This is a genomic window from Nocardioides sp. CCNWLW216 (genome assembly GCF_037120545.1).
GTDB lineage: Bacteria > Actinomycetota > Actinomycetes > Propionibacteriales > Nocardioidaceae > Nocardioides > Nocardioides lianchengensis.
Map to the genome: position 1 here is coordinate 226766 of NZ_JBBBBJ010000006.1, position 57153 is coordinate 283918.

Annotated in this window: 52 protein-coding genes and 1 riboswitch (1 of these 53 running past the window's edge); of the genes, 12 read left to right on the forward strand and 40 right to left on the reverse strand. The window is 72.9% G+C overall.

Annotated elements, in window-relative coordinates; all coding sequences use genetic code 11:
* The 4 genes from V7S47_RS15620 to V7S47_RS15635 all read right to left on the reverse strand — a co-directional run.
* Positions 1–2805 (reverse strand): RCC1 domain-containing protein (locus V7S47_RS15620; RefSeq protein ID WP_336562430.1); only part of this gene is annotated, 2805 nt, incomplete at its 3' end.
* A gap of 457 nt (positions 2806–3262) precedes the next feature.
* Positions 3263–4642 (reverse strand): sensor histidine kinase, encoded by a 1380-nt coding sequence (locus V7S47_RS15625; protein ID WP_336562431.1) that lies wholly within the window; start codon positions 4640–4642, stop codon positions 3263–3265.
* Between the two features lie 330 nt (positions 4643–4972).
* Positions 4973–5431 carry a GAF domain-containing protein gene (locus tag V7S47_RS15630; RefSeq protein WP_336562432.1) on the reverse strand — a complete coding sequence of 153 codons (459 nt, stop codon included), beginning with the start codon at positions 5429–5431 and terminating at the stop codon, positions 4973–4975.
* Between the two features lie 102 nt (positions 5432–5533).
* Positions 5534–7639, reverse strand: coding sequence for a glycogen debranching N-terminal domain-containing protein (locus V7S47_RS15635; RefSeq protein ID WP_336562433.1), 2106 nt, complete (start codon positions 7637–7639; stop codon positions 5534–5536).
* Between the two features lie 159 nt (positions 7640–7798).
* Between V7S47_RS15635 and V7S47_RS15640 the strand changes: the two genes are divergently transcribed.
* Positions 7799–8800, forward strand: coding sequence for a hypothetical protein (locus V7S47_RS15640; protein WP_336562434.1), 1002 nt, complete (start codon positions 7799–7801; stop codon positions 8798–8800).
* A gap of 28 nt (positions 8801–8828) precedes the next feature.
* Here V7S47_RS15640 and V7S47_RS15645 read toward each other — a convergent pair whose 3' ends face one another.
* The 14 genes from V7S47_RS15645 to V7S47_RS15710 all read right to left on the reverse strand — a co-directional run bounded on the left by V7S47_RS15645 (position 8829) and on the right by V7S47_RS15710 (position 24248).
* On the reverse strand, positions 8829–10049 hold the full coding sequence (locus V7S47_RS15645) for a PP2C family protein-serine/threonine phosphatase (RefSeq protein WP_336562435.1): 1221 nt from the start codon (positions 10047–10049) through the stop codon (positions 8829–8831).
* Between the two features lie 298 nt (positions 10050–10347).
* Positions 10348–12036, reverse strand: a complete 1689-nt coding sequence (locus V7S47_RS15650; protein WP_336562436.1) for a flavin-containing monooxygenase — start codon at positions 12034–12036, stop codon at positions 10348–10350.
* 75 nt (positions 12037–12111) lie between these two features.
* Entirely contained in the window at positions 12112–12996 is an 885-nt protein-coding gene (locus V7S47_RS15655; protein WP_336562437.1) for an LLM class F420-dependent oxidoreductase, read from the reverse strand.
* On the reverse strand, positions 12993–14567 hold the full coding sequence (locus tag V7S47_RS15660; RefSeq protein ID WP_336562438.1) for a class I adenylate-forming enzyme family protein: 1575 nt from the start codon (positions 14565–14567) through the stop codon (positions 12993–12995). The genes V7S47_RS15655 and V7S47_RS15660 overlap by 4 nt, the downstream gene beginning before the upstream one ends.
* Positions 14564–15538, reverse strand: coding sequence for an amidohydrolase family protein (locus V7S47_RS15665; RefSeq protein WP_336562439.1), 975 nt, complete (start codon positions 15536–15538; stop codon positions 14564–14566). Before V7S47_RS15665 ends, V7S47_RS15660 begins: the two co-directional genes overlap by 4 nt.
* Positions 15535–16719 (reverse strand): thiolase family protein, encoded by a 1185-nt coding sequence (locus V7S47_RS15670; RefSeq protein WP_336562440.1) that lies wholly within the window; start codon positions 16717–16719, stop codon positions 15535–15537. Before V7S47_RS15670 ends, V7S47_RS15665 begins: the two co-directional genes overlap by 4 nt.
* A gap of 25 nt (positions 16720–16744) precedes the next feature.
* A complete protein-coding gene (locus V7S47_RS15675; RefSeq protein ID WP_336562441.1) occupies positions 16745–17551 on the reverse strand; it encodes an SDR family NAD(P)-dependent oxidoreductase in 807 nt (268 codons plus the stop codon).
* 10 nt (positions 17552–17561) lie between these two features.
* Positions 17562–18734, reverse strand: a complete 1173-nt coding sequence (locus V7S47_RS15680; RefSeq protein ID WP_090860891.1) for an acyl-CoA dehydrogenase family protein — start codon at positions 18732–18734, stop codon at positions 17562–17564.
* A gap of 121 nt (positions 18735–18855) precedes the next feature.
* Positions 18856–19830, reverse strand: coding sequence for a nuclear transport factor 2 family protein (locus tag V7S47_RS15685; protein WP_336562442.1), 975 nt, complete (start codon positions 19828–19830; stop codon positions 18856–18858).
* A 1-nt stretch (position 19831) separates the two neighbouring features.
* A complete protein-coding gene (locus V7S47_RS15690) occupies positions 19832–20740 on the reverse strand; it encodes an SDR family NAD(P)-dependent oxidoreductase (protein ID WP_336562443.1) in 909 nt (302 codons plus the stop codon).
* A gap of 185 nt (positions 20741–20925) precedes the next feature.
* The gene (locus V7S47_RS15695) at positions 20926–21630 is read right to left on the reverse strand and encodes an ABC transporter ATP-binding protein (protein ID WP_090860894.1); all 705 of its coding nucleotides are present in this window, start codon (positions 21628–21630) and stop codon (positions 20926–20928) included.
* Positions 21575–22432 (reverse strand): ABC transporter ATP-binding protein, encoded by an 858-nt coding sequence (locus V7S47_RS15700; protein ID WP_090860895.1) that lies wholly within the window; start codon positions 22430–22432, stop codon positions 21575–21577. The genes V7S47_RS15695 and V7S47_RS15700 overlap by 56 nt, the downstream gene beginning before the upstream one ends.
* Complete coding sequence (locus V7S47_RS15705) at positions 22429–23340, reverse strand: branched-chain amino acid ABC transporter permease (RefSeq protein ID WP_336562444.1); 912 nt, start codon at positions 23338–23340, stop codon at positions 22429–22431. The genes V7S47_RS15700 and V7S47_RS15705 overlap by 4 nt, the downstream gene beginning before the upstream one ends.
* A 20-nt stretch (positions 23341–23360) precedes the next feature.
* The gene (locus V7S47_RS15710) at positions 23361–24248 is read right to left on the reverse strand and encodes a branched-chain amino acid ABC transporter permease (RefSeq protein ID WP_170867244.1); all 888 of its coding nucleotides are present in this window, start codon (positions 24246–24248) and stop codon (positions 23361–23363) included.
* Positions 24249–24392: 144 nt separating this feature from the next.
* Between V7S47_RS15710 and V7S47_RS15715 the strand changes: the two genes are divergently transcribed.
* The 4 genes from V7S47_RS15715 to V7S47_RS15730 are packed head-to-tail and all read left to right on the forward strand — an operon-like array spanning position 24393 to position 27482.
* On the forward strand, positions 24393–25664 hold the full coding sequence (locus V7S47_RS15715; protein WP_336562445.1) for an acetyl-CoA hydrolase/transferase family protein: 1272 nt from the start codon (positions 24393–24395) through the stop codon (positions 25662–25664).
* Positions 25661–26143 (forward strand): MaoC family dehydratase, encoded by a 483-nt coding sequence (locus tag V7S47_RS15720; protein WP_336562446.1) that lies wholly within the window; start codon positions 25661–25663, stop codon positions 26141–26143. The genes V7S47_RS15715 and V7S47_RS15720 overlap by 4 nt, the downstream gene beginning before the upstream one ends.
* A complete protein-coding gene (locus tag V7S47_RS15725; protein WP_336562447.1) occupies positions 26140–26607 on the forward strand; it encodes a nuclear transport factor 2 family protein in 468 nt (155 codons plus the stop codon). The genes V7S47_RS15720 and V7S47_RS15725 overlap by 4 nt, the downstream gene beginning before the upstream one ends.
* On the forward strand, positions 26604–27482 hold the full coding sequence (locus V7S47_RS15730; protein WP_336562449.1) for a TIGR03620 family F420-dependent LLM class oxidoreductase: 879 nt from the start codon (positions 26604–26606) through the stop codon (positions 27480–27482). The genes V7S47_RS15725 and V7S47_RS15730 overlap by 4 nt, the downstream gene beginning before the upstream one ends.
* 7 nt (positions 27483–27489) lie before the next feature.
* Here V7S47_RS15730 and V7S47_RS15735 read toward each other — a convergent pair whose 3' ends face one another.
* The 14 genes from V7S47_RS15735 to V7S47_RS15800 all read right to left on the reverse strand — a co-directional run bounded on the left by V7S47_RS15735 (position 27490) and on the right by V7S47_RS15800 (position 42180).
* Positions 27490–28656: a thiolase C-terminal domain-containing protein gene (locus tag V7S47_RS15735; RefSeq protein ID WP_336562450.1), complete on the reverse strand. Its 1167-nt coding sequence runs from the start codon at positions 28654–28656 to the stop codon at positions 27490–27492.
* Entirely contained in the window at positions 28653–29069 is a 417-nt protein-coding gene (locus V7S47_RS15740) for a Zn-ribbon domain-containing OB-fold protein (protein WP_336562451.1), read from the reverse strand. Before V7S47_RS15740 ends, V7S47_RS15735 begins: the two co-directional genes overlap by 4 nt.
* Positions 29066–30637, reverse strand: a complete 1572-nt coding sequence (locus V7S47_RS15745) for an AMP-binding protein (protein WP_336562452.1) — start codon at positions 30635–30637, stop codon at positions 29066–29068. The genes V7S47_RS15740 and V7S47_RS15745 overlap by 4 nt, the downstream gene beginning before the upstream one ends.
* Positions 30634–31674 (reverse strand): acyl-CoA dehydrogenase family protein, encoded by a 1041-nt coding sequence (locus tag V7S47_RS15750; RefSeq protein ID WP_336562453.1) that lies wholly within the window; start codon positions 31672–31674, stop codon positions 30634–30636. Before V7S47_RS15750 ends, V7S47_RS15745 begins: the two co-directional genes overlap by 4 nt.
* Positions 31671–32894 carry an acyl-CoA dehydrogenase family protein gene (locus V7S47_RS15755; RefSeq protein ID WP_336562454.1) on the reverse strand — a complete coding sequence of 408 codons (1224 nt, stop codon included), beginning with the start codon at positions 32892–32894 and terminating at the stop codon, positions 31671–31673. The genes V7S47_RS15750 and V7S47_RS15755 overlap by 4 nt, the downstream gene beginning before the upstream one ends.
* On the reverse strand, positions 32891–33799 hold the full coding sequence (locus tag V7S47_RS15760; RefSeq protein WP_336562455.1) for an LLM class flavin-dependent oxidoreductase: 909 nt from the start codon (positions 33797–33799) through the stop codon (positions 32891–32893). The genes V7S47_RS15755 and V7S47_RS15760 overlap by 4 nt, the downstream gene beginning before the upstream one ends.
* A 27-nt stretch (positions 33800–33826) precedes the next feature.
* Entirely contained in the window at positions 33827–34624 is a 798-nt protein-coding gene (locus tag V7S47_RS15765) for an LLM class flavin-dependent oxidoreductase (RefSeq protein WP_336562456.1), read from the reverse strand.
* 46 nt (positions 34625–34670) lie between these two features.
* Positions 34671–35843, reverse strand: a complete 1173-nt coding sequence (locus V7S47_RS15770) for an ABC transporter substrate-binding protein (RefSeq protein WP_336562457.1) — start codon at positions 35841–35843, stop codon at positions 34671–34673.
* A 110-nt stretch (positions 35844–35953) separates the two neighbouring features.
* Positions 35954–36805, reverse strand: coding sequence for a MaoC/PaaZ C-terminal domain-containing protein (locus tag V7S47_RS15775; RefSeq protein ID WP_336562458.1), 852 nt, complete (start codon positions 36803–36805; stop codon positions 35954–35956).
* Positions 36806–36831: 26 nt separating this feature from the next.
* Complete coding sequence (locus V7S47_RS15780) at positions 36832–37749, reverse strand: hydroxymethylglutaryl-CoA lyase (protein ID WP_336562459.1); 918 nt, start codon at positions 37747–37749, stop codon at positions 36832–36834.
* Positions 37746–38840, reverse strand: a complete 1095-nt coding sequence (locus V7S47_RS15785) for an acyl-CoA dehydrogenase family protein (protein WP_336562460.1) — start codon at positions 38838–38840, stop codon at positions 37746–37748. The genes V7S47_RS15780 and V7S47_RS15785 overlap by 4 nt, the downstream gene beginning before the upstream one ends.
* Positions 38841–38919: 79 nt before the next feature.
* Positions 38920–39531 carry a TetR/AcrR family transcriptional regulator gene (locus V7S47_RS15790; protein WP_336562461.1) on the reverse strand — a complete coding sequence of 204 codons (612 nt, stop codon included), beginning with the start codon at positions 39529–39531 and terminating at the stop codon, positions 38920–38922.
* A gap of 94 nt (positions 39532–39625) precedes the next feature.
* Positions 39626–40813: an acetyl-CoA acetyltransferase gene (locus V7S47_RS15795; protein ID WP_336562462.1), complete on the reverse strand. Its 1188-nt coding sequence runs from the start codon at positions 40811–40813 to the stop codon at positions 39626–39628.
* Positions 40813–42180 (reverse strand): zinc ribbon domain-containing protein, encoded by a 1368-nt coding sequence (locus tag V7S47_RS15800; protein ID WP_336562463.1) that lies wholly within the window; start codon positions 42178–42180, stop codon positions 40813–40815. The genes V7S47_RS15795 and V7S47_RS15800 overlap by 1 nt, the downstream gene beginning before the upstream one ends.
* A gap of 129 nt (positions 42181–42309) precedes the next feature.
* Here V7S47_RS15800 and V7S47_RS15805 point away from each other — a divergent pair, with 129 nt between their 5' ends.
* The 3 genes from V7S47_RS15805 to V7S47_RS15815 are packed head-to-tail and all read left to right on the forward strand — an operon-like array spanning position 42310 to position 45019.
* Positions 42310–43503, forward strand: coding sequence for an acyl-CoA dehydrogenase family protein (locus V7S47_RS15805; protein WP_336562464.1), 1194 nt, complete (start codon positions 42310–42312; stop codon positions 43501–43503).
* Positions 43500–44531, forward strand: coding sequence for a TIGR03617 family F420-dependent LLM class oxidoreductase (locus tag V7S47_RS15810; RefSeq protein ID WP_336562465.1), 1032 nt, complete (start codon positions 43500–43502; stop codon positions 44529–44531). The genes V7S47_RS15805 and V7S47_RS15810 overlap by 4 nt, the downstream gene beginning before the upstream one ends.
* A gap of 14 nt (positions 44532–44545) precedes the next feature.
* Positions 44546–45019, forward strand: coding sequence for a nuclear transport factor 2 family protein (locus tag V7S47_RS15815; RefSeq protein ID WP_336562466.1), 474 nt, complete (start codon positions 44546–44548; stop codon positions 45017–45019).
* A 3-nt stretch (positions 45020–45022) separates the two neighbouring features.
* Here V7S47_RS15815 and V7S47_RS15820 read toward each other — a convergent pair whose 3' ends face one another.
* Positions 45023–45775, reverse strand: coding sequence for an SDR family NAD(P)-dependent oxidoreductase (locus V7S47_RS15820; RefSeq protein ID WP_336562467.1), 753 nt, complete (start codon positions 45773–45775; stop codon positions 45023–45025).
* Between the two features lie 90 nt (positions 45776–45865).
* On the reverse strand, positions 45866–46174 hold the full coding sequence (locus V7S47_RS15825) for a hypothetical protein (protein ID WP_336562468.1): 309 nt from the start codon (positions 46172–46174) through the stop codon (positions 45866–45868).
* Positions 46175–46321: 147 nt separating this feature from the next.
* Between V7S47_RS15825 and V7S47_RS15830 the strand changes: the two genes are divergently transcribed.
* Entirely contained in the window at positions 46322–47557 is a 1236-nt protein-coding gene (locus V7S47_RS15830; RefSeq protein WP_336562469.1) for an MFS transporter, read from the forward strand.
* Positions 47558–47560: 3 nt separating this feature from the next.
* Here the strand turns inward: V7S47_RS15830 and V7S47_RS15835 are convergent, their stop codons facing one another.
* From V7S47_RS15835 to V7S47_RS15860, 6 genes are all read right to left on the reverse strand, one after another.
* A complete protein-coding gene (locus tag V7S47_RS15835; RefSeq protein WP_336562470.1) occupies positions 47561–49246 on the reverse strand; it encodes a hypothetical protein in 1686 nt (561 codons plus the stop codon).
* Between the two features lie 271 nt (positions 49247–49517).
* Positions 49518–50204 (reverse strand): (2Fe-2S) ferredoxin domain-containing protein, encoded by a 687-nt coding sequence (locus V7S47_RS15840; RefSeq protein WP_336562471.1) that lies wholly within the window; start codon positions 50202–50204, stop codon positions 49518–49520.
* A complete protein-coding gene (locus V7S47_RS15845; RefSeq protein ID WP_336562472.1) occupies positions 50201–50986 on the reverse strand; it encodes an ABC transporter ATP-binding protein in 786 nt (261 codons plus the stop codon). Before V7S47_RS15845 ends, V7S47_RS15840 begins: the two co-directional genes overlap by 4 nt.
* Positions 50983–51957: an iron chelate uptake ABC transporter family permease subunit gene (locus V7S47_RS15850; protein ID WP_336562544.1), complete on the reverse strand. Its 975-nt coding sequence runs from the start codon at positions 51955–51957 to the stop codon at positions 50983–50985. The genes V7S47_RS15845 and V7S47_RS15850 overlap by 4 nt, the downstream gene beginning before the upstream one ends.
* Positions 51958–52010: 53 nt before the next feature.
* Positions 52011–53024: an ABC transporter substrate-binding protein gene (locus V7S47_RS15855; protein ID WP_336562473.1), complete on the reverse strand. Its 1014-nt coding sequence runs from the start codon at positions 53022–53024 to the stop codon at positions 52011–52013.
* A gap of 20 nt (positions 53025–53044) precedes the next feature.
* Positions 53045–53237: riboswitch (cobalamin riboswitch) on the reverse strand.
* A gap of 30 nt (positions 53238–53267) precedes the next feature.
* Positions 53268–54092: a HoxN/HupN/NixA family nickel/cobalt transporter gene (locus V7S47_RS15860; RefSeq protein ID WP_336562474.1), complete on the reverse strand. Its 825-nt coding sequence runs from the start codon at positions 54090–54092 to the stop codon at positions 53268–53270.
* A 324-nt stretch (positions 54093–54416) separates the two neighbouring features.
* Between V7S47_RS15860 and V7S47_RS15865 the strand changes: the two genes are divergently transcribed.
* The 3 genes in view from V7S47_RS15865 to V7S47_RS15875 are tightly spaced (at most 26 nt apart) and all read left to right on the forward strand, a layout consistent with a single transcriptional unit that may run on beyond the window.
* On the forward strand, positions 54417–55493 hold the full coding sequence (locus V7S47_RS15865; RefSeq protein WP_336562475.1) for a FecCD family ABC transporter permease: 1077 nt from the start codon (positions 54417–54419) through the stop codon (positions 55491–55493).
* A 26-nt stretch (positions 55494–55519) separates the two neighbouring features.
* Positions 55520–56515, forward strand: coding sequence for an ABC transporter substrate-binding protein (locus V7S47_RS15870; protein ID WP_336562476.1), 996 nt, complete (start codon positions 55520–55522; stop codon positions 56513–56515).
* A protein-coding gene (locus V7S47_RS15875; protein ID WP_336562477.1) for an ABC transporter ATP-binding protein crosses the window boundary here: on the forward strand, positions 56512–57153 show its 5' portion. Its footprint extends 156 nt past the window's final position; only the first 642 of its 798 coding nucleotides appear in the window; its start codon is at positions 56512–56514; the stop codon falls past the right edge of the window. The genes V7S47_RS15870 and V7S47_RS15875 overlap by 4 nt, the downstream gene beginning before the upstream one ends.

Genomic DNA, 57153 nt, shown 5'->3' on the forward strand with positions numbered 1-57153 from the left:
GTCGGTGATCTCGACGCCCTCGGCGTACCAGACGTAGGAGTAGCTGTCCGGCGACGGCGCGGCGTCCCCGACGCCCGCGAACAGCGTCCGCCCGACCGTCGGCGTACCGGTGATGGTCGCGGTGGGGCCGGTCGTGAAAGTGGCCTGCGCGACGGGCCCGGCCGGGTCGGAGAGGTCGGAGGCGTCGGTGTAGCCGTCGCGGTGCGCGGTGATAGCGACGGTGATGAGAGCACCGACCGTGTCGGGGGTCAGGGTGAGTGTGCGGCCGGTGGCCCCGGTGATCTCGGTGTCGTCGGCGGACCACTGGTAGGTGAAGGAGTCCGCCGTGGGGCTCGTGGAGCTGGTCTGGGTCGGGCCGGGGGACGCGGTCAGAGTGCCCCCCACGACCGGCGTACCGGCGATGGTCGCGGCCGGGCCGGTGGTGAAGGTGCCGGCGGCGACGGGGCCGACGCCCGAGGAGGTGTCGGTGGCGGTGGCGTGTCCGGTCTTGGCTGCAGTGACGGTCACGGTGATGGTCTGTCCGCGCTGGGCGGCGGTGGGGGTGTAGAGGGAGCTGGTGGCGCCGGGTACGGCGACGTCGTCGGCGTACCACTGGAATCCGTAGGTGGCGGTGGCGTTGTAGGTGCCGCGCTGTGCGGACAGCTGGGTGCCCACCTGGGGGGTGCCGGTGATGGTGGGTTCCTGATCGGCGATGACAGCGGCGGTGAGGGCCACCGAATGCGCCCCTCCGACGGCGAGGGCTGTGTTCGGCTGGCCGGTGAGGGACGCGGGAACCACGCGCTGGTCGCTGCCGTTGGACCCCCAGGCGACCACCTCCCGGTCATCAGTGAGCGCCAGGGAGTGGTCCGCGCCGGCACCGGAAGCGATGGCGACCACGGTCCGCCCCGACAGGGACGACGGAACGGTCGCCTGTCCCTGGGCGTTGCCGCCCCAGGCCACCACCTGCCCCACGGAGGTCAGCGCCAACGAGTGGGGCGTGCCCGCGGCGATCGCGATCACCGTCTGCGAGGTCAGCGCCACCGGCACGGTGGACTGGAGGTCGCCGTCGGCACCCCACGCGACGACCCGACCGTCGCTGGTCAGGGCGAGGCTGTGGTTGGACCCGGCGGCGATCGCGACCACGGGAACGCCGGACAGGGCTGCGGGGATCGACGTCTGTCCTTGGGTGTTGCTGCCCCAGCCGATGACCTGACCGTCGGAGGTCAACGCCAGCGAGTGGCTGTTCCCGGCCGCGATCGCGATCACGGCCCGGGCGTCGAGCTCGGGCGGGATCGTCGTCTGGCCGCCGGAGTTGTTCCCCCACGCCAGGACGCGTCCCGCGGAGGTCAGGGCGAGGTTGTGGTTGGTCCCGGCGGCGATCGCGGTCACGTTCACGGTGGTCAACGCTGCCGGGACGGTGCCCTGGACCCCGCTGCCCCAGGCCGCGACCTTCGCGTCCGCCGTCAGGGCCACCGAGTGGTTGAACCCCGCTGCGATCGCCGTCACACTCCTGCGGGCCAGTGAGGCCGGCACGGTGCTCTCCGCGGCGAAGTTGCTCCCCCACGCGGTGACGCGTCCACCCGCGACCACCCGCGCGGTGGCGGCCGAAGTGGTGACCGTGTCGGCGTATCCGGCCTTCTTCGCGGTGACGGTGACGGTGATCGTCTTGTCGATGTCGCTGCTCGAGGGCCGGTAGGTGGCGGTGTTGGTGCCGACTGCGACGCTGTCGGCCTTCCAGACGTAGGCGAGGCTATCCGGGTCTGCGTTGTAACGGCCGGCGATCGCGGTCAGCGCACCACCGACTCGGGCTACCCCGGAGATCAGTGGTGCCGCGTTTGCTCGCAGATCCGCGGTGATCGCCAGGGCGTGGTAGGCGCCGGCCGCGAGGGCGGTGACCTTCTTCGACGACAGCGACGCCGGGGAGGTGCTCTGGTCGTAGGTGTTGTCGCCCCAGCTAGTGACCTGACCATCTGAGGTCGCAGCGACGGTGTAGTCGTAGCCGCCGGCGGCCGCAATCACGGTCTTGCCGGCGAGCGGCGCGGGCACGGTGCTCTGCCCGGAGTCGTCGCTACCCCACACGATGAGCTGGCCATCGGAAGTGATCGCCATCGAGTGGTAGGCACCGGCGGCAATGGTCGTGACCGTCTTGCCCGCCAGCGACGCCGGAACGGTCGACTGCCCGTAGAAGTCGTTGCCCCACGCGGTCACGTGCCCGTCGGAGGTCAACGCCAGAGAGTGGTAGAGCCCGCCTGCGATCGCGGTCACCGTCTTGCCCGTCAGGGAGGCCGGCACATCGATCTGCCCGTGGTTGTCGTAGCCCCAGGCTGTCACCCGACCATCCGTGCTCAGCGCCAGGGAGTGGTAGGAGCCGGCAGCGATCGCCGTCGAGGTGCCGGAGCTCACCGACGATGGGACGGTGGTCTGCCCGAAATCGTTCTGCCCCCAGGCAGTGACCTGACCGTCCGAGGTCAGAGCCACCGAGTGGTACGCGCCGGTCGCAATCGCCGAGACCGTCTTGTCGTTCAGCGAGCCCGGCGCCGTGGCCTGACCCTCAACATCGCGTCCCCAACCGGTGATCCGCCCATCTGAGGTCAACGCCAACGAGTGGAACGCCCCTGCTGCTACCGCGGTCACCGCCTTGCCTGCGAGAGACGTAGGCACCGCCCTCTGGCCAGAGTCGTTGTCTCCCCAGGCAGTGACCTGACCCGCCGAATCGGCCGGCACCGGCACCCCCACCGACGCCGCCTCAGCGGGAGTGAGAAGCCCGATGAAGGTCGTTGACGATGCACCGACCAGCAGCGCCACCACCGCCGACAGCGAGGCCATCAGGGTCCTGCTCAGGTGGATCTGCTTTGCAGACCTTGCGAAGTGCCGTCCCTGAGCCATCGGACCGACAAGATCAACCCGGTCACGCATCACGCACTGCCCCATCTGCAAGAAGATCCACCCGGGGAGTGACCCAGGCAGCTTGAGACCGCGGACAAGCAAACGCAACCGCCTAAGACCCGAGATCAACACCACGCTAACGCCCTCAGGGCTCCGCTGTTCGAAGAACCGGAGAGCTCAGCCGACTCACCGAGCCGGCACGTCCGGCTGGCGGAGGAGAGATGGGCGGCGTCGAGCACATTCGGGGCTCCGCGCCTTTGCCGCGATCTCGCCACGACGGCGCAGCGCAACGACCCCCGGACACCTGCCGCGCAACACCCTCGACCGCTGCCGGTCGCCACCGACGGTCGGCAACCCTCTGCTGTGGTCGCCCGATCACCCGGCGCGGGGCCCGGGACTAGGCGGCCGGGAGCAGGACCCGGAAGGTGCTTCCCTGGCCCATCTTCGAGTCCACCGTGATGTGACCGCCGTGACGCCTCACGATGCGGCGCACGATGGCCAGGCCGAGGCCGGTACCCGGCTGGGCCACCGCGACCGGGTTCGAGGAGCGAAAGAACTCCGTGAAGAGCTGCTGCTGGTCGTGGGCCGAGATGCCGTAGCCGTTGTCGCTCACGACCAGCTCCACCTCCGTGACGTCGCTTGCCCGCGCGATCGCGCGGTCGGTGCTCGGGCCATAGTTCCCAGACCCTCCCTCCGAGTGTCGGTTGAGCGCGATGGCGATGTGGCCGTGTTCGGGGGTGTACTTCAGTGCGTTGCTGACCAGGTTGGAGACGACGCGGTCGAGCTCGGCCGGGTCGCCGTTGGCGAGCACCTGCCCGTCGAGGGTGTCAGCGACGTTCGAGATCGTCACCGTCTGCTGGCGACGCTCTGCCTCGACCGCGGTGAGGTCGACGACGTCGCGGACGATGGCGGCCAGGTCCACCGGGCGTCCGATGATCGGGGTCTCCGGGTCGCCGACCTTGGCCAGGAGCAGGAGGTCGTCGACGACCCGGCCCAGCCGTCGCGCGCCTCGATGCATCGCGACGATCGATCGACGTGCGGGTCCGGGGATCTCGTCGGCGGACTCGAGGATCTCGAGATGGCCCAGCACCGAGGTCAGAGGGTTCTTCAGCTCGTGCGAGACGGTGGCGATGAGCTGGCTCTTGTAGGTGTCCAGCGCCCGGAGCTCCTCGACCAACCGGTGCTCGCGCTCGTAGGCACGCACGTTGAGGATCGCTGCCCCCAGATCTCGACCCACGTCGAGCGCGGCGGCCGCCTCCGCCTCGGTCCACCGGGGGGCGTCTGCGGTCCTGGTCAGCACCAGGTTGCCGAGGCATTCGTGACCGGCACCCAGGGGGACGAAGAGAATCGAGTCGACCTCCAGCTCGGCGAGCAGGCGGGCGATGTCGCGGGACTCCGCTGGCGTGAGCAGCGGGGAGCCCCCGTTGGCGCCGAGGACGAGGGTCTGCTGCTCCGCCCACAGCGCGTGGGCCGCGTTGTAGGCGATGGCGTGGACGGTCTCGCTGAACTCGAGCGGCCGCCCGTCGTCGGAGTAGAGGGCCGCCTTGCCCAGGCCATCCTCGTCGAAGGTCTGGAGCCACAGCCCCAGGGCGCGGAAACCCTCGAGCAGCACCGACCGGGACTCCGCCAGGACGTGGTCGAGCGACCGCTGACCCGAGGCTCGCCGGACCACTCGGCGGGCAGCTTCGGCGAGCCGCACCTGGGCCAGGAGCTGGTCGCGCTCGTCCAGCAGGGTCGGCAGGCTCGGGTCGGGCGGGAAGTGGGGTTGCAGGTCCATCTCATCCGATTCAGTGGTGGGGAGGGCTCCGGTTCGCGAGAGCACCTCGGGAGCAGGACGGGGAGGGAGGTTCGGACGGAGGGTGCGGGGCATCTGCTCAGCGCACGGCTCCATCACCCGGGGCGGCGAGGACTCCCGACGTCGACCACCCCTGTCGGCGGGAGCGCTCTCGTACGCCATCGCTTCCCGAGCGTCCTGCGGATCATCCTCAGCTCGATCGAGTGACGAAGGGTCCGCGACTCGTCGATGAGCCTGATGGCCGAACCGTGCAGCTCGTCGACCTCGGCCGACAGGTCGCTGCTCGTGGGTCGGAGTCGTCGAGCACCCACCTCAGAAGTCCACCTTCGGCACTCGGACATCGAGCTCGGCGGAGCAGCACGCAGCCAGGTCGCGCATCATCAGGATCTCGGCCGAGGTCCACTCCCGGGGCTCGGTGTCGGGCGCGTACGACGAGCCCACGACCGCCCCGAACCCGTCCACGAGCGGCCAGCCCGGGTAGGCGATCACGTCCATGTCGCGGATTGCCCCGTGCGACCGCAGCTCAGGGACCTCGCGGGCGTCGTCGACGGTCAGCGTCCGACCGTCCTCGACGACGCGCTGGCAGAACGAGTGCGTCAGGGGGCCGGAACCCGTCGTGCAGGAGGGCTCGGGCAACCGATCGGCGGCACCCAGGACGACTTGGCACGTCGGATCCGGGACGGTGACGAGGGCGACCGGCACCCCGTCCGTGTGTCGGACCATCCGCGAGTACCGGTCGACGGGACTCTCGAGGTCCGGTAGGTCAGTCATCCACCCATTCCCTCACGCCCGTCCGTGGAGAATCCGCAACATCCCGTGAAGTTTCATTCAAGTTTCAACTGAATTGTCCGTCGTGCTGGCCCGATCTTCCCGTCACTCCTCCTGGAGGCGCGGCAGGACGGTCAGGACCATGCCGATGTAGGTGCGGAACTCGGCCATGAAGGCACGGAGGAACGCCTCGGTGGAGTCGTCGGTGACCTCGCCGTCGGCCCGGAAGACGTCGGCGGAGTACTGGATGTAAGCCTCGGGCGAGGTCATCTGGCGGGCGTTGCAGAAGCTGAGCACGCCGCGCAGGCTCTGTTGACCCAGGGCGGTGCCGATCTGGCCGATGGAGGCTCCGATCACCGCGGCCGGGATGTGGTCGAAGGAGTTCTGTCCCCAGGGTCGTGACGCCCAGTCGATCGCGTTCTTCAGGGCCCCGGGGATCGAGCGGTTGTACTCAGGGGTCACGAACAGCACCGCGTCGACCGCAGCGATCGTTGCCTTCAGCGCTCGTGCCTCGGACGGGTAGAGCGGGTCGTAGGCCCCCATCTCGCTGCTCAACGTGCGCACGCCCCAGCCGCTGAACATCGCCGGCGAGAGGAGGTGCTCGGCGACCGCCGGGGCCAGGTCGTCGTCGACGATGCCGCTCCACAGGCAGTGGCCCATGTTCGACGCGCAGGCGTCGACCGGGCGACCGTCGCGATCGAGCGCGAGCGCGAACCAGCCGCGGTCGGGAAGCCAGAACCGCTCGCTGAACGCCCGCTTGAGGGCATCGGCACGGTCGTCCCACGCCTGGCCCGTCTTTCCGTCCTCGACCAGTCGCGCCAGCTCGGCCCGTGTGCGGTAGGCGTCGTACACGTAGCCCTGCACCTCGCACAGCGCGATGGGTGTCTCCGCGGGGCGCCCGTCGGCGAAGGTGATGCCGTCCCAGGAGTCCTTCCAGCCCTGGTTCTCCAGACCCCGGTCGGTGGCGCGGCGGTAGTCGACGAACCCGTCGCCGTCCCGGTCCCCGTGGGACCGGATCCACTCCAGGGCCCGGTCGGCGTGCGGCAGGAGCGCGGCGATCTCCTCCGGCGGGGCGCCCCACCGGGCCAGCTCGCCCAGCACCACGACGAACAGGGGCGTCGCGTCGACCGTCCCGTAGTAGACACTGCCCCCGCCCAGGGACAGACCGGACTCCACGCCCAGTCGGACCTCGTGCAGGATCCGCCCCGGCTCCTCCTCGGTGAGCGGGTCGGTGACCCGGCCCTGGTGCCGGGCCAGGGTCCGCAGCGTGCCCGACGCCAGGCCGCGGTCGACCGGCAGCGCCATGTAGGCGGTGAGCAGCGAGTCGCGGCCGAACAGGGCCATGAACCACGGGGCACCGGCGGCGACCGCGACGAGCGAGGGGTCGTGGGGGTCGAAGATGCGCAGTGCCCCGAGGTCCTGCTGGCTGCGCCTCAGGACCCGTTGCAGTCCCTCGTGTCCGGTCGTCGCGATCGGCGTGGACTCCTGCCACCGCTGGAGACGCTGCGCGGGGACCGAGTCGTCCGGTGCACGCTCGAGCGGGAAGAAAGGCTCCACCTCCTCCCCTTCCACGATCGGCTGCACGAGGATCGAGGTGGTCCACCGACCGCGAGCGGGTACGACGACGTCGTAGCGGATGGTCCCGGCGCTATGGACGCCGCACGAGGCCCCGTCGGCGGAACCGCCTGGAGCCAGGACGACCACCCCGCGGTGGCTGGAACGCCAGCGCTGGTCGAGCACCAGCCGCTCGCCCTGGCCGCGGGCCTGTCGACCACCCGGTGCCCGGACCTCGCCGGCCTTCACCTCGAACAGGTCGGCGAAGTCGGCCTCGATCGTGATCGTGACCGTGACCGCAGCCGGCTCGCCGGCCGCGTTGCGGACGGTCACCTCCTCCCGAAGTCCGTTGCCCACCCGTCGATCGCGCTGGACCAGCAGGTTGGTGTCGGTGCGGCCCGACCGACGAGGCAGGCGAGCGACGAAGATCCCGCGATAGGCCTCGGGCGCCATGGCGACCAGCGGCTCGGGTGTCCGCCCGTCGACCTGCAGATCCCACCGCGACAGGATGCGGGTGTCGCGGAAGAACACGCCGTACGGCTCGACCCCACCCAGGTCGCCGTCCGGACCGCAGAGGCAGAACGACGACCCCTCGACCAGGGTCACCGCACCCCCACTGCTCCTGGCCGGCTCCGACTCGGGTGTCCACGCGCTCATGCTCGTCGTCCTCTGGTCGTTAGCCGACGCCCGGACCGCTCGCGGGGCGGGAACGTCCCGGCGACGCACTGGCGCCCCACGCTGCCCGCCGGGGATGCCCCGGCACAATCGGCCGTGCTGCCGATGGTGGTGACCCGATCGAAGACGGTGTCATGCCTCATGCAGAGGATCCAGATCGGTCTCGTGGCGGACCCGGCCGCGCCGACCGCGATCGCCCGCCGGATGTCCGATCTAGGCCCTGGCGAGAAGGGCGCCTCGTGGGACATCGCTGTGGTCAGCGAGCCGTTCACCACCGGTTCCGAGGACGTCGGGACGGCCGTGTCCCGCTTGCAGGACCGAGCCCGGGAGCACGACTGGGACCTCGTCGTCGGCCTGACCGAGCTGCCCCTCCACGACCACGAGGGTCGGCACCTGCTCGTCCAGACCGATCGGGAGCAGCGGACGGCCGTGCTGTCGCTGCCGGCCCTGGGCGGGTTCCGGATGCACGCCCGCTCGCGGCGAGCCGTGCGCTCGCTGATCCGAGCGATGGCGGAGCCCGGCCCGGAGGAGGGCGAGCACCGGGTGGTCCTGCCCCAGCTGCGGGGCCGGTGGCGCCTGCTCCTCGGCATGGTCCTCGCCAACCGCCCCTGGATGCTGGTTCCCGGACTGAAGTCGGCGCTGGTGGCCGCGCTGGCGACCGGCGCCGTCGCCACGGTCAACTCGACGGTCTGGCTGCTGGCCGGATCGCTGTCGTGGTGGCGACTCGTCGTGGCGACGGTCGCCTCGATCGCCCTGGTCGTGGCCTGGCTCGTGATCGACGGGGAGCTGTGGGACCGTCCCGACGACCCGTCTGCCCAGGCACGCGAGAGATCCCGCCTCTACAACGCCTCGACGCTGCTGACCCTGACCGCCGGGGTGCTCATCTGCTACGTCGCCCTCTACGTCGTGAACCTGGTCTGGGCGTTCTTCGTCCTCGATCCCGACCTCATGGGGGGCTACCTCAACTCCTCGCTGGGCTACCCGGACCTGTTCGTCCTGGCCTGGTTCGTGGCGTCGGCGGCCACCGTCGGCGGTGGTCTCGGCTCCGGCCTCGAGACCGACGAGGCGATCCGTGCCGCGGCGTACTCCAAGCGAGAGGAGGACCGACGCGACCGCCTGGCCCGCGACGAGCACGCCGAGTGACGCCACATCGAGGCAGCTCTTGGCGTCCTCAGCCGGGCGGGCCCCCGTCGAGCTGAGCCACCAGGATGGCGACGTCGTCCTCGACCCCGCCGTCGCCGATGACCGCCGACAACGCTCTGATGCAGCGCAGCTCGGGGTCTGCCGGCTGGTCGAGCGCGGTCAGGAGGTCGACGGTGTTACGGGCGATCGCATCGGCCGCGCTGAGGGCCCGTGTCGGTCGACGCTCGACCAGGCCGTCGGTGTAGAGGCACAGGAAGCCGCCCGGAGGCACGGAGACCGTCGTACTGCGCCGAACGGTGTCGGGACGGAAGCCGAGCAGCGGACTCTGGGGCAGCTCGGCGGCGACGGTCCTCCCGTCGGCCGCACCGACGAGGGGCGGGAAGTGGCCGGCCGAGCTGAAGCTCCACTCGGTGAAGGGAGGCCGCGAGACCCCGAGGACCACGGTCCCGAGCACGTCGGGCTCGAAGTGGCAGATCATGCGGTCCAGTCGGGCGAGCACCTCGGCCGGGTCCTCGTGATCCAGCGCGTAGGCCCGCAGCGCGCCGCGCAGCCGGCCCATCCGGATCGCCGCCTGCAGGCCGTGGCCCGCGACGTCGCCCATCACCAGGCCCAGTCGGTCACCGGGGAGCTCGAACACGTCGTACCAGTCGCCCCCGAGGTCACCGTCGGCCGGCAGGTAGCGAGCCGCGATGCTGAGCCCCGGCGGCGCCACCACGGTGGTGGGCAGCAGGCTCCGCTGCAGGGCGAGTGCGGTGTCGTGGGCCTCGTCGGCGAACCGGTCGTGCAGGCTCCGGCCGACCTCGGCGGCGTGGCGGCTGAGCCGGGCCTTCTCCTCGTCGTCGCCGACGTGCTGCTGGTGGAACCCCACGTGCAGCACGCCGAGCAGCTCGCTGCCGTGCAGGACCGGGACTCCGAGCAGGGACTGCACGCCGTGGGCGAGCAGCACCGGGTTGACGACGGTGGAGCTGTCGACGTGGGACAGGGCGACGGGCTGCCGCGTCTGGGCGACCCGGCCGGCGAAGCCCCGCCCGACCGGTACGCGACGGGCCCGGTGCAGGGTCCGGTCCAACCCCGCCGTGGCGAGGGGCTCCAGGTGGGTCCGGGTGTCGTCGAGCGCCAGCAGGGTCGCGGTGTCCGCACCCATCGCCGAGCGGACCTGGTCCACGACGTCGCCGAGACCCCGCAGGACCTCGGCCCGGTCGGTGGTCGCGCCTGCTTCCCTGGCCGACCCGGCAGCGTCGCCGCTCACGGCACAGTCACCAGGTGGAGCCGTCCGATCCGCACTGTGCGTCCCATGCCAATCGCCTCCGATCGATGCCCGCGGTACCGACGTACTGAGATCCCGCAGTCTCGCACCCCGCAACGGCGAACCCGCGGGCGGTCCAAATCGGTCTGATCATCGATCCTGTGGCCGCTACGGGACGTTCAGTCAACACCGTTGACCGCTCGTCACTCTGAGACCAAGAAGGGCAGAAGTTCCTCGCCCCACCGTCTCGACGCCGCCGGTCCTCGGATCGGCGGCGTCGAGCGCGTTCCGGGGTGACCGCTCAGGCCCCCGTGGCGGCGTACCCGACGGGCAGGTCCGGACTCGGGGCGAGCCGGAAGCTCGGGTAGCCGTTCTCGATCTCCTGGGCGAGGCGCTTGCGGTAGCGCGGAGCACCGCCGAGATAGACCATGACGCGCGGCTTGTCCTCGCGGTCGAGGTTGATGTTGTGGCCGTTGAACCAGGACTTGGAATGGGCGAGGAGCAGCAGGCTGTTGATCTCGCGGACGTGCTCGACCCACTCGACCTCGGCCTCGCGGCGCGCCTCGAAGCGGCCGATGCCGTTGCGCTCGATCTGGCGGGCGGTCTCGGTCATCCAGTTCACGACGTCCTCGATCCCGCGGGGGAAGTTGGCCGTCGCGGCGCCCGACTGCGGGCCGACCAGGATGAAGAGGTTCGGGAAGCCGGACACCTGCACCCCGATGCAGGTCTCCGGCCCGTCCTTCCACTGCTCCTTCAGGCGGACCCCGTCGACCCCGACGAACTCGATCCGGTCGAAGGCGCCGGTGACCGCGTCGAAGCCGGTGGCGTAGACGATGACGTCCGCCTCGAGGTCCCGCGTCCCGCCCTCCTCCAGCAGGAGCCGGATCCCGCCCGGGGTGACCTCGTCGATCGGGTTGGCCATGATGTCCACGAGCTCGACGTTCGGCCGGTTGAAGACCTCGTAGAAGCCCGACTCCCCCGCGACCCGCTTGTTGCCGAAGCCGTGGTCCTTCGGGATGAGGATGTCGGCGACCGCCGGGTCCTGGACGCGCTCGCGGATCTTGCCGGCCACGAACTCCGACAGCTCCCGATTGGGCTCGATCTCCATCATCGTGTCGCGGTAGTTGCCCATCGACATCGCGGCCCCCTGACCGTTCGCGTAGAGGTCCTCCCAGTGCGCCCAGCGCTCCTCCCGGGTGACGTCCGTCGACAGCGTGCGGTCGGGGCGGTGGATGAAGCCGGCGGGCGTCTCGCGGCACCACGCGAAGATCTCGTCGTACGACGTCCGCAGCCGGGCCATCTCGTCGTCGGTGATCGGTCCGTTGCCGAGCGGCGCCGTCCAGTTGGCGTCCCGCTGCAGGACGGTCAGCTGCGCGACCTTGTCGGCGATGTCGGTGATCACCTGGACACCGCTCGCGCCGGTCCCGATGACGATCACCCGCTTGCCGGTCACGTCGAGCCCCTCCGGCCAGTCGAAGGTGTGCGTCTCCACGCCCCCGAAGCTGCCGACGCCCGCGACCCGCGGGTAGGTCGGGACCGAGAGCAGGCCCATCGCGCCGAGCACGAAGCGCGTGCGGATCTCGGTCCCGTCGGCGAGCTGCACCCGCCAGAACCAGCCGTCCTCGACCCACTCGGCGCGCACGACCCGCGCGTCGAAGGTGATGTGACGCTCCAGGTCGAAGCGCTCGGCGACGTGCTGGAGGTAGGACAGCGTCTCGCCCTGGGCGGCGAAGCGCTCCTTCCAGGTCCACTCGTCGAGGAGCTCGCGGGAGAAGGAGTACTGGTAGGTGTACGACTCCGAGTCGAACCGGCAGCCCGGATAGCGGTTGTTGAACCAGGTGCCCCCGAGACCGGCGTTGGCGTCGACCACCCGCACCGAGGCTCCGATCTCCAGCAGCTGGTGGAGCTGGTAGAGCCCGCACACCCCGGCGCCGATGATCAGGTAGTCGATCTCCGGACCCTCGGACGGGATCGGGTCGGTGCTGCCCATGTCGTTCTCCTAATTAATCAAGCGCTTGCTCTACTTTTGCCAGCGTACGTCACCGAGACGCCGCCGTCGAGCCGATCAGAGACCGAGGATCTCGGCGTACCGCCTCATGTCACGCTCGTAGTGGTCGTCGCCGATCCGGGGCGACACGACGACCTCGTCGATGCCGAGCCGCAGGGCCTCCTCGATGTAGGCCCGGTCGTCCTCCCAGTCCTGCTCGGTCGCACCCTTGCTGCGGCGGCCCACCTTCAGCGACAGCTCGGACATGCTGCGCCCGGCGGCCGCCATCATCGGCTCGAGCCGGCCGATGAAGACCTTGATGTCCTCGTGGGTCCGGCTGTAGCCGGCCCAGCCGTCGCCGAACGCGACGATCCGCTCCAGGCTGGCGCGGCTGTTGCCGCCGACGATGATCGGCAGCCGGGCCTGCGCGGGCTTCGGGAAGCAGTAGAGCGGCTCGAAGTCGACGAACTCCCCGCGGTACTCGCTGATCTCGTCCTCGGACCACAGCACACGCATCGCGGCGAGGTAGTCGTTCATCCGCTCGCCACGGCGCTCGAAGGGGACGTCGAGGGCGCCGTACTCCTCCTCGGACCAGCCGACTCCGACGCCGAACTCGAAGCGACCGCCGCTGAGCTGGTCGACGCTGGCGACCTGGCGCGCGGTGACGATCGGGTTGCGCTGCGGGACCACGAAGACGTACGTCCCGATCCGCAGCGTCGTCGTCGAGGCGGCGATCGCCCCCGCGAGCACGAGCGGGTCGTGCACGCCCAGGGTCTTGTGGACCTCCTGGGCCCCGCCCGACTCGTAGGGATACTGCGAGCGGTACTCCGGGAAGAACACGACGTGCTCGGGGAGCCAGACGCTGCGATAGCCGATCTCCTCGATCAGCTGCGCGGCCTCGGCCGACCAGCTGCCGCTGCGTCGACCGACGCCGGGGAAGAGCTCGCTGATGCCGAGCTTCATGCCGTCGCTCCTTCCGTGTCGTGGGCGCCCGCCGCGTCGGCGAGCTGCTCCTTCAGGACGTGCTTCATCACCTTCAGACCCGAGTTGCGGGGCAGCTGGTCGACGAAGAAGACGTGGACGGGCTTCTTGTAGCCGGCCAGCTGCCCCCGGGCGAAGGTCCGTACGGCGTCCTCGTCCAGCGTCGCGCCCGGCGCGACGACGACGGCCGCCGAGACCGCCTCGCCCCACCGGTCGTCGGGGAGCCCGAAGACCGCCGCCTCGCTGATCTCGTCCATGAGCAGCAGCACGCGCTCGACCTCGGCGGGGTAGACGTTCGCGCCGCCGCTGATGATCAGGTCCTGGGCGCGACCGGTGAGGTAGTAGTAGCCGGCCTCGTCGCGGTAGCCGAGGTCGCCGGTGAAGTACTCGTCGCCCCGCAGCGCGTGGGCGGTCTTCTCGGGCTGACCGTGGTAGCCGGAGAACATCGTGTCCGCCGAGATGACCAGCTCCCCCACCTCGCCGACCGGGAGGGTCGCGCCGGCGGCGTCGGCCACGCGCATCGACGACGTGGGCAGCGGCCGGCCGACCGACTCGAAGATGTTGCGAGCGGCGCCCTGGCCGCGCCAGTCACTGCGGTTGGTGATGGTGATCGGGCCGACGACCTCGGTCATGCCGTAGGTCTCGACCAGCCGGTCGCCGATCAGGTCGACCAGGTCCGAGGCCAGCTCGGGCGGCAGCGGCCCGCCGGAGTGCAGCACCGACTGCAGCGAGTCCAGCGCGGCCGGGTGCTCGCGCAGGGCCGCCATCAGGCCGGGGATCAGCGGGGTCAGGCCGAGGGTGAAGGTCGAGCGGTGCTCGGCCATGTGCCGGCCCCACTCGTCCGGGGTCGCGCCGGGGATGAAGGAGACCGTCCCCCCGGTGTAGAAGTGCGGGAAGATCACGCCCCACAGCCCCGAGACGAACGACCAGCCGCCCGGGAACGCCGCGTGCCCCTGGAGCGGCAGCCGGTAGGCGAACGGCACCAGCTTGATGCAGTTGACCACCGCACGGTGGCTGACCAGGACGCCCTTGGGAAAGCCGGTGGTGCCGCTCGTGTAGCCGATCAGCGCGGTGGCCTCGACGTCCGCCTCGATCGGCAGCGGCGAGGAGTCCGCGGCGTCCAGCGCGGCGTCGAAGGACTCCGCTCCCGCCGGTGGCGCGTCGTCGATCGCGAGCCAGGCCCGCAGCGCCCCGGCACCGGTCAGCTGGGCCGCCACCGGGGAGGCGCCGTCGGTGTGCACCAGGCCGGCGGCGCCGGAGTCGGTCAGGACGTAGTCGACCTCGGCGGCCGTCAGCCGGTCGTTCACGTGCACGGCGGTGTAGCCGCCGAGCGCGAGGCCGACGTACACCTCGAGCGACTCGACGCGGTTGCCGAGCATCGCGGCGACCGACGAGCCAGCCGGCAGCCCGCGGTCGCGCAGGGCGTGCGCCAACCGCCAGCCGCGGTCGATCACCTCGGCGAAGGTGCGCTCACGCCCCAGCGAGGCGATCGCGACGTTGTCGGGGAACCGGCGACCCGCCTTGGCGAAGAGGTCTCCGAGGGTCTCGCTCATGCGTGCTCCTTGAGGTCGAACAACCGAACCGCGTTGCCAGCAAGGAAGAGCCCGAGCTCCTCGTCCGAGAGGACCGCCGCGGAGCCGGCGTACGGCGCCGCGAGGTCTCGGACCATGCTGATCCACTGCACCAACTCGTCACCCGCGGGGTCGTGACGCGGACCGCGGATGATGTCGGAGCCGAAGACGAGTCGGTGCGCGCCCACCTGCTCGCGCATCCGCCGTACCCGGCGCCGGAACTCGTCGTAGTCCTGGAGGGCGACGCGCTGCCACAGCGACAGCTCCAGGTAGGCGTGCTGCCACCCGGTCGCGCAGTCGACCGCCTCCGACCACCAGCCCTCCAGACCGGCGTGGGCGTAGACCACGCGCAGCCCGGGGTACGACGCCGTCAGCGCCGCCACCTCCGCGGGCCGGCACCGGATCACCTGCAGCGGGTCGCCGCCGAGCGGGCTGGTGTGCACCACCGCCGGGAGGTCGCGGGCGAGCAGCTCCTCGAACAGCCACGCGTGGGCGGGGTCGCGCAGGTCCCAGCCCGCCGCCGGGTAGAGCTTCAGCCCCCGGCAGTGCGGATGGGCGACCGCGGCCTCGAACAGCGCACGGGCGTCGGGGTGGCGGGGGTCCAGGCCGGCGCAGAAGTACAGCCGGTCCTGGTGCTTGGTGGACAGCTCCTCGTAGCGGGCGTTCAGCTCCGCGATCGGGAGGTGGGTGCCGGTGGGCCGCCCGACGATCGTCCAGTCGACGACCGGAACCAGGCCGGCCGCGACCCCCGCCCGGTCGAACGCGGCGATCGTGAGCGCGGCGTCGGGGTCGCTCTGGCCGACCGCGACGTGGCCGAACACCTCGTTCGGGCAGCGCTCCGGCAGCCGTCGGCCCGCGCCCTGGCGGGCCCAGGCCTGGCGCAGGCCCTCGGGCAGCCAGCTCGCGTCCCACACGTGCATGTGGGCGTCGATCACCAGCTCGTCGGCCCTCACGGCGCCGCCAGCACGTGCACGCTCGAGGCCGCCGTCAGCCAGTCGACGACCCCGCCGCCGATCTGCACGAGCCCGGTCCGCGGCCCGTCGAGCTGGAGGTCACCGGCCTCGCCGCGCAGCTGGGCGACGACGTCATGCACCTGGGCCAGCCCGCTCGCCCCGAGCGCGTGCCCGCGCCCGACCAGGCCCCCGGAGCGGTTCACCGGCATGGCGCCTCCCGCCTCGGTGACGCCCTCCATCGCCCAGCGCTGCTCGTCCCCGGGCGCGCAGAGGCCGGTGTCGGTCCAGGCCATCAGCTCGTAGGCCACGGACGCGTCGTGGACCTCGGCGAGGTCCATGTCCTCGGGTCCCAGCCCCGCCTGCTCGTACGCCGCCTGCGCGCTCGCCGCGACCGCGTTCGGAGCGTCGGGCTGGTCGCGGGGCGGCCGGGTCGCCATCCGGGAGGCGAGGATCCGCACCGAGCGACCCGACGCGACCGCGTCCGGGCGGCTGGTGACGACGGCCGCCGCGGCGCCGTCGCTGATCGGGGAGCTCATCAGCACGGTCAGCGGGTCGACGACGACCCGGGCGTTGAGGACGTCCTCGGGGCTGCCGCCGAACCGGCGGTGCGCGAAGGGGTTGAGCCGGGCCGCCTCGAGCGACCGGGACGTGACCCGGGCCAGTCCCTCCATGGTCACGCCGCGCTCGTCGAAGAGCTTCCCGGCCAGCCGCGCCTGGCGGTCGACGAACGGGCTGCGCTCCTGGCCGGCCCCGTCGCCCGTGGCGAAGCGCTCCTCGACGTCCATGCCGGCGGCGTACGCGCTGAAGGTGCGCTGCCGATCCTCGTGGTTGGTCTTCTCGACCCCGAGCGCCAGCACCGTCTCGTGCAGGCCGGAGGCGACCATCAGCCAGGCCAGGTGCAGGGCGTTGCCGCCGGAGGCGCAGGCGTTCTCGACGTTGTGGATCGGGATGCCGGCCAGGCCGAGCGGGTAGCCCACGACCTCGCCGCGGATGCACTCCTGGCCGGTGATCAGGCCGGCGAGGGCGTTGGAGAAGACCATCGCCTGGACGTCGCCGACGCCGATGCCGGCGTCGGCCAGGGCCGCGTCGACCGCCACCCGTCCGAGGTCCTTCATCGATCGGTCGAGGAACTTGCCGAAGGGGCTCATCCCGACGCCGCTGACGACGACGTTGCTGTTCACACGCTGCTCCTGACTGGGCGGGACATCACGGCATCACCGGCGGGCTGGGCCAGGCGGCGCTGACGCCGCCGTCGACGACGAGGCTCTGGCCGGTCACGTAGCCGGCGTCGTCGCTGACCAGGAAGGCGACCACACCGGCGACCTCCTCCGGGCGCCCCTCACGACCCATCGGGACGACGGCACCCCGCGCCGCGCCGCCCTCGCCGAACTCGCGGCGGACCAGCGCCGAGTCGATGTTGCCCAGCACCACGGCGTTGGACCGGATCCCCCGGGCGGCGTAGCGGACCGCGACGTGGCGCATCACGGCGAGCTGGGCGGCCTTGGTCGCCTCGTAGGACAGCGACCGTCGGCTGCTCGACATCCCGGCCGTCGAGCCGACGAAGACCACGCTGCCGGCCTGCTGCTCCAGCATCGGGGTCAGCGCGGCCTGGGCGGTGAGCCAGTGGGAGCGGACGTTGACCGCGTCGGCCAGCGCCCAGTCCTCCAGGGACTGCACCTTCAGCGGCTCGCGGCCGGAGATCCCCACGTTGCAGACCACGATGTCGAGGCGGCCGCCGTACGCCACGGTGGCCTCGACGGCGCGCCGGCACGAGTCGGGGTCGGCGGCGTCCACCTCGACGGCCAGCCCCTCGCCGCCGGTCGCCCGGAGGTGGTCGACCGTGGCCTGCGCGCGCTCGGGGACCTTGTCCCCCACCACGACCAGCGCCCCCTCGGCCGCCAGCCGCAGCGCGATGGCGCGGCCGTTGCCCATCGGCAGCTCGTCGCCGGGGCGCGCCGGTCCGTCGCTGCCGCCGCCGAGGACGTAGGCCACCCGGCCCGAGAGTCGTGTCACGGCCGGCTCCTCAGTAGCTCCGCGGCAGGCCGAGCACCTGCTGCGCGATGAAGTTGAGGGACATCTCCTGGCTGATCGGCGCCAGCCGCATGATCCGGGCCTCGCGCCAGTAGCGCTCGACGTGGTACTCGGTGGCGTAGCCGAGGCCGCCGTGGGCCTGGACGGCGCGGTCGGCGGCGTCGTAGCCGGCCTCGGCGGCGAGGTACTTCGCGATGTTGGCCTCGGCCCCGCAGGACAGCCCGGCGTCGTAGCGCTGGGCGGCGACGAGGGTCAGCTCCCACGCCGCTTCGAGTCGGGCGTAGGCGTCGGCGAGCGGGTGGCTGATCGCCTGGTTGCTGCCGATCGGGCGGTCGAAGACGCGCCGCACCTTGGCGTAGTCGGTGGCCCGGCGCAGCGCGGCCTGGCCGATGCCGGTGGCCTCGGCGGCGATGAGGATCCGCTCGGGGTTGAGGCCGGCGAGGATGTGCTTGAAGCCCTGGCCCTCCTCGCCCACCAGCCGCCAGCCCTCGACCGGCAGGTCGTCGTAGAAGGTCTCGCAGGTGGCGACCGCGTTGCGGCCGGCCTTGGCGATCGGCCGGATGTCGACGTGGTCGGGGTCGAGATCGATGAGGAACAGGCTCAGCCCGTCGAAGCGGCGGCGCTCGTCGTCCGTCGGCGCCGGCGAGGTGCGGGCCAGCATCAGGGCCATCGAGGACTCGATCGCCTTGCTCGTCCAGATCTTCTGACCCGAGATCCGCCAGCCGTCGCCATCGCGGACCGCCTTGGTCTTGATCCGCGAGGTGTCGGTCCCGGCGTCGGGCTCGGTGACGGCGAAGGCGACGTGCAACTCCCCCGCCGCCGCCGGCGGCAGGAAGGTGTCCTTGAGCCGCTCGTTGCCGTACTTGATGACCGGCTGGAGGCCGAAGACGTTCATGTGCAGGGCGGTGCAGCCGTTCATCGCCGCGCCGGACGCGGCGACCTCGCGCAGCAGGATCGCCGCCTCGGTGACGCCCCGCCCGCCCCCGCCGTACTGCTCCGGGATGGCGAGGCCGACCCAGCCCTCGTCCGCCATCACCTGGAAGAACTCCCAGGGGAAGCGGTGCTCGGTGTCGCACGCCGACCAGTAGGCGTCGTCGAACTCGGCCAGTCGGGCGCGGATCGCCTTGGCGATCAGCTCGTGGTCCGGGTCGCGCAGCTCAGGCATGGGCGGGTCGTCCTCCGGGTCGGTGCGGCGAGTGCAGCAGGTCACACTGTAAAGCAAGTGCTTGATTAGATGTCAAGCGCTTGCTTGCTTGACTCTTCGGCAGGACGCCGGGGCGAGCCGCTCAGCGGTCGATGCCGTAGACGTCGAACGCGTGCCGGGTGTCGCAGTACTCGCGCACCTCGGCGATCCGCAGCCCCCGGTCGGTGCCCTCGACGCGGAGCACGAAGGCGTAGCGGTTCTGGTAGGTGCGCCCGGAGCGGTGCACGCCGTGCCCGACCACCTCGGCCACGACCAGGCCGCTGCCGGGGTCGTCGTCCACGACCACCCGGTGGGCGACCAGGCGGAGGCCGTCCGGGTAGGTCTCGCGCAGGCGCCCGATCCGGACGGCGCGGTCGACGACCGGCACCCGACCCACGACGACCAGCTCGGCGTCGAGGTCGACCGGCGCCTCCGGACCGGCGGTCCGAACCCGGCCGCCGTCGGCCCACCAGGTGGCGTCCGGCGTGCACAGCCCCAGGAGCCGCGCGCCGTCGGCGTCGGCGAGGCAGGCGAGGAATCGATCGACGATCCCGTGGAGCCCGGTCCCCGGCGAGCGGTACGACGGCGCCCGCGGCTCGGCCCGCGAGCGGCGGTCGAGGTGGCGACCGTCGAACACCGCGGCGCTGTGCGCGGTGTCGAGGTACTCGCGCAGCCCGGTGGCGAGGCCCTCGCGCACCTGGACGACGAAGCAGTAGCGGTTGCGGTAGGGCCGCTCCCCCAGGAAGAGCCCGTCCCCCTCGACCTCCAGCACCGCCACGTCGCCCCCGGCGAAGGCGCGCCGCACGTGCTGGCGCACCCCGCCCGGGAACCGCTCCGGGACCGAGGCGAGCAGGTCGCACTTGGCCTGCGCGTCCATCAGCCCGTGCAGCGGCCAGGGCCGGTCCGGGCCGGGGTCCACGTCCTGGCACCCGGCCGCACGGTCCAGCCCGGTGTCGACCCACCAGGTCCCGCCCGGGGCGAACCAGCGACGTACGCCGTCGGCGTCGTTGGCGTCCAGCGCGGCCAGCAGGCCGTGCCCGACCGCCAGGGTCCCGGGCGTCCCAGCGGCGTCGGTCACCTCAGGCCCGGGTCGCGTCCGAGAGGAGCGCGACCAGGACGGCCATCTCCTCCTGGAACGTCAGCATCACCTGGGCCTGGTCGACGTCGTTGATGTCGTCCCAGTGGTCGCGGAGGTCCTCCGGCGTCAGGGTCCGCGAGAAGAAGCCCGGGGTCTGGGCCACCAGCACGCGGGCCACCCGGCCGCCGCCGACGTTGTAGACCTCGCCGCTGGCCCCGCACTCCTGGGAGGAGAGCCACAGGACCAGCGGCGAGACGAGCGCGGGGTCGACGCTGTCGGCCAGGTCGCCGAGCAGGTCCTCGGTCATCCGGGTCCGCGCCCCGGGCTCGATCGCGTTGACCTGGATGCCGCTGCGGGCGCCCTCGATGGCCAGGGTCTTGGTGACGCCGACGATGCCGGCCTTCGCCGCGGCGTAGTTGGTCTGCCCGAAGTTGCCGAAGATCCCCGCCGCCGAGGTCGTGTTCACGACCCGTCCGTAGCCCTGCTCCAGGAAGACCGGCCAGGCCGCCTTGGTCATCCAGATGGTGCCGCCGAGGTGGACCCGCAGGACCGGCTCCACCTCCTCGGGCGTCAGCTTGGCCATCGAGCGGTCCCGGAGGATGCCGGCGTTGTTGACCAGGACGTCGAGACGTCCGAAGGTGCCGGTCGCCAGCTCGACGATCGCCGTCGCACCCTCGAGGGTGCTCACGTCGGTGGCGTCGGCGATCGCCGTGCCGCCGGCGGCCCGGATCTCCTCGACCACCTGCTCGGCGGGCGTGGCCTCGCCACCCTCGCCGTCCAGCGAGCCGCCGACGTCGTTCACGATCACCTGGGCGCCCCGGGCGCCGAGCAGCAGGGCGTGCTCGCGCCCCAGGCCGCGGCCGGCTCCGGTGACGACGGCGACGCGGCCGTCCAACCTGATCTCGCTCATGGTTCTCCTGTCTCGGATGGGTGAGGGAAGCGCTGATCAATGCGGGCGGCGCCGGACGCCGCCTCGGCGGCGACCTGGCGGCGTTGGCGACACGCCGAAAGACGCCCGGTATGACGTCGCGTCGGCGCCTTGCCAGCCCACCACCGAGACGACGCCGACATCCACCCCCATTGATCAGCGCTTCCCTAGCCGAAGAGGGCCGACATGACCTCGGAGCGCCCGCGGACCAGGTCCGGGGTGCCCTCGGACACGATCTGGCCGCGCTGCATGACGTAGACGTGGTCGCTCACCGCCAGGGCGAGCTCGGCGTTCTGCTCGACGAGCAGGATCGTGGCGCCGGCCTCGTGCAGCGTGGTGATGGTCTGGAAGAGCACGTCGACGATGCTCGGCGCGAGCCCCATCGACGGCTCGTCGAGGAGGAGCACGTCGGGCTTGGTCATCAGCGCCCGCCCGACGGCCAGCATCTGCTGCTCGCCGCCGCTCATCGAGGCGGCGTACTGGTCTCGCCGCTCGGCCAGGCGTGGGAACAGGTCGAAGACGCGCTCGAGCTGCTCGCGCAGCTCGGCCTTGCTGCTCCTCCCCGAGTACGCCGACAGCTCCAGGTTCTCGACCACCGTGAGGGGCGGCGCGACGCGACGTCCCTCCGCGACCAGCGCGACCCCGGATCGGACCACGCGGTGGCAGGCCCAGCCGGTGATGTCCCGGCCGGCGACCGTGACCGTCCCGCTCGCCGGCTTGTGCAGCCCGGCGATCGAGTTGAGCGTCGTGGTCTTGCCGGCCCCGTTGGAGCCGATCAGCGCGACGAGGGTGCCGGCGGCGACCTCCAGGTCGACGTCACGCGCCGCCTGGACCGCGCCGTGCGCGGCGCAGAGTCGCGATACGCGCAGCATCGGATCGCTTGCCAAAGTAGGCCTCCTTCACGTCGTCCTGTTCGAGGCACCAGGTGGGCTCGCCCTGGGCGAGCACGGCGCCGGAGTTCATCACCGAGACGGATTCGCAGAACTCCTCGACGAGCCGCATGTTGTGCTCGATGAGGATGAGGGTGAGCCCGAGGTCGCGCAGCTCGCGCAGGAGCAGGCCGACCGCCTCGGACTCGACGTCGTTCATGCCGGCCGTCGGCTCGTCGAGCAGCAGCACCCGCGGGTTGGTGGCCAGCGCCCGCGCGATCTCGACGCGCCGCTGGTCGCCGTACGAGAGGGTCTCGGCCAGGGTCCCGTGGTCGGCGCGCACGCCGACCTTCTCGAGGAGCTCGGCGGCCCGGTCGCGCATCTCGCGCCGCTCGCGGCGCTCGGCCGGGCTGAGCAGGATGGCGCCGAGGATCGTGGAGCTGCGCTGCAGATAGGCGCCGGCGATCACCGTCTCGAGCACGGTCATGCCCGGGAAGAGCCGGATGTTCTGGTAGGTCCGGGCGACCCCGCGGCGGGCGATCTGGAACGGCTTCATCCGGGTGACGTCCTCGCCAAAGACGTCGATCCGGCCGGCGTCGGCGGACACGAACCCGCTCACCATGTTGAGCACGGTCGTCTTGCCGGCGCCGTTGGGGCCGAGGATCCCGTGGATGCGTCGTTCGGGCACGCTGATCGTCACGTCGTCGACGGCGGCCAGGCCGCCGAAGGTCTTGGTCAGGTGGGAGATGTCGACCGCCACGGGGGCGGTCTGCACGCCTCGGGACTCCGAGTCGGTCGCGGTCACGACGACGCCTCCGCCCCGGCCGGTGCGCCCGCGGGCGTCACGTCCTCTCGTCGGCCACCTGGTCGCCGTCGGGTCCGGTCGCGCAGCAGCCGCAGCCGCCGTACGTCGACCAGGCCGCGCGGCATGTAGATGATGATCAGCACCAGGGCGACGCCGGTGACGACGCGGTCGTACTCCCCCATCGGCTCGCGCAGCAGCTCCGGCAGGATCGTGAAGGCGATCGCCCCGACGATCGGGCCGGCCCAGTGGAAGGCACCGCCGAGGACCACCGCGGCCAGGGTCACGAAGCCGAGGTGGGTGTAGAAGGTGTCCGGTCCGATGTACTGCAGGAAGCTGGACTGGAAGACGCCGGCCGCGCCACCCAGCGCGCCGGAGAGGATGAAGCCGACGAACTGGATCTGCCGCGGCGAGATGGCCAGGGTCTGGGCGACCGCCGGGTCCTCGCGCACCGCGTCGGCCGCCAGGCCGAAGCGGGAGCCGGCGAGGCGCGACATCACGTAGCCCGCGACCACCAGGGTGCCGATCAGCCAGACCCAGGTCCCGAGGTCACCGGGGACCAGGGTGCCGGAGGCGCCGCCGGTGTACTCGGTGAGGTTGAGGACCAGCACCCGGCCGATGAGCACCATCGCGATGGTCGCCATGGCCAGGTAGTGGCTGTCGAGGCGGATGATCAGCCCCGCGGTGGCCGCGCCGAGGGCCGCGCCGAGGGCGACGCCCAGCAGCAGGCCCAGGGCCGGCGAGAGGCCGATCGCCCCGGCGAGGTAGCCGAAGGTGAACGCGCTGACGGCGCCGAAGAAGACGGGGGCGAGGCTCAGCACCCCGGTCCACAGGGACGCGTAGATGGCGAGCGCGAACAGGGCGTTGACCCCGGCGAACTGCAGGGTGGTCAACCAGGCGGTGGTGCTCACGGTGTGTCTCCTCTCCCGACTCAGGCTCGGACCAGCTGGCGTTCGCCGAACAGCCCCTGGGGCCGGGCGACGAGGACGAGCAGCAGGATCCCGAAGGTGATGGCGTCGCGGAACCCGGACGAGATGTACTGCGAGCTCATGACCTCCAGGACGCCGATCGCCACGCCGCAGACGGCCGCACCGCGGATGTCGCCGTACCCGCCGACGACCACGGCGGCGAAGCCCTTCAGCAGCAGCGCCTCGCCGATGCTGAAGGAGACGTTGTTGTCGGAGAGCGCTCCGAGCACGCCGGCGAGGCCGGCGATCGCGGCCGCCAGGAAGGCCACCGCGATCAGCGTGCGCCGAGCATTCACCCCGACGATGGTGGCCGATCGCGGGTCCACCGACACCGCGCGGACCGCCGCGCCGAAGCGGGTGCGGGTCAGCAGCAGGTGGACCAGGGTCACCACCACGACCAGGGCGAGCACGGTGATCACCTGCGCGGGGAGCACGATCAGGCCGAGGGCCCGGATCGGCTCGGTCGGCACCGATCCGGTCGGGTAGCTGACCGCCACCGGGCCGCTGAAGGCCTCGGCGAGCGTCAGCAGGATGATCCAGATGCCGATGCTCGCGATGATCGGCGCGAAGGTGCCGGCGTTGCGCCGGCGCAGCGGCTCGAAGGCCAGCTGGTCGGCCAGCACCCCGAGCAGCCCGGCGAACCCGACGCCGAGCGCGAGGGCCAGCCAGAAGTTGAGGCCGTGGTCGAAGACCAGCCAGTACGACGCCAGCGCGCCCCAGGTCGCGAACGTGCCGTGCGCGACGTTCAGGATCCCCATCTTGGCCAGGATCAGGGCGAAGCCGACCGCGAAGAGCGCGTAGACCGAGCCCAGGGCGATACCGTTCACCAGCTGCTGTGCCAGCAGTTGCACCGGCTCTCCTCCTCCGTGCGAACCCGACGTCATGACGTAGATCAAGCGCTCGCTTGACCTGAAGTAACTCACGTCACACGAAGCCGTGTCAATGCTCAATCAAGCACTTGCTTAACCTCTGGTCGCGGGCTACGTTCCGGAGCTGTGCCCCTCCCCACGACGTTGCGCCCCGAGGCCGCGCTCCGGCTGCTGCCGGCCGGTGCCGCGGTCGTCGCCGCCCCCGGGTGCGGCACTCCGGAGACCCTGCTCGAGGCGCTCGGGAGCACCGCCGACCTGCTCGGTCGGCCCACCCTCTACTCCGGTCTGCAGCTCGGCGCCTACCCGTTCCTCGACGCCGCCGCCGCGGGGCACCTCGCCTACCGCACCTGGCACCCCTACGGGCCGGCGCGGGCGGCCCTCTCCCCCGGCCGGGTCGACTACGTGCCGGCCCGGGCGTCCGCCGTACCGGACCTCCTCGACCAGTGGGGGACGTCGGTGGCGCTGGTGCGGGTCTCCCCGCCGGACCGCCACGGCTGGTGCAGCCTCGGCCCGTCCGCGAGCTACGTCTGCCACGCGGTCGAGCGGGCCGCGCTGGTGCTGGCCGAGGTCGACCCGTTGACGCCGCGGACCACCGGGGACTCGATGGTGCACGTCTCCCGCTTCGCCGCGCTGGTCGAGACCGCCGCCGCGCCGTGCCACTTCCCCGCCGCTCGCCGCGACGAGACCAGCGACCGGGTGGCCGCCCACGTCCTGGGGCTGCTGCCGCCCGAGCCGACCCTCCAGCTCGGGATCGGCGCCGTCCCCGAGGCGCTCACGGCGTACCTCGGCGAGAGCGACGTGCCCGGCGTGCGCTTCGTCGGCATGGGCAACGACGCGATGGTCGACCTCTTCGCCCGGGGCGTGCTGCGCGTCGACGACCGCGACCCCCGCCCCGCCGTCTGCGCCGCCGAGCTGATGGGCACGCAGCTGCTGATGGACCTGGCCCACGAGAACCCCGCCATCGTGATGCGCGACAGCCGCTACGCGCACACCCCGTCGTACCTCTCCCGGATCCCGCGGCTGGTCGCGGTCAACTCCGCCATCGAGGTGGACCTGCACGGCCAGGTCAGCGCCGAGCTGGTGGGCGCGCGCCAGGTCTCCGGGATCGGCGGCAGCGCCGACTTCGTCGAGTCCGGGTTCGGGTCCGCGGGCGGCCTGAGCGTCATCGCACTCACCTCGACCTCGCCGGACGGGCGGCACAGCCGGATCGTGCCGCGGCTGGGCTCCGACGTGGTCTCGCTGGCCCGGCACACCCCCGACGTCGTCGTCACGGAGTACGGCGCCGCGTGGCTGCGCGGGCGCACCGTCCACGAGCGCGCCGAGGCGCTCGCCTCCGTCGCGCACCCCGACCACCGGGCGGCCCTGAGTCCGTCCGCCACCCCCGAGGAGCACCCGTGACCGTCCACATCAGCCGAGGCCGCTACTACGAGGAGATGGTGACCGGTGACGTCTACAGGCACGACCCGGGGCGGACCATCACCGAGGCCGACAACGTCCTGTTCTGCAGCATCACGCTGAACAGCCAGTCGCTGCACCTCGACGCGGCCCGGTCCGCGGAGTCGGAGTTCGGCCAGCGGCTCGTCAACAGCCTGCTGACCATGTCGATCGTGTGCAGCATCGGCGTACCCCAGCTCACGCAGAAGACGACGATCGCCAACCTGGGCTTCCAGGAGATCGCCTTCCCGGCGCCGGTGTTCCTCGGCGACACGCTCTACTGCGAGACCGAGATCGGCCCGAAGCGGCTGTCCGCGTCGCGACCCGGCCAGGGCATCGTCACGCTCGAGCACCGGGGGCTGAACCAGGACGGCGTGCTGGTCTGCCGAGCCGTCCGGACCGCCCTGGTGCACTGCCTCCCCGAGGACGAGCGCGGCGCATGACCTCCCTGGAGGACCGGGTCCGGCTCCTGGAGGAGCAGCTCACCGAGCTGCGCGACGTCCGCGCGATCGAGGAGCTGGCCGCCCGCTACCACTCGCTGTGCGACGGCGGCTGGGCCGGCGACAGCCACCCCGACCTGGACGCCCTGGTCGCGCTCTGGGTCCCGGACGGGGTCTACGACATCAACGCCGCCCGCCCGCCGTGCCGCGGGCACGACGAGATCCGCGCGCAGTTCCTGCGCCTGCGGTCCTCGATGCCGTGGATCCTGCACACCCTGATGAACCCGGAGGTCGAGGTCCGCGGCGACACCGCCACGGCCCGCTTCAAGGCGGTCGCCTACTACCGCCGCGGGGACGGCAGCCACGTCGTGGTCGGGTCGTACGACGGCGCCTTCGTCCGTACCCTGGACGGCTGGCGGTTCACCTCCTGGGTGGCCGACCTCGCCCACGGCGACGTGCTCTCGTGAGCCTGCCCGCCGGCCCGTGGGGCGCCTGGTCGGCCGCGCTGCGGCTGAGCGAGCGGTCCGCGGCGATGGACGCCGCGGCCGCCCTCGAGGAGGCAGGCTGCTCGGCGCTGTGGATGACCGGCGGCCTGGACGACCCGTTCGACCGGGTCGCGGACCTGCTCGGCGCCACCCGTCGTACGACGGTCGCCACCGGGATCCTCTCCATCTGGACGATGCCGGCCGACGACGTCGCCGCCGCGGTCGCCGCGCTGGATCCCGCGGAGCGCGACCGGTTCCTGCTGGGCCTCGGCGTCAGCCACCCGCGCCTGGTCGACCGCACCGAGCCGGGCCGCTACGCCCGCCCGCTCACCCGCATGCGGGAGTACGTCGACCGCCTCGACGAGGTCGGCGGCCCGCCGGCCGGGGCGCGGGTGCTGGCCGCCCTCGGCCCCCGGATGCTGGAGCTGGCCGCTCTCCGCGCGGCCGGCGCGCACCCCTACCTCACCACGCCCGGGCACACCGCCGAGGCGCGCGCCGCGCTCGGCGCCGGGCCGTTCCTGGCCCCGACCCAGATGACGCTGCTCGTGGCCGACCCGGCCCGGGCCCGCGAGGTCGCGCGCGGCTACCTGGCGATGTACCTGCGCCAGGGCAACTACGTCAGCAGCTGGCAGCGGCTCGGCTTCACCGAGGACGACGTCGCCGACGGCGGCTCGGACCGGCTGGTGGACGCCCTGGTCGCGTGGGGCACCCCCGAGCAGGTCGCCGCCCGGGTGCGCGAGCACGTCGCCGCCGGCGCCGACCACGTCTGCGTCCAGATGCTCGACCCGGACGCGGCGTGGACCGACCAGCCGTTCCCGGTCGACGACTGGCGCACGCTGCTCGCCGTCCTCGGCTGAGGAGCGCTCAGAGGGTCGCCGCGCTCCCGAGCACCAGGGTGCCGGAGCTCATGAACATGCCGCCGACGCCGGTGCAGACGCTGACGTCGACGCCCTCGACCTGGGCGGGGGCGGTGCCGCGGAGCTGGCGGACCGACTCCTGGATCGCGAACATGCCGTACATGCCGGTGTGGGTGTAGGCCAGTCCGCCGCCGTTGGTGTTGAGCGGGAGCCCGCCCCCGGGGGCGGTATGGCCGTCGGCGACGAACGCCGGTGCCTCCCCGCGGCCGACGAAGCCGAGATCCTCCAGGCCGTAGAGCGGCACGTGCGCGAAGGCGTCGTAGATCATCAGGTGGTCGACCTCGCCCGGAGTCAGGCCGGCCTGGGCGAAGGCCCGCTCCCCGCCGATCCGGATGGCCCGGGACGACGTCAGGGACTCGAGCCCGGAGACCACGGTGGACTCGCTGGACTCGCCGGCACCGAGGACGTAGACCGGCGGCGTCGGCAGGTCGAGCTGCGCGGCCCGCTCGGCGGAGGTCAGCACCAGGGCACCGCCCCCGTCGGTGACCAGGCAGCAGTGCATCAGGTGGATCGGGTCGGCGATCATCGGCGAGGCCAGCACGTCCTCGACCGTGATCGGGTCGCGCAGCCTCGCGCGCGGGTTGAGGGCGGCCCACTGCCGCTGGACGACCGGGACCGTCGCGAGCTGCTCGCGGGTCATGCCGTACTCGGCCATGTAGCGGCGCACGCCGATCGGGAACAGCGACGGCGCCCCCACCGGACCGTGCGGGAGCTCGAGCTGGGCCATGAACGACTGCGGCGCCGGTGCCCACGGCGTCATCCCGACCCGCGACCGGCCCGACTCGCCGTGGGTGACCAGCACCGTCTCGCAGAGCCCGGCGCTGATCGCGGCCATCGCGTGCCGCACGTGGAGCATGTACGACGAACCGCCGACGTTGGTGCCGTCGAGGTACTCCGGGACGATCCCGAGATAGTCGGCCACGTCGACCGGCAGCTCACCCGCGCAGGCGACCCCGTCGACGTCGCTCGGCCTCAGCCCCGCGTCGGCCAGCGCGTTGAGCGCGGCGTCGACGTGCAGCTCCAGGGCCGACTTCCCGGGGATCTTGCCCAGCTCGGTGCTCTCGGCCGCACCGACGACGGCGATCGCGCCGCGCAGGGCGCGGTCGCGGCTCACGCGACCGACCCCGTCGGCTCGAACCGGACGACGCGTCGCTCGCCGCGCTGCTCGAAGGCGACGCGCACGGCGGCGTCGACCTCGAGGGCGTCGGGTGCGGCGGTGACCACGTGCCCCATCAGCAGCGGTCCCTCGGTGAGCTCGACGAGCGCGAGGACGTACGGCGGCGCGAACCCGGCCGGCGCCCGGTGGTTGACGACGAACGAGGCCACCGTGCCGGTGCCGGCGGCCGGCACCAGGTCGACCTCGCGCGCTCCGCAGCGCGGGCAGGAGCTGCGCGGGTAGAGGAAGAACTCGGCGCACGCGCGGCAGCGCGGCACGGTGAGCTCACCCGCGTCGATGCGGTCGAACCACTCCTGGGTGTCCGGGGTGGGGAGGGGCACGGGCCGGGGGTCGGCGGAGATGTCACTCACGGGGTGGGGCTCGCTTCCGGGACGAGGGCGGGCAGCAGGTGCTTGCGGAGCTTGCCGTTGGCGCCGCGGGGCAGCTCGGGGACGACGCAGTAGACGCGTGGGACCTTGAAGCGGGCGACCCGCTCCTGCAAGAACGCCGTCAGCTCCTCGCCGGCCCGCTCGGGATCGGCCCCGAGCACCGAGCCCGGGTCGGCCTGGACCACGGCGCAGACCACGTCGCCCCACTCGGGGTCGGGCAGCCCGATGACACCGGCGTCCTGGACGTCGGGATGCTCGAGCAGGGCGGCCTCGACCTCGGCGGGATAGACGTTGACGCCGCCGGTGACCACCACCTCCGACGTACGGCCGAGAAGGAAGAGGTAGCCGTCGTCGTCGAGACGCCCGAGGTCGCCCACCGTCACGAAGTCGCCGCGCCGGCCGGCCTCGGTCTTCTCCTGGTCGCCGCGGTACTCGAACGCGTGCGCGCCCATCCGCAGGTAGACCAGGCCCGACTCCCCCGTCGGCACGTCGGCGCCGTCGGCGTCCAGGATCCGCACCTCGGCCCCGGGCTGCGGCCGGCCGACGCTGCCGGGGCGCTCCAGCCACTCGGCGCTGGAGATCCGGGTGCCGGCCGCCTCGGTCGCGCCGTAGTACTCGTGCACGACCGGGCCGAACCAGTCGATGACCGCCCGCTTGACCGACTCCGGGCACGGCCCGGCGCCGTGCACCAGGTTGCGCATGCTCGAGACGTCGTACGACGCCCGCACCTCGGCGGGCAGGCGCAGCAGCCGGTGCAGCTGGGTCGGGACCATGTGGGTCGTGGTGACCCGCTCGTCCTGGACCAGCCGCAGCACCTCCTCGGCGTCGAAGCGGTCCATCAGCACCACGGTGTGGCCGAAGTGCAGCGAGGTGACGGCCAGGCCGCTGACCGCGGTGTGGCTGAGCGGGGAGGTGACGAGGTGGACCCCGTCGTCCTCCGGCTCGATCGCGAACATCCCGAGCTGCCAGTGCGCGCCGGCGGCGAAGACGTCGTCCGGGTCGCCCTCGGGCAACCGGCGCAGCACGCCCTTGGGGCGGCCGGTGGTGCCGGAGGTGTAGCCCAGGTAGGAGCCGGGCGAGCGGTCCGCGAGCGGCTCGGTGGCGACGCCCCAGAGCTCCTCGAGCAGGTCGCGCAGCCCGGCGTCCGGCCCGAGCGCGAAGCACCGGTCCTCGGGGTAGCCGGCCGCTGCCACGGCCGCCCGGGTCTTCTCCGCGTGCCGCGTGGAGGTGACCACGGCGACCGGGGTGCAGTCGCCGACGATGTAGGCCGTCTCCGCGGTGGTCAGCGCGGTGTTGACCGGGACGTAGTAGGCGCCGACCTGCTGGCAGGCCAGCACCAGGGCGAGGGTCCAGGACTCGTTGGAGACCACGCCGACCACCCGGTCACCGCGCTCGAGGCCCTGCTCGCGCAGCAGCCGGCTGGTCGCGTTCGCCCGGGCCAGCAGCTCGCCGCGGGTCACCTCGCCCCCGTCGGGGTCGACCACCGCGCACACGTCGGGCGCGGCCGCCGCCAGCCGCCAGAAGCCGAGCGGCTGCTCCGGGCCGGTCATCGCTCGGTCGCCTCGCCGGTCCGGGCGAGCAGCTCCACGGCCAGCTCGCGGCGCAGCGTGACCGTCGTGCCGTACGACGCGGCCAGGCCCATCACCCGCTTCAGCCACAGGTGCAGGTGGTACTCCCAGGTGAAGCCGATGCCCCCGTGCAGCTGCAGCGCCGAGACGTTGGCCCGGTCGGCCGCGTCGCCGGCGTACGCCTTGGCGGCCCAGGCCCGCCGTCGGGCGTCGGGCTCGTCGACGGCGTCGAAGGCGCTGAGCGCGGCGGAGGTGGCCATGTCGACCATCACCGCGAGGTCAGCGATCGCGTGCTTGACGGCCTGGAAGGAGCCGACCGGCCGGTCGAACTGGCGGCGGACGCTGACGTACTCGACGGTGAGGTCGAGCAGCCGCCGCGAGGCCCCGGCCAGCAGGCAGGCGGCCCCGGCGACGGCGAGCACCCGCGCACGCTGCACGGCCGCGGGCGCCACACCCAGCACGGTGCCGGCCTCCTCGCTGCGCCGGGTCACGGTGGCCAGCGGGCGCAGCGGGTCGAGGGCCCGCACCGGCGTGACGTCGACGTCCGCGGGCAGCAGCGCCCGGACCGTGCCGTCGTCGGCCAGGTCGAGCACCAGGTCGGCGTCGCCGGCGTGCACGACGTACGGCGTGAGCGCGCCGAGCCGGACCGCGACCAGGGCGTCGCCGGCGCCGATCCGCTCCAGCCAGCTCACCGCGAGGGCCGAGTCCGGGAAGGCCGCGAGCACGCTGGTCGCCACCACCGCGGTCTCCAGGAACGGCTCGGGCACGGCGTGCTCGCCCAGGCTGACCAGCACCCCGGAGAGGTACGACGGGTCGAGCCCGGCCCCGCCGCGCTCCTCGGCGACCAGCGCCGAGACCAGCCCGGTCTCGGCCAGCCGACCCCACAGCTCCGGGGTGTGCGCGGTGCCGGCGTCGAGGCGTTCGCGCAGCTGCTCCGGACCGCAGTGCCGGCCGAGCAGGTCCGCGGTGAGGCGCACCAGCTCCTGGCGCTCGTCGGTCGTCGGGTGCGTCGTCGTCACGGTCGCGGCTCCATCGGTAGGCCGAGCACTCGCTCGCTGATGATGTTGCGCTGGATCTCGTTCGTGCCGCCGAAGATCATCGCGGCCCGCGCGTACCAGTAGCGGTGGTGCCAGTCGGCCCACGAGCGCCGGGTGGCGGCGTCGGCGTACGGCACGGCGGCCGGGTCGCCCACGACGGCGCCGTCCTCCTCCATCAGCCGCAGGCCGGTCGCGAAGATGTCGTGCTGCATCTGGGTCCAGAAGACCTTGTTGATGCTGGCCGTGCTGTTCAGGTCGCCCCCGGCCTCGGCGATGCCCGCGAGCCGGTAGACGTTGGCCCGGTAGACCTCCGTCTCGACCAGCACCCGGCCGAGCTCGTCGAGCGCACGGGTGTCGTCCTCCAGACCCCGGACCCGCACCAGGGCGGCCAGCGCCTCGACATCGGCCGTGAACTTGGCGTGGTCGCCGAAGACCGCCCCGCGCTCGAAGCCGAGCGTGGACATCGCGACCCGCCAGCCCTGGTCAACCTCGCCCACGACGTTCTCCACCGGGACGCGGACGTCGGTGAAGAACACCTCGGCGAAGCCGCGGGTGCCGTCCACCATGGCCAGCGGCCGGACCTCGACGCCCGGCGAGCGCAGGTCGATGCAGAGGAAGGTGATGCCGTGGTGCTTGCGCCGGCGGCCGGCCTCGGGGTCGGTGCGGACCAGGGCGAAGATCCAGTCCGCGAAGCCGCCCATCGACGTCCAGATCTTCTGCCCGTTGACGACGTAGTGGTCGCCGTCGCGCTCGGCGCGGGTGCGCAGCGAGGCCAGGTCGGAGCCGGACTCGGGCTCGCTGAAGCCCTGACACCAGATCGTGCGGCAGGCCAGCAGGTCGGGGATCCAGCGCTCGCACTGCTCGGGAGTGCCGTACTGCATCAGCACCGGGCCCAGCAGGTAGAGCCCGCCCATGTTGATCCGCTCCGGGGCGCCCGCGCGGTAGTACTCCTCCGCGAACGCGATCGAGCGGCGCAGGCCGGCGTCGCGCCCGCCGTACGCCGCGGGCCAGTCGACGGCCGCGTACCCGCCCTCGAACAGGGTCCTCTCCCACGCGCGGTGCAGGTCGAAGCCGGCGCGCTCGGTCCACGACGGCAGCGGCTCGGCCGGGACGTGGGCCTTGAGCCAGGCCCGGACCTCGGCGCGGAACTCCTCGACGGTGCTCGTCTCGGTGCTCGTCTCGGTGCTCGTCTCGGTGCTCATGCCGCCAGTCCCAGGGCGTCGGAGACGGCGCTCATCGTCTCGGCGTAGCTCTCGGCGGTCATCCGCAGCGAGAGGTTGACCCCGTCGGCGCCCAGCTCGGCGTACCGCCCGACCACGTCCGGCAGGGCCGTCAGCTCCCCGGTGAAGCGGAGACCGGCGACGACGTGCTGCTCGGCCCGGTCGCGGCCCGCCTCCTCCAGGTGCCGGAGGTACGTCGCGTGGTGCTCGCCGAACTGGGAGACGGTCAGGTTCCAGGGGTACCAGCCGGTGCCGGCCGTCGCCGCGCGTCGCAGCGCCACCGGCGAGTGCCCGCCGACCAGCATCCGCGGCAGCGCCCGGCCGGTCTGCGGGTAGAGCCCGTCGGCGTCCTCGGCCCACTGCCGGGTCAGCTCGACCATGTTCTGCTCGCAGCGGCGGCCGCGGGTCTTGAAGGGGCTCCCGCAGGCCCCGAACTCCTCGGCCGACCAGCCGACGCCGACGCCGAGGTCGAAGCGGTCGTCGGTGAGCTCGGCCAGCGTCATCAGCTCACGGGTGAAGGTGCGCACGTTGCGCAGCGGCAGCAGCAGCACCGAGCTGCCGATCCGCAGCCGGGTCGTGGCGGCGCAGACCTCGGCGGCCGCCTGCAGGATGTCGAGGAGACCCTGGTCGGCCGCGGCCTCGACGCGCGCCCGGCCGCCGACGCTCTTGTTGTGCGTCTCGAGCTTGTCGGGATCGCTCGCCGAGGGCGCGTTCGGATAGGGGTACGCCGAGGTGTACTCGTCGAAGAACACCAGGTGCTCGGGCAGCCAGATCCCGGAGAAGCCGAGCTCCTCCGCGGTCCGGCCGAACTCCGCCATGAACGCGATGTCGCGCTCCTCGCTGCCGTCGAACAGGTCGACCAGGCCGATCTCCACGGGACTCCTCATCGTCAGGACGGTGTCGGGTCGGGTTCGTCAGGCCGCCAGCGCGGCGACCTCGACGGGGGCGGGGACGTGGTCGAGCACGGCGACGAGCTCGTCGACGCGCACCCCCAGGCCGGGGACGGAATCGCGGGCGGCGTAGTAGTCCGCGACCGGCACGAACCAGGTACGACGGACCTGCTCGGCGGCGTCCCCCAACACCGCGGCGAGCTCGCCGGCCCCGTGCACCAGCTCGTCCGCGGACTGCTGCCAGGCCAGCCAGCCGTCGGGGACGACCCCGGCCGCGACGACCCGCTCCAGCACCTCGGTCGAGGTGGCCCGCACGTGGGTCTGCGGGACCCGGGCCCCGACCGGCTTCGGGAGCGCGATCGCGCCCGCGAAGGACAGGACCCGGCCCTGGTGCCCGGCCCGGTCCTGGGTCCACAGCGCCCGCATGCCCGCGAGGTGCTCGAGCGCGACCTCGAGGCTGTCGCGCTCCTCCTCGAGGAACGGGTCGGCCAGCACCGGGGGCGGTTCGGCGAGGTCGAGCCCCACCTCCGCCCGCCCCCGGCTGAGCCAGTCGAGCGTGGCCAGCTGCTTGGCCCGCACCGCGGGGCTGGCGAGGGAGAGGAGGTCGCCCGAGGTGGCCAGTCGCAGCCGGGTGGTCGCCCGGGCCGCGCACTGCAGGCCGAGCAGCGGGTCGAACGACCGGTCCGACGCAGCCTCGCGGTCCCCGACCGTCCACCACGACGCCAGGCCCGCCTCCTCGGCGGTCCGGGCGGCCTCGGTCACGGCCTCGGCGAGCCGGGTGCCCGTCCTCGTCCGGAGGCTGCACGCCACTCCGTGCTCCATCGACGTCCTCTCCCTCAGCAGCTCAGGTCCGAATCGGCGCCGCGGCTCAGCCGGCCCACTCGGCGAGGGTGCCGTCGGCCGTCCACTCCAGGTAGCTGCCCGGTGCGTTCAGCGTGGCCTGTCCGTCGCTGTAGGTCAGCGGGCCGTAGACCGAGTCCTGCTCGGAGATGGCCTCGAGGGCCTGGGCGACCTTCTCGGGATCCTTGCTGCCGGCCTCCTTGATGGCGGTCGCCATCAGCCACATGGCGGTGTAGCCCTGGGCGCCGTACATGTCGGGCTCGGCGTCGTACTCCTCCTGGTAGGCCTCGACGAAGGTGGTCGCCGCCTCGTTGTCGGTGAACCCCGCGTGGAACGGCACCGCGAAGAGGGTGCCCGCGAGGCCGCCGCCCGAGGCGTCGAACAGCTCCTTGCTGTCGATGCCGTAGCTGGTGAGGATCCGCTTGTCGAAGTCCCGCTCGCGCAGCGCCCGGGCCATCAGAGCGGACGGCGTGCCGAGCATGCTCTGCACGACGACATCGGGGTCGAGCGAGGCGACCTCGGTCGCCGCCTGGGTGAAGTTGGTGTCCGCGGAGGCGGTGTTGATCGTCTTGACGACGTCGACCCCGTTGCGCTCCAGCGCCGCCTTCCAGACCTCCGCGTCGCCGACCATGCCGTCGTTGTCGCTGGTCACGACCAGGACCGCGGTCTCGATGCCCTCGGCGGGCACGACGGCGTCGACGAACTGGTCGTACATCCCGCCGGGCTCGGCGGGCAGCACGACGGGGCGGTAGATGTACGGCGGCTTCGCCAGCCCGGCGAGGATCGCCGAGGTCACGATCGCGGGGGTCTTGCTCTGCTCGATCATCGGGGCCAGCGCGCCGGCCTCCGAGGACAGACCGCAGCAGAGCACGCCGGAGGCGCCGTCCGCGACGTACTGGCGGTAGAGCGAGATCGCCTGGGCCGGGTCGCCCTTGATGTCGTCGATCTTCAGCTCGAGCGTGGCTCCCTCCCCCAGGAACTCGCTGTCGTTGATCTCCTTCACCGCGAGCTCGGCGCCCTGCGTGATCGGGACGCCGGCGAACGCCGCCGGTCCGGAGGTCAGGGCCGGGAAGCCGACCAGATAGCTGTCGTCGCCTCCCTCGTCCGAGGAGGTGCATCCCGAGAGGACGACGAGCGACGTCGCCGTGACAGCCGCGAGGAGGGTGCGGACCCTCCGGCGGGTGGTGATGGGTCGAGACACTGGCTTCCCTTTCTGAGGCAAGTGATCAAGCAAGTGCTTGGTTCATGTAAAGCAAGCACTTGATAATTGCATACGTGACGACGGTCACGCAATGGGTTCCAGACCTCAGATCAGGGCTGGCGGAGGGTCACGCGGCCCCGGTCGATGACCGGGTCACCGGAGGCGGCCAGCACCCGGAAGCGGGCACCATCGGTGTCGCCCCACACGTGCAGGGACAGCGCGTCCCCCGGCAGGACCGGGCGGGTGAACCGTCCCGCGATCGACGTCAGGCGGGCGGCGTCCCCGCCGGCGACGGTGTTCACGAGCAGGCGGGTGGCGTAGCCGTAGGTGCACATCCCGTGCAGGATCGGGCGCTCGAAGCCGCCCCGGGCGGCGAACGCCGGATCCGAGTGCAGGGGGTTGCGGTCGCCGGTGAGCCGGTAGAGCAGGGCCTGCTCGGGGCGGGTCGCGAACGCGACCTCGTGGTCGGGCGGCGCCGTCGGCTGCTCCCAGGCGCCACTGGTCCCCCGCTCACCGCCGAACCCGCCGGCTCCGCCGAGGAACGCCCCGGTCCGGCTGCGCGAGAGACGGCGACCGGTCGTCACGTCGGTGAGCACGGTCTCGGTCCACACGATCGCGTCGCGGCCCTTGTCCCACATCTCGGCGACCGTCGTGCTGACCCGGGCCTCGCCCGCGGGAGGCAGCGGACCGTCGAGCTCGACCTCCTGCTCGGCGTGCACCGCGCGGGTGGGGTCGTAGTCCCCCACGTCCGGCATCCCCGACCCGAAGCCGAGCACCACCGCGAAGCTCGGGACCACCTGCTGCGCGACGCCGTCGGTGTTCTCGGTGGTGAAGGCCAGCTCGGCCAGCGGGTCGGCCTGGCCGGCCCCGACCGCCAGGGCGTAGAGCAGCGACTCGGTGCCGGTCCATCGCACCGTCCACTCGGGGACGGCGCTGCCGAGGCGGGTGGGATCGAGGGGCATGGGTCTCCTGTCGGATCGGGACGGGCTCAGAGCGGGGAGAGCCGCGTGCGCGGCCCCGCCTTGAGCAGCCGCGAGGGGAGCTCGCGACCCACGATGCGCTCGGCGGTCGCGGCGACCTCGAGCAGGTGGTCCAGGTCGACGCCGGTCTCGACGCCGAGCTCGTGCAGCAGGTAGACGGCCTCCTCGGTGGCGATGTTGCCGCTCGCCCCCGGGGCGTACGGGCAGCCGCCGAGGCCGCCGACGCTCGCGTCGAAGCGCTCGACCCCGAGCTCCAGCCCGGCGACCAGGTTGGCCATCCCGGTGCCGCGGGTGTCGTGCAGGTGCAGGGCGAGCTCGTGGTCGGGCTCGCAGTCGCGGAAGCCGCCGACCAGGCGTCGTACCCGTGGAGGCGAGCCCATGCCGGTGGTGTCGCCGAAGCAGATGCTGTCGGCCCCGGCCCGCACCGCTCGTACGGCGTACCCGACGACCTGGTCCTCGGGGATCTCGCCCTCGTAGGGGCAGCCGAACGCCGTCGCCACGATGACCTGGCAGCGGGTCCCGCCGGCGTGGGCCAGGTCGATCACCTCGGCGATCGCGGCCAGCGACTCCTCCGGGGTCCGGTTGATGTTGCGCAGGTTGTGGGTGCGCGACGCCGAGACCACGACCTCGATGTCGGTGAAGCCGGCCTCCAGCGCCCGTCGGGCGCCGACCAGGTTGGGCACCAGGGCGGAGTAGCGGACCTCGGGGCGCGGCGCGACCGTCGCCCAGACCTCGGCCGCGTCGGCCATCTGCGGGATGGCGCGCGGGTGGACGTAGGAGACCGCCTCGATCTCGGTCAGGCCGGTGCCACCCAGGGCCTCGATCAGCTCGACCTTGGCCGCCGTCGGCACGGGCGGTTCGTTCTGAAGGCCGTCGCGCGGACCGACGTCGCGCAGCACCACCCGGGCGGGGACGTCGGCACTCACAGGCCCAGCCCCTCGGCGACCAGGGCCCGGTGGTCGCTCGGCGTGCCGTGGAGGGCCCGGACGGCCGTGGCCCGACGGAAGTGGTGGGAGATCTCGTGCTCCCAGGTGAAGCCGATCCCCCCGTGGACCTGCACGCCCTCGCGGGCGACGTGCATGGCCGCGTCCGTGGCCCGGGCCTTCGCCGCCGACGCCGCCGTCCGCCAGTCCGCCTCCCCCGCGGCCGCCCGCTCCACCGCGTGCCGCAGCATGCTCCGCGCGGTCTCGAGCTCGGCGTGCATGTCGACGAGCTTGTGCTTGACGCTCTGGAACGTCGCGACCGGCCGGCCGAACTGCTCGCGCTCGCGGGCGTAGGCCAGCGACAGCTCGAGCACCCGGTCGGCCGTGCCGACCGCGTCGGCGGCGAGCAGCAGCGCCCCGGTCAGCCAGGCGTCCTGCAGCGCCGGCGCGACGTCGTCGCCGGACGCCACCACCGTGACCACCACGTCGTCCAGCTCGACCACGGCCAGCCCCCGACCCGGGTCGACCGCCTCCATCGCGCGGACCGTCACCCCCGGGTCCGCGACCTCGGCGAGGCACAGGGTCGGGGTACCGGACCCGTCCACCGCCGACACCAGCACCGCGTCGGCGTGGGTGCCGCTGTCGACGTACTGCTTGGTCCCGCGGAGCAGCCACCGCTCGCCGTCGCGTCGTACGACGGCTGCCGCAGCCAGGTCGGTCCCGCGCGCATCCTCGTGGAAGGCGGTCACGACGACCCGGCCCCGCGTCGCGATCGCGGCGCGCAGGCCGTGCGCGTCCGCGGGGTCGAGCGTGGCCAGCAGCGTCACGGCCACGCCGGCCGTCGCGACGAGCGGGCCCGACCACCCGCACCGGGCGGCCTCGTGCACCGCCGCCGCCAGCTCGACGACGGTGGCCCCCTGGCCGTCGTACGCCTCCTCGACGAGCAGGCCGGCGACGCCGACCTCCCCCACGAGCGCCGTCCACAGGGGCGGGCACCCGGCTCCCCCGGCGCGGCTGACCTCGACCGGGCTGCGCTGCGCCATGAACCGGGCCAGCACGGGCGTCAGCTCGGCACTCAGCTCGAAGTCGGGCATCTCAGGTCTCCTCGGGTTAAGCAAGCGCTTGCTGTTTTATCGACCGACGGCGGGTGACGGCGTTCCGACCACGGGTCGGTCAGCGGCCGGAGGTGCGGATGCCGTCGAGCAGGATCGCGGTCTGCACGGCGATGACCTCGTCGATCGCCACCTTGCCGCGAGGGTCGAACCAGCGGATGACCGCCTGGATCGCCCCCATGATCGTGCGGTAGAGCATCCGGGGATCGATGTCTCCCCGCAGACCGCCGTCGTCGATGCCCTGCTTGATGGTCTCGAGCCAGACGGTCTCCACCTGGCGCTGACGCTCCGCGATGCCCTCCATGGGCCGGACGTAGTGCCAGTCGTTCTGGAGGATGGTGACCTCCTCGCGGTTGTCGACCAGCCCACGCAGGGCGTTCGCCATCAGCCGCTCGAGAGCCTCGATCGGCGACCCGGCCTCCTCGACGGCGACGTGGTAGCCGCGGACCATGGAGTCGAGGTAGTCGACGAGGACCTTCTCGACCATCGCCTCCTTGGAGTCGAAGTAGTAGTAGAGGCTCCCCGACAGCATGTCGGCCTCGTCGGCGATGTCGCGGACGGTGGCGCTGGAGAACCCCTTCTCCGAGAAGACCTTCGCGGCCGACCGCAGGATCAGCTCCTTGCGCGCGACGCCGGTCGGGGACCCGGTGGAGCGGCGACGGGTGGTGCTCATGCGGCCCCTTTCCACGGGCTCGGCTCACGGTGCTGGCACAGGCTACTGGAACGCGTACCAGTCGACCGGTCCCCCGACCGGGGTGTCCCGACACTCATGGGCGGCGGTCGGAGACGATCGTCACGGCGCTGACCAGGTCGCCCGGACTGCCGCCCTGGTTCTGGACCAGGCCGTAGACCGGGTCGGCCACCTGACGCTCACCGGCCTCGCCGCGGAACTGCAGCCACATCTCGAACAGCATCCGCAGACCGCTCGCCCCGATCGGGTGCCCGAAGCTCTTCAGGCCGCCGTCGACGTTCACCGGCAGTGCGCCGTCCCGGTCGAACCGGCCGTCCAGGACGTCGCGCCAGGCCTTGCCCCGCTCGGAGAAGCCGAGCTCCTCCATCAGCACCATCTCGGTCGGCGTGAAACAGTCGTGCACCTCGGCCAGGGAGATCTGGCTCGCGGGATCGGTGATCCCGGCCTGCGCGTAGGCCTCCTGGCTCGAGCGGGCCGCCTCGGACAGCTCCGAGTAGTCGTAGTCGCTGTCGTTGCGCCCGGTGCCCGAGCCGGCGTCCAGCGCGAGCGCGTGGACGTAGAGCGGGCGGTCGGAGTAGCGGTGGGCGTCCTCGGCCCGCACGATGACCGCGGCCGCCGCCCCGTCGGCGACACCCGAGCAGTCGAAGACGCTCAGTCGCCCGGCCAGCGCGGGCGCGCCGGCGATGGCCTCCTTGGCCATCGCCTTGCGGAACTGGGCCCGCGGGTTGAGCGCGCCGTTGCCGTGGTTCTTCCAGGCGATGTGGGTCATCGCCTCCTTCACCTCGTCCTCGGAGATGCCGTAGCGGCGGGCGTAGGCCGGCACGATCATCGAGTACATCGCCGGCGCGCTCAGGTTCGGCGCGGTGCCGTCGTTGGGCACGCTCGGCATCTCGAGGCCGGAGTAGCCGGCGTCCTTCAGCTTCTCGCCCCCGACCGACATCACGACGTCGTACGCACCGGACGAGACGGCGTAGCAGGCGTTGCGGAAGGTCTCCGAGCCGGTCGCGCACATGTTCTCGACCCGGGTCACGGGCTTGTGGCTGATGTTGAGCGGCCGGGTGAGCGTGAGGCCGGAGACACCGGAGATCATCGAGCCCAGCCAGAAGGCGTCGACGTCGTCGAGGGTGACCCCGTCGGTCGCCGCCAGCGCTCCGTGGGTCGCCTCGACCAGTAGGTCGTCGACCGAGCGGTCCCAGTGCTCGCCGAAGCGCGTGCAGGCCATGCCCACGATCGCGACCGGGTTGGTCAGTGCGTGCGTGCCCATCAGCTGTCGCCCTCCTGGGGTCGGACCTTCCAGACGTAGTTGCGGACTCCGTTGCCGGCGACGCTGGCCAGACGGAAGGTGGGCTGCACCCGGTCGCCGATCGCCACCTCCCGGCCGACCGCGTCGGTCATCTCGAACTCGAAGCGGCCGCCGCCCTCGAAGTCGACGGCCACCACCTTGGCCGGCAGCTGGACCGACTCCGAGAGCCAGTCGTCGGTGAACGTGGCGACCCGGGCGGGGACGTCGACCATCGACACCGGCTCACAGGAGTCCTGGGCCGAGCAGCGCAGGCAGACCCGGCGCGGCGGCAGGTTGCGGTACCCGCAGGCCGTGCACCGGCCCGCGACGAAGGCGAACTTCCACGCCGCGCTACGGCGCGAGGCGGGCGGGACCGGCGGCTTGACGTCCGGCCGACGCGCGGGCTCGCGGGGCAGCAGGCCGCGCCAGGTGAGGAAGTCGGCGTACGAGACGGGCTGACCGGCGCCCACCTCGGAGCCGCGGCTCCCCCGATGGCGCTCGGTGACCCGGAAGACGAAGGCGTCCGCTCCGTCGGCGGCGCAGACGGCGAGCACCAGCTGGCCGGGCCGGGCCCGATCGAGGGCCGCCGCGAGCCGCAGGCCGAGGTCGGCCGCGCCGGCGTACCCGAGGTCGTCGGGCGCGCCGAGCTGCGCGGCGTCGAAGGTCGAGCGGACCACGCCGAGGGCGCGGGGGTGGGCCAGGCTGAGCACGACGTGGTCGAGCTGCTCACGCTTGAGCTCGCACCGGCCCAGGACGTCGTCGACGGCCCGCTGCACCAGCGGGACGTACTCCTCGACGCCGAAGCGCTCCTCCCAGGTGCGCGTGCGCGCGTCGCCCGGCTCGCGCCAGCGGTCCAGGAACTCGGAGGTGATCGAGGCCGACCCGACCAGCTCGGCGACCGGGTCCGGGCCGAGCCGGAAGGCGGCGGCCGCGTCGGCGCCGCCGAGCTCGTCGGCCGACCCGGGCAGCCCGAACCGGACGTCCGAGGAGACGACCAGCGCCGTACCCGCCGCGAGACCGGCGCGCAGGGCACCTGCTCCTCCGCGAAGCGCTCCCCCGACGTCGTACGCCGCGGTCTCGGGCGGGAGGCCCGAGGCGACGGCGACCGTGCTGGCGTTGGACTTCTCCAGGTAGGCGGGCCGGGTGGTGGCGAACCACAGCGACTCGACCGGGCCCCCGCCCGCGAGCGCCTGTCGGGCTGCGGCCACGGCCATGGTCGTGGTGTCCTCGTCGTACGACGCGACCGGGCGGGCCCCGCGAGCGCGCCCCGCACCGAGCGCCGCGGTGATCGCGGCCCGCTCGAGACGAGGCGTCGGCACATAGACGGCGTACTCCTCGATGCCGACCACGGACCCTCCATCCTCCCCGGTCAGACCGAGGATCGACTGTTTCAATCAAGCACTTGCTTTGCTACCTTAGACCGACCACCTACCGCCCGCAACCAGGGCCACAGGAAGCCGGGAGGACCCCCAGGAGCCATGAGCACGCACACCGAGCAGGCGTTCCGCACCGAGGTCGAGGAGGTGCTGGCCGCGTTCGCCGAGCGCCGGTCCGCAGGGGCCACCGGCTGGGGCCACGGCGACGACCGCGTGACCGTGGTCGCCGAGCGCTCCGAGGGCGAGGCGGAGGAGCTGGCCGAGCTGCGCCGCTACCGGGCCCACCTCGTCGACCGGGGCCTGGCCTGGGTCGACGGCCCCGAGGAGTACGGCGGCCGCGCCCTGCCGGACCGCTTCGCGACCCTGCTGCGCGAGCTCGAGTCGGGCTTCGCGCTGCCGGACGACGCCTACCTGCGGTTCAGCGTCTCGACGCTGTGCCCCACCCTGTTGGAGCACGGCACCGCCGCCCAGCGGGACGAGCTGCTCCCCCGGCTGCGCTCCGCCGAGACCATCGCCTGCCAGCTCTACTCCGAGCCGGGGGCGGGCTCCGACCTCGCCGGGCTGTCCACGCGCGCGGTGCGCGACGGCGACGGCTGGCGCCTCGACGGCCAGAAGGTGTGGAGCTCCGGCGCGCACTTCAGCGACCTCGGCCTGTGCATCGCCCGCACCTCGCCCGACCGGCCCAAGCACGCGGGGCTGACGACGTTCCTGGTGGACCTGCGCGCCCCGGGCGTGGAGATCCGGCCGATCCGCCAGCTGACCGGCGGCGCGTCGTTCGACGAGGTGTTCCTCACCGGGGTGCACGTCCCCGACAGCGCGCGCGTGGGCGAGGTCGACGGCGGCTGGTCGGTGGTGGTCACGTCGCTGCTCCACGAGCGCTCGGCCATCGGCCGCGAGGTCGGCGTCGACGAGAGCCTGGTCGACCGGCTGATCGACCTGGCCCGCCACACCCTCGATCCCGTGGACGCGCGCACGCGCGACGACCTGGCCGACGTGGTCGTGCGGGCCTGGGCGGCCCGGCTGACGACGGCCCGCTACCTGGAGGGCGGCGGCACGCCCGGCCCCGAGCTGGCCCTGACCAAGCTGCTGACGACCGACCTGCTCGCCCGGATGAGCGACGTCGCCGCCGACGTGCTCGGCGCGGGCCACGTCGCCGACTCCGGCGCGTGGGGCGGCTACGCCTGGTCCGAGCTGACCCTCGGCCTCCCCGGGCTGCGGGTGGGCGGCGGCACCGACGAGATCCTGAAGAACGCCGTCGGGGAACGGGTTCTCCACCTACCGAAGGACGCGCGATGAAGATCGACCTGGGCCTGATCGGCTCCTCGGCCGTCGACTGCGGCCCCGCTGCCGCCACGGCCGAGACGCGGGGCTTCGACGGCGTCTGGGCCAGCGAGAGCGTCACCGACGCCTTCCTGCAGTCCCAGGCGGCCCTGATGGCCACCTCGCAGGTGAGCGTGGGCACCGCCATCGCGGTCGCCTTCGCCCGCAACCCGATGTCGGTGGCCTACCTCTCCTGGGACCTGGCCGCGATGTCGCAGGGCCGCTTCGTGCTCGGCCTCGGCAGCCAGATCCAGGCCCACGTCGAGCGCCGCTTCTCCATGCCGTGGAGCGCGCCCGCGGGCCGGATGCGCGAGTTCCTGCTGGCGCTCGACGCCATCTTCACCGCGTGGCGCGACGGCACCCGGCTCGACTTCCAGGGCGAGCACTACCAGCACACCCTGATGACGCCGGTCTTCACGCCGCACCACCACGTGCACCGGATCCCGACCATGATCGCGGCGGTCGGGGCCAGGATGACCGAGCTCGGCGGCGAGCTCTGCGACGGGCTCCTGCTGCACGGCATGACGACCACGTCGTACCTCGACACCGTCACCCTGCCCGCCGTCGAGAGGGGTCTGGCGACGTCGGGCCGCCACCGCGACGCCCTGGAGCTGTACGCCCCGATCTTCATGGTCATGGGCGACACCGAGGAGCAGGTCGCCGACCTGACCCGTCGTACCCGTGAGCAGATCGCGTTCTACGCCTCCACCCCGGCGTACCGGCCGGTGCTGGCCAGCGTCGGGTACGACGAGCTGCAGCCCGAGCTGCAGGCCATGTCGCGCGCGGGCCGCTGGGCCGAGATGGGCGACCTGGTCGACGACCGCCTGCTCGGCGAGATCTCACTGGTCGGCACGCCGGAGGAGATGCCCCGGCTCGCCAAGGAGCGCTTCGGCGGGCGGCTGGACCGGCTGTCGTCGTACTTCGACTGGCCGGTCGACGACCCGGACCGGCTGCGCGACATCCTCGCCGCGTTCGCCGACGAGCCCGCGCCCGCGGCGCGCTGACACCAGGAGCCCCGATGTCCCGCCTGACCACCGAGGACCTCCTCGCCCGCGCCGAGATCGGCGACACGCTGCACGCCTACAGCCGCGGCATCGACCGCCGCGACATCGACCTGCTGGCGGACCTGTTCACCGAGGACGGGTCGTTCGACTACGGCCACGGCAACGTGACCACCGGCCGCGCCGCGCTGCGCGAGCTGTTCGTCGCGGCGACCGGCCGCTACACCGCCACCAGCCACCACTGCTCGACGACCAGCTACCTGCGGATCGAGGAGGGGACGGCCGAGACGATCACCTACGTCTACGCCTTCCACGACAACGCCGAGCAGGACCTGCACCTGCACGTGTGGGGCTGCTACGAGGACGTGCTCGTCGACGAGGGCGACCGCTGGCGCATCCGCTACCGCAAGGTGCGGGTCGCCGGCATCCGCTCCACGAGCTCCGAGGAGCTGCCCGAGCGGTTCGAGCGCTACGCGCGCGGCTCGGGGTAGCGCTCACGCGCGGCGGTGCATCCCGCCGTCGACGCTCACCGTCTCCCCGGTGAGGTACGACGCCGCGCCCGAGCACAGGAAGACCACGAGGGCCGCCGCCTCGGCCGGCGTCCCGAACCGGCCGACCGGGATGTGCTCCTCGGCGAAGGCCCGTCGCGACTCGACCGTCGGGAAGTGCCGGCGCAGCTGCTCGCTGTCGATGCGCCCCGGGGCGACGCAGTTGACGGTAGTCCCCTCGGCCGCCACCGCCCGCGAGAAGCCCTTCGCCCACAGGATGCAGGCGGCCACGGCCGCCTGGGCGGCCGAGATCCCGCGCGGTTCCAGCAGGCCGACCAGGTTGACCACCCGGCCCCGCCCGCCCGCGGCCAGCAGGGGACGCAGCTCCTCGGCGAGCATCCGCTTCGCGTGGAAGTTCAGCTCGAAGGAGGCCCGCCACGCGTCCTCGTCCAGCTCCGCGAGCGGCGGGTCCGCCCGCCCGGCGTTGTTGACCAGGATGTCCACGCCGCCCCAGGCCCGCTCCACCTCGGCGCGCACGAGTGCCGCGGTCTCGCGCTCGACGAGGTCGGCCGCGACCACGATGGGCTCGGGGGCCCCGGCGTCCGCGATCTGTCGCGCCAGCTCGCACAGCCGGTCCTCGTCGCGGGCGACGAGCGCCACCGACACCCCCTCGCGCGCCAGCGCGTGGGCGATCTCGCGACCGATCCCCGCGCCCGCGCCCGTGACGACCGCTCGCCGTCCGATCAGGTCGAGGTCCATGGGGCCAGCCTCGACGCGATCTCTGAATTAAGCAAGCACTTGCTGCAATTGCCGTTGACGTCCCGCCACCTCGTGCTCGGGTCGGGTCGCTCACTCGCCTCCGCGACGGGAGTCGAGAGTCAGCGAGGCGACGAGCGCAGGGGTGCAGTGGCGGCGGACGGCGTCCGCGTCGAGGGCGGAGAGGCGGTGCGCGGCCGCGTCGTTCCGGGGCTCCATGGTCCCGAGCTGGACCTTCAGCCCTCCGAGGTCGCCGATGAGGTCGTGGATGCTGCGGTACGCGGCTCGGTGCTCCGGGTCGGGTGAGCTGCGAAGAGCGCCGAGGGCGATGAGGGCACGGCTCGCGTGGCGGGCCGCGACGTCGAGCGTCTCGTCGAGGGTGTCGAACTCGGACTGCTGCACCGGGGCCTCCTAGGGGCGACCCCCAGTCTGGGGCTGCATCACCACCGGGCGAGCCACAGGCGCCACCGAGTGTCCCCACAGTTGGGTAACGAGCGGCGCGCGGCCGATGGCGTGTACTCCGGGAAGTCGGGCCGCTTTACTTCTCCGGTGAGGAGCAGCCGACTGTCGCCGCTCGCCGCACCGGCCTTCCGCTACTTCTTCGTCGGACAGGTCGTGAACCGGGTCGGCTCGTCGATGGCGGGCGTGGCGCTGGCCTTCGCCGTCCTCGACATCGACGACTCCGCCTCGGCCCTCGGCTGGGTGATCGCCGCCTCGAGCGTGCCGATGGTCGTCTTCATGCTCCTCGGCGGGGCGATCGCCGACCGGCTCCCCCGCGCTGTCGTGCTGCGCGGGTGCAACCTCGTCCAGGGCGTCGTCCAGACCGCCACGGCGGTCCTCGTGATCACCGGGTACGCCGAGATCTGGCACCTCGTCGTCCTGCAGGCGGTGGCCGGCACCGTCTTCGCGGTCAGCTACCCCGCGTTCCTCGGGATGGTGCCGATCCTGCTGCCGGTCGAGGAGCGCAAGGCGGCCTTCCTGCTCATCGGCCAGGCCACCAGCGCCGTCGGCATCCTCGGCCCTGCGGTCTCGGGCGTGCTCGTGGCGACCGCCGGTCCGGGCTGGGCCCTGGCCGTCGATGCCGCGACGTACCTCGTGGCGGCCGGTCTGCTCCTCCTGGTCCGCCTGCCGCCGGGCGACCGCAGCAACGCCCGCCCGAGCGTCATCGGCGACTTCCTCGCGGGCTGGGCGTTCGCCCGCCACCTCGGCTGGGTGATCCCGGCCGCCTCGGCGTCGCTCGTCTTCAACGCGCTCGTCAGCGGCGCCATCAACGTGCTCGGACCCGTGATCGCCGACGACACCATCGGCAGCGAGGGCTGGGGGGTGGCCCGGTCCGGCCAGGCGGTGGGCGTGTTCGTGGCCGCGTTCTTCCTCGCCAAGGTGACCCTGCGCGCACCGATGCGGGCGATCATGATCGCCTTCGTCGTCTGGTGCGTCCCGATGCTGGTGCTCGGCACCCACGTGAACGTGTGGGTGCTGTCGGCGTCCTTCGTCGTCGCCGGGGCCGCACTGAGCCTGCTCGACCTCGCCTGGAACCTGCTGGTGCAGGAGAAGGTCCCGGAGGAGATGCTGTCGCGGATCATGGCGATCGACGGCTTCTTCTCCTTCGTGGCCACGCCGATCGGCCAGCTCGCCGTCGGCCCCCTCGCGATCGCCTTCGGCGCGGGCCGGGTCCAGCTCGGGTGCTTCGCGCTCGCCGCACTCGTCGCCGCGTTCGCCCTCACCCGGCGCAGGATCACCGACGTACGGCTGACGGGTGAGCCGCCTCCGCAGCTGACGAGCTGACCGTCAGGCCGGCAGCACCGGGAGCCGCCTGGCGCGGGCGAGCTGGCGACGCCAGAACCGCAGCTCGGCGTCGCTGGAGAACCCGTCATCGACCTGCTCCTGGGCGAAGCGCACCCGGAAGATCAGCTGATCGACCGCGGTCGGCCGGTCGGCTGCAGCGAGCGCGAGGAGTCCCAGGACGCCCTGGTCCGCAGGACTGCCCGGGTTGTTCATCGCTGCCGCGCCGGGTGGCACCCCGGCTCCGTGCTCCAGGTAGGAGCGGGCCAGCTCGTACCGTCCCAACGTGTCCAGGAACGGGACGACGCTCGTCAGCAGGCGCGCAGCACAGCGAGCGAGGGCCTCGTCCGTGGCGTCCCAGTTCTCGTAGACCTGGATGTCGAGGTCCTTGAGACGGACCTGGGCTCGGTCCATCGGACACGCCTCGCCACCGGGATGGGCCGCATCGAACCGGGTCCCGTAGGAGAGCTGGATCTCACCCGCTCCCGAGCCGACGGAGACGACGTCCACCCGGTCGAGGTGAAGGCGACGCCAGGTGCGGCCGCCCGCACTGAAACCGGACCGACGGAGCGCGGGTCCGAGGTGCTGCCTGACGAGTCGGTCCGCCGCTGCGCGTGCCTCCCGCGGCGCCGGGTCAGCTTTGCGGCGCACGGCCGCCGCCTTCTCCCGGCGCAGCTGAGCGTCGCGTGCGGCGGCCTCCTCGGGACGGCCCAACGCGACGCCGATCCGCTTGACCAGGTCGCGCCTGGACAGGTCGACGAGCAGTTCCTCCAAGACCGCCCGGTCGCCGGGGGTGGCTCGCACGATCAAGGCGTCAATGGCAGCACTGGCGACCTTCAGGGACAGCGAAGCGGTCATCCCCGCGACCCCGCTGGTCGCGGCGCCCCTTCGGGCCAAGACGCCGAGCACGGCCGGAGCCCAGGCCTCCGAGGGCATCACGGTGGTGGCGAGCACGGCCGCGCGGACCACCTCCTCGTTGCCCGGGGCGAAGAGCATCCCGCCGGAGAATGCCGTCGTCTCGTCCGGCTCGACGATGGGCGCGAAGGCAGCCACGTCCAACCACGCCCGCACCAGCTCTCGCGCGGCATCGGGCCGCACCGCCTCCTGCACCTCGCGCACCCATCGCTGAGAGGGCTTGCGCGGGCCGAGCTCTCCGAGCCGCCGGATCAAGGGTCCGACGACGTCGGCATCAGCACGGCGTGCCAGGTCGCGTGCAGGAACTCCCCACCCGTCGCCGTCCGTGATCAACGACAGGTCCACGAGGTCCGGCGGCGTCGCCGTCGCCAGCACCCGCCGGACCAGCAGTCGCATCCGCGGGACCGCCCAGAGCTCGGGCGACAGGTCGTCGAGCCAACTCCGGCACCGGTCGAGCTGGTCGACCAGAACGGTGTCGGCCAGCCCGGCGCCACACACCGACGCCGCGCCACGTAGCCCCGCGCCCACCCGACAGTGGTCGAACTCGCTGCGCTGCCTGACGACCTCGAGGGCGAGGCATGCCGTGGCAGGGTCCCAGGGCAACCGCCGCCGGCGGAGCCGATCGAACGTCTCCTCCACCCGGTGGTCATCGGGGCCCTCGTGACCGAGCAGGACGAGCAGCGCCGACAGGCGGACGCGAGCATCCAGCGGCGCCGTACCCGTGCCGTCGAGCCAGCGCTCCCAGTCCAGGCCCGCGTCGTCGAGCGCGCGGGCCAACGCCTCCCGCTCCCGGTCCAGCAGAGTCACGCGGGCGAGTATGCCGCTCTCCACCGGCCCACCGGTGCGGACGCACCGCCACACCGATCCGGACGAAGCCCCAGACCACGTCCAGTCCGGCCGCCAGCTCGTGCACGGGCCCAGTGCTTCCTGTCTGACCAGGAGAGGCAGGTCGTTCCCACTCTTCGCTGCGGGGCAGTCCCGGAGTCACACCGGCTTCCCTCTCGCGACGACTCCCCTGGATGGAGAGCCGAACCAGCTGCGCCGACCACTAGACAGGGCGAATCACACGGATGTGCTCCCTGGACGTGGGTGAATCCTGGCGCAGCGTCTCGACCAGGCGCTCGGCCTCGTCCGGCCCGACCCCGCCGTACCAGGTGTCGTCGGGCTGGACGCTGACGACCGGCGCGTGGTTGCACGGGAACTGGCAGCCGGTCTGGGTGACCAGCACGTCGTCGTCGCCGAGCCCGGCGGCCATCAGGGCCAGGGTCAGCGCCCGCGCGGTGTCGTCGGCGCCCCGGGCGGTGCAGCGCGGCCCGCGGCAGACCAGCACCTGGTGCCGGTGCGCCGGCACCTCCTCCCAGGCCGCGGACTCCAGCGGCGCCTCGGTGCCGGCGATCGGCCGCGCCCGGGCCAGCACCGCCGCGAGGTCGTCGTCCTCGCTGTCGAGGAGGCCGGTCGCGACCACGACCTCGGGCGGCTCGGGCCGCTCGCGCCACCAGTGCGCGGCGACCCGGCGCAGCCAGGAGTTGCCCGGCGCGATCCCGAACGCCACCCCGACCAGCACGATCCGGGGTACGCCGGCGTCGGCCAGCCGGTCGAGCTCGCGGCGCAGCGCCGGGTCGGCGAGCTGCAGGTGCGCCACGGACGCGCCGTGCCGCTCGGCGAGGGCCGCGAGCCGGTCGGGCGGCTCGGCGACCCCCATCGCGACGAGGACCAGGGTCATCGGCAGGGTCATCGGACGACTCCTTCCCAGCGCACGTGCGGCCTCGGCTGCGTGGGGTGCGGCTCGACGGTCACGCGGACGCCGTACACCTCGGCGACGAGCGCGGGGGTGAGCACCTCGGCGACCGGGCCGTGCGCGACCAGGCGGCCCCGGTCGAGCACGACCAGGTCGTCGCAGTACGCCGCGGCGAGCTCCAGGTCGTGCAGCGCCGCGACCGTGGTCAGGCCCAGCCCGCGCACCCGCTCGAGGAAGTCGAGCTGGTGCCCGAGGTCGAGGTGGTTGGTCGGCTCATCGAGCAGCAGCACGCTCGGCTCCTGGGCCAGCGCCCGGGCGAGATGGACCCGCTGCCGCTCCCCGCCCGACAGCGCGTGCCACGGCCGGTCCGCGAGGTGGTCGACGCGCGCGGTGGCCAGGGCCCGCTCCACCGCGTCGATGCCGCCGGGGTCGGACTGCGGGGGCCCGAACCGCACCCGGTGGGCGATCCGGCCCAGGTCGACGACCTGGCGCACCCGCAGGTCGAGCGAGGTGGACGCGTCCTGCTCGACCAGCGCGAGCAGGCGGGCCCGCTCACGGGCGCGCAGCACGTGCACGTCCTGGTCGTCGAGCAGCACCCGTCCCGTCGCGGGTCGGCGCAGGCCCGCGACGGTGTGCAGCAGCGTGGTCTTGCCCGAGCCGTTGGGGCCGAGCAGGCCCGTCACCCGACCCGGTCGACAGGTCAGCGAGACCGCGTCGAGGACGGTCGCGCCGCCCAGCGTGACAGCGACCCCGTCCACCACGATCGACGGCGCCGTCATGCCGACCTCCCCGACCGGCGCAGCAGCAGGGCGAAGAACGGGACGCCGACCGCCGCGGTCACGACCCCGACCGGGATCTCCTGGCCGTCGACGACCGAGCGGGCCAGCGTGTCCGCCCAGACCAACAGGGTCGCGCCGACCAGCGCCGACATCGGCAGCAGCAGCCGGTGCCGCGGCCCGGTGAAGGCGCGTACCAGGTGCGGCACCACCAACCCGACGAAGCCGATCGTGCCGGCGAACGCGACGGCGGCCGCGGTGGCGAGCGCCGTACCGCCGAGCAGGACCCAGCGCAGGCGGGTCACCTCGATGCCCAGCGAGCGGGCCGAGGACTCCCCGAAGGCGAACGCGTCGAGGTGGTCGGCGCAGGCGGAGAAGCCGAGCGTCGCGACGACCGCGACACCGACGACCAGCAGCGCCGTACCCCAGCGGAAGCCGGCGCCCGAGCCGAGCGTCCAGGTCAGCACCCGACGGGCCGCGTCGTGGTCGCCGGAGCCGATCACGATCAAGGAGGTGTACGCCGAGCACGCCTGCCCGACCGCCACCCCCGCGAGCACGGTCCGAGTGGGCGCGAGCGAGCCCGACCGGCCGACCGCGAGCAGCAGCACCAGCCCCAGCGCGGCCAGCGCCCCGGCGAAGCCGGCGAGCGTCACCGCCGCGGGGCCCGCGAACCCGGCGACCGACACCCCCAGCACGATCACCGTCACCGCACCGACGGCCGCGCCGCCGGAGAGCCCCAGCAGGTAGGGGTCGGCCAGGTCGTTGCGGGTCAGCGACTGCAGCACCGCGCCGCAGCAGCCCAGCACCGCTCCCACGGCCGCCATCCCCAGCACCCGCGGCATCCGGAGCTGCCAGACGATCTGGTCGTCGAGCAGGCTCACCCCGCGGTCCCCCAGGCCGACGCGTCGCAGCACCACGTCGAGCACGTCCGGCACCGGCACCGCGACGGCGCCGGTGCCGAGCGCGACGGCCATGGTGACCAGCAGCACGGCGACCGCGAGGACCGGGGCGAGCCCGGTCCGCAGGGTCACGGGAGCGCGGAGAGCTGCTCGGCCAGCGTGCTGGCGCCGTCGATGAGGCGCACACCGGGCGTCCCCATCGAGTAGGGCACCGTCGCGAACCGGCCCTCGCGGACGGCGGTCAGCTGGGAGAGCACCGGGTCCTTCTCGAGGTACGCGCGCTTCTCGGCGGCCGTCGACCACGAGGCGTCCGCGAGCACGATCGCGTCCGGGTCGGCCGCGACGACCTCCTCCCAGCTGCCGTCGGCCCAGCCGTCCTCGACGTCGGCGTAGAGGTTGGTCGCGCCGACGGCGTCCAGCACCAGCTGCGGGCCGCTGGAGCCCGCGCCCACGAGCGGCGTCTTGTCGCCGGAGTCGTACCAGAGCACGTCCAGGCCCGCGCCCGCTCCCTCGTCGCCCAGCTCGGCCAGGGTCCGCTTCTGCTCGGCCCGGATGTCGGCGCCGCGGTCGGCCACGCCGAACGCGGTGGCGACCGCGTCGATCTCGTCCCAGACCGCCTCGAAGGTCGTCGCGGGGATGTCGGCCTGGTCGGCGCAGCCGAACGGCGAGAGGTACGACGCCACGCCGTCGGCCTCCAGGTCGCCCTGCGGCCCGGCGACCTCCGGGTCGAAGGCGCTCGTGTACGACGCGTAGACGAAGTCAGGACGGGTGGCGAGGAGCTCCTCGCGGGTCGGGTACTCCTTCGCGATCACCGGCACCGAGGCGTACTCCTCGGCCCAGGCCGCGGCCGGCTCCGGGTCGTCGAGGTACGCCGTACCGGCCATCCGGTCGGCGAGCCCCAGGGCCAGCATCACCTCGGTGGCGCCCTGGTTGAGCGTGACGGCCCGCTCGGGCGCCGCCTCGACGGTGCTGATGTGCCCGCAGGCGGTCACGTCGACCGGGAAGCCGGCCTCGGGCGCCGCGTCGGCGCTCGCCGGCTCCGGCTCGCCGGCGCAGCCGGCCAGGACGAGCGCCAGGGCGGCGACCGGGACGGCGGCCCGGACGGTGGTGGACAGGACTGACGGCAGGGGTCGACTGCGCATGATGTTCTCCAAACCCTCGTGGAACATGACATGCCGTGGCCGGTCTCCTGGCTTCCGCTTCAGCACAGGGCGGTCGACCTTCCCGGGCTCGCACCCAGTGGTCCGACCCATCCGGAGATGGGCCGCGAGGACCGTCCTGCTCGACGGCTACAGTGGCGAGGGCCGCGCCGGCATCAGACCGGCTTCCCGTGCACCACGGCGCGAGAAACCTAGCGCAGGTCCCTCGCCCCCGACCCGATCGGGTCAGAGCGTGGCGAGGTGCACCACGGCGGTCGTCGCGATGGTGCCGCCGATCAGGGTGATGCCCGTGGCGCCCAGCAGCGGCGCCACCCGGGTGGCGAGCCGGAGCGCGGTCCGCGACTCGGCGGCCCGGACGACGACGTTGCGCCCGCCCAGCGCGAGCAGGCCGACCACGAACAGCACGCTGGACAGGCCGAGCCCGAAGCACAGCACCAGCAGCAGCGCGAACCCCGACCGGCCCGTGAAGAACCCGGTGACGAGCACGAGGAACGCTGCCGGCGACGGGGTCAGACCGCCCGACATGCCCAGCAGGACCAGGCTCGGGCGGGACACCGCGACCGAGTGCCCGTGGCCGTGGCCGTGGCCGTGGCCGTGGCCATGACCGTGCCCATGACCGTGGCCATGTCCCGGTTCGTGGCCGGCTCGCCAGGCCCGCACGTGCCGCCGGACCAGCCACAGGCCGAGCACCAGGGCCGCGAGGCCGGCGACCAACTGCAGGCCGGTGGTCAGGCCCTCCAGGTCGACCAGGTCGGAGAGCGAGAAGAAGGTCCAGGCGGTGGCGACCACGAGCACGGACATCGTGTGCATGGCCGCCACGCTGACCCCGAGCCAGGCGGCGTCGCGCACGCGTCCGTCGCCCCCGATCAGGAACGCGGCGGCCAGTGTCTTGCCGTGACCAGGGGCGACGGCGTGGGCGGCCCCGGCGAGGAACGCGACGGCGATCGCCGCCGGCACGAATCCCGGCGACGACACCAGCTCCACCAGACGCTCGCCCGGCGCCTCCAGGTCGAGCAGGTACGGCGCCGCCGCCGTGACCAGGATGCTCATGCCGCGGCCGTCGTACCGGCCGGGGTCGCGGTGGTCGTCCCGTCGCGGGAGACACCGGAGGCGTGCGCCGAGACCGTCGGGACGCCGGGCGCGGCGCGGCGCAGCACGAGGTGCACGCGGGATTCCTCTCGGTAGCGCGAAGGCCGGTGGCCGGTGGCGACCGGAGCCTGACGCCGACCGGCGACCCGGACCGACCGCGCAGGTGAACGCCGAGGGACCGGCGAGTGAAGGACCGACCCCCGCGTCCCGGGGTTGATACCGGGTGACTAGGTTGCTTGCTGCACATCGTTCGCAACAACGCAGCAGAGGCGGCAGAGGAGACCCGTGACCCAGGTGCTGACGGCCGACCCGCTCGGCCTCGCCGGCCGTCGGCGTCGTACGACGGGGTGGCTCGCGGGGCTGGTCGCCGCGCTCCTCGGCACCGTCGTGGTCGCCGTCGGCGTGGGAGCGTTCACCGTCCCGCCGGGCGAGGTGGCCGCGATCATCGGCCACCACCTGCTCGGCTGGCCGGGCGAGCGCACCTGGAGCGGGCCGGCCGACGCGATCGTCTGGCAGGTCCGGCTCCCCCGCGTGCTGCTCGGGTGCCTCGTCGGCGCCGGCCTCGCGGTCTGCGGGGTGGCCCTGCAGGCGATGGTTCGCAACCTGCTCGCCGACCCCTACCTGCTCGGCGTGAACTCGGGCGCCTCCAGCGGGGCAGCGGCGGCGATCCTGTTCGGGGTCGGTGCCGGGCTGGGCGAGCACGCCCTCCAGGTCAGCGCCTTCCTCGGCGCGCTCGCGGCCTCGGTGCTGGTGTTCCTCGTCGCCCGGAGCGCCGGTCGGGTCACCTCGGTCCGGCTGCTGCTGGCCGGGGTCGCGGTCGGCTATGCGCTGTACGCCGCCACCAGCTTCCTGATCTTCGCCTCCGGCTCCGCCGAGGGCGCCCGCTCGGTGATGTTCTGGCTCCTCGGCTCGCTCGGGCTCGCCCAGTGGAACACCCCCCTGGCCGTGGTCGCCGTCGTCGTCCTCGGCACCGTGGCGCTGCTGACCGCGTGGGGCCGCCGTCTCGACGCGTTGGCCATCGGCGACGAGACCGCGCACACCCTCGGCGTCTCGCCCGAGGTGTTCCGGATGCTGCTGCTGGTCGTGGTCGCCCTGTGCATCGGCGTCGTCGTCTCCGCCTCCGGGAGCATCGGCTTCGTCGGCCTCGTCGTGCCCCACCTGGCCCGCCGGGCCGTCGGCTCGACCCACGTCCGCGCCGTCCCCGTGGCCGCCCTCATGGGCGCCGTCCTGCTCGTCTGGGCCGACGTCGTCGCCCGCGTCCTGCTGCAGCCCCAGGAGATCCCGATCGGGATCATCACCTCCCTGCTGGGCGCCCCGTTCCTGCTCGTCCTGATCCGCCGTCTCCACGCCACGACCGCCTGACCCACCCGCTGACCCAGGAGCCCGCCATGCCCCGCCCCCTCGCCCCGATCGCCCTCGGCCTGAGCCTCGTGGCCGCCCTCGTCGGCTGCGGGGCGGACGCCGAGGAGAACGAGCCCACGTCGACCAGCAGCGGGTCCTACCCCGTGACCGTCGAGAACTGCGGCGCCGACGTGACCTTCGACCGCGCGCCCGAGCGGGTCGTGATGCTCAAGAGCGCCGCCGTGCCCTACCTCCACGACCTCGGCGTCATGGACCGGGTCACGGCCCGGGCCGGGCAGTACCCGGCCGAGTACTACGACGACGAGACGCTCGCCGAGCTCGACGAGATCCCGCTGCTGACCGACGAGCTCGACAGCAGCGGCCACCTGCAGATCTCGAAGGAGGTCGTGATCGCCGAGGAGCCCGACCTGGTCCTCGGCCAGGTCGACAACCTGGCCCGCGACACCCTGACCGCGGTCGACATCCCGCTGCTGGAGGAGCCCGCCCTGTGCGACTCCGTCGGCAGCGAGCGACCGACGTACGACGACGTCTCCGAGCAGCTGCGCACCTACGGCCGGGTCTTCGGCCGCGAGGAGCAGGCCGAGACCGCGGTGACCGCTCTGGAGGAGCGGCTGGCGCAGGTCGAGGCGCAGGTCGGCGAGCCCTCCGGGCGCACCGCCGCCGTCCTCTACCCGACCGTCGGCGGGGGCGTGACCTACGCCTACGGCAACCGGTCGATGGCCGACCCGCAGCTGGCGGCCGCCGGGCTGGAGAACGTCTTCGCCGACGTCGACGAGCGGGTCTTCGAGGTCACCCTGGAGGAGCTCCTCGGGCGGGACCCCGACGTCCTGGTGCTGCTGCACAGCGACGGCGACCCCGACGCGGTCGCGGCCGCCCTCACCGACCTGCCGAGCGCCGACGAGCTTACCGCCGTCCGCAACGGTGACCTGATGCCGCAGCTGTTCAACTTCACCGAGCCGCCCAGCCCGCTGTCGGTCGAGGGTCTGGAGCGGATCGTCGAGCGCTTCGGCGACGGCTCGTGATCGAGGCCCACGGCGTCTCCTGGTCGTACGGCGACCAGCGGGTCCTCGACGCGGTCTCGCTGGCCACCGCCCCGGGCCGACTGCTCGGCCTGATCGGTCCCAACGGCAGCGGCAAGACGACCCTGCTCCGGCTGCTCTACGGCGCGCTGAGCACCCCCACCGGCGCCGTCGAGGTCGACGGCAGCCCGCTCACCACGATCCGCCCGCGCGAGGCCGCCCAGCGGCTGGCGGTCGTGGTACAGGAGAGCGGCGGCGAGTCGACGCTGACCGTCGCCGAGATGGTCCTGCTCGGGCGCACCCCGCACCTGTCCACGTTCCAGCGCACCGGCGAGGACGACCACGCGATCGCCGCCGACGCCCTGCGCCGCGTCGGGGCCACCCACCTGGCCACCCGCGCGTTCGCCGGCCTCTCCGGCGGCGAGCGGCAGCGGGTCCTGATCGCCCGGGCCCTGACCCAGCAGGCCAGCCACCTGCTGCTCGACGAGCCGACCAACCACCTCGACATCCGCTACCAGCACGAGGTCCTGGGCCTGCTCACCCGGCTCGTGCACGAGCTCGGCACCAGCTCGGTGGTCGTGCTCCACGACCTCAACCTCGCCTCGCGCTACTGCGACGACCTGGTCCTGCTCGGCGACGGC

Bases quoted from the DNA above. Each gene is read 5' to 3' on its own strand.
- V7S47_RS15625 (WP_336562431.1), bottom strand. From the start codon at position 4,642: ATGGACCTGCAACCCCACTTCCCGCCCGACCCGAGCCTGCCGACCCTG.
- V7S47_RS15630 (WP_336562432.1), bottom strand. From the start codon at position 5,431: ATGACTGACCTACCGGACCTCGAGAGTCCCGTCGACCGGTACTCGCGG.
- V7S47_RS15635 (WP_336562433.1), bottom strand. From the start codon at position 7,639: ATGAGCGCGTGGACACCCGAGTCGGAGCCGGCCAGGAGCAGTGGGGGT.
- V7S47_RS15640 (WP_336562434.1), top strand. From the start codon at position 7,799: ATGCAGAGGATCCAGATCGGTCTCGTGGCGGACCCGGCCGCGCCGACC.
- V7S47_RS15650 (WP_336562436.1), bottom strand. From the start codon at position 12,036: ATGGGCAGCACCGACCCGATCCCGTCCGAGGGTCCGGAGATCGACTAC.
- V7S47_RS15655 (WP_336562437.1), bottom strand. From the start codon at position 12,996: ATGAAGCTCGGCATCAGCGAGCTCTTCCCCGGCGTCGGTCGACGCAGC.
- V7S47_RS15660 (WP_336562438.1), bottom strand. From the start codon at position 14,567: ATGAGCGAGACCCTCGGAGACCTCTTCGCCAAGGCGGGTCGCCGGTTC.
- V7S47_RS15680 (WP_090860891.1), bottom strand. From the start codon at position 18,734: ATGCCTGAGCTGCGCGACCCGGACCACGAGCTGATCGCCAAGGCGATC.
- V7S47_RS15690 (WP_336562443.1), bottom strand. From the start codon at position 20,740: ATGAGCGAGATCAGGTTGGACGGCCGCGTCGCCGTCGTCACCGGAGCC.
- V7S47_RS15695 (WP_090860894.1), bottom strand. From the start codon at position 21,630: ATGCTGCGCGTATCGCGACTCTGCGCCGCGCACGGCGCGGTCCAGGCG.
- V7S47_RS15725 (WP_336562447.1), top strand. From the start codon at position 26,140: ATGACCTCCCTGGAGGACCGGGTCCGGCTCCTGGAGGAGCAGCTCACC.
- V7S47_RS15745 (WP_336562452.1), bottom strand. From the start codon at position 30,637: ATGACCGGCCCGGAGCAGCCGCTCGGCTTCTGGCGGCTGGCGGCGGCC.
- V7S47_RS15755 (WP_336562454.1), bottom strand. From the start codon at position 32,894: ATGAGCACCGAGACGAGCACCGAGACGAGCACCGAGACGAGCACCGTC.
- V7S47_RS15760 (WP_336562455.1), bottom strand. From the start codon at position 33,799: ATGAGGAGTCCCGTGGAGATCGGCCTGGTCGACCTGTTCGACGGCAGC.
- V7S47_RS15765 (WP_336562456.1), bottom strand. From the start codon at position 34,624: ATGGAGCACGGAGTGGCGTGCAGCCTCCGGACGAGGACGGGCACCCGG.
- V7S47_RS15775 (WP_336562458.1), bottom strand. From the start codon at position 36,805: ATGCCCCTCGATCCCACCCGCCTCGGCAGCGCCGTCCCCGAGTGGACG.
- V7S47_RS15785 (WP_336562460.1), bottom strand. From the start codon at position 38,840: ATGCCCGACTTCGAGCTGAGTGCCGAGCTGACGCCCGTGCTGGCCCGG.
- V7S47_RS15790 (WP_336562461.1), bottom strand. From the start codon at position 39,531: ATGAGCACCACCCGTCGCCGCTCCACCGGGTCCCCGACCGGCGTCGCG.
- V7S47_RS15795 (WP_336562462.1), bottom strand. From the start codon at position 40,813: ATGGGCACGCACGCACTGACCAACCCGGTCGCGATCGTGGGCATGGCC.
- V7S47_RS15805 (WP_336562464.1), top strand. From the start codon at position 42,310: ATGAGCACGCACACCGAGCAGGCGTTCCGCACCGAGGTCGAGGAGGTG.
- V7S47_RS15810 (WP_336562465.1), top strand. From the start codon at position 43,500: ATGAAGATCGACCTGGGCCTGATCGGCTCCTCGGCCGTCGACTGCGGC.
- V7S47_RS15815 (WP_336562466.1), top strand. From the start codon at position 44,546: ATGTCCCGCCTGACCACCGAGGACCTCCTCGCCCGCGCCGAGATCGGC.
- V7S47_RS15820 (WP_336562467.1), bottom strand. From the start codon at position 45,775: ATGGACCTCGACCTGATCGGACGGCGAGCGGTCGTCACGGGCGCGGGC.
- V7S47_RS15840 (WP_336562471.1), bottom strand. From the start codon at position 50,204: ATGACCCTGCCGATGACCCTGGTCCTCGTCGCGATGGGGGTCGCCGAG.
- V7S47_RS15845 (WP_336562472.1), bottom strand. From the start codon at position 50,986: ATGACGGCGCCGTCGATCGTGGTGGACGGGGTCGCTGTCACGCTGGGC.
- V7S47_RS15850 (WP_336562544.1), bottom strand. From the start codon at position 51,957: ATGGCCGTCGCGCTCGGCACCGGCGCCGTCGCGGTGCCGGTGCCGGAC.
- V7S47_RS15855 (WP_336562473.1), bottom strand. From the start codon at position 53,024: ATGCGCAGTCGACCCCTGCCGTCAGTCCTGTCCACCACCGTCCGGGCC.
- V7S47_RS15860 (WP_336562474.1), bottom strand. From the start codon at position 54,092: ATGAGCATCCTGGTCACGGCGGCGGCGCCGTACCTGCTCGACCTGGAG.
- V7S47_RS15870 (WP_336562476.1), top strand. From the start codon at position 55,520: ATGCCCCGCCCCCTCGCCCCGATCGCCCTCGGCCTGAGCCTCGTGGCC.